Source organism: Andreprevotia lacus DSM 23236 (assembly GCF_900176275.1).
Taxonomy (GTDB): Bacteria; Pseudomonadota; Gammaproteobacteria; order Burkholderiales; family Chitinibacteraceae; genus Andreprevotia; species Andreprevotia lacus.
The window spans coordinates 1-48,274 of the sequence record NZ_FWXD01000026.1 but is presented as its reverse complement, the minus strand read 5'-3'; the positions used below and the strand labels follow the sequence as shown (position 1 = coordinate 48,274).

Here is a 48,274-nt window from a genome sequence, read left to right as displayed (position 1 = left end):
GGCAAATAGCTGCACGCCGCGCCGGCAAGCAAGCTAGGGCCTGTTAACACTTATTTCACGCTTGCGTTCGGGGTAGTTCGGGATGGAGCGCAAGGCGCAGAACGCGCCGCGGTACGGGTACCGCAAGCGGTTTGCAACGCAGCGAACCGCCCGAAATACCCCGAACCCGCAGGGCTGGGCCGCAAAGAGGCCATCTACGGCGTTACGCGCCTTGGCAATAACCGGTTATTGCCTGCGTTGCGTGCCTTGTAGCTGACCTCTTTGCGGCCCAGCGCAAGCGCGAAATAAGTGTTAACAGGCCCTAGCGGTTTTGCCCGGGTTGCCACAGCACGTCCGGCTGCCCGGCGTGACGGTTGGCGACGCGGCACAGCACAAACAACAGGTCGGACAGACGGTTCAGATACTTGATGCCGGTGGCCTCCAGCACCTCGACCTTGTCCAGCGCCACCAGCGTGCGCTCGGCGCGGCGGCATACGCAGCGCGCCACATGCATCTGCGCCGCAGCGCGCGAACCACCGGGCAGAATGAACTCGGCCAGCGGCGGCAGTTGCGCATTGAAGGTGGCGACCGCCTCTTCCAGCCGCACCAGTTGCCGCTCGCTGATGGCCACATGGCCCGGAATGCACAGCTCGCCCCCCAGATCGAACAGATCGTTCTGGACCTTGGTCAGGCAATCGACCACTTCTGCCGGCAGCGTTTCGGTAAGCACTACGCCCAGTTGCGAGTTCAGTTCGTCCACCTCGCCCAGCGCAGCAATGCGGATGCTGTCCTTGGGCACGCGCGTACCGTCGCCAAGGCTGGTTTCGCCGCCATCGCCGCCACGGGTGGTGATGGTCGTCAGTCTGTCTGTCATGTTCTGCCTTTGAGCCCGCCTGCGATCTGGTTTTACGCCACGCCGCCGGCAGGTATTTTGAAAAGCCGGGCCGGATCAGCGCTGGATGTCGCGCAGCAGGCCCAGATAGATGTCGTCTTCGTCTTCGAAAATGTCGTTGCCACCCAGCGCCAGCGCCTCCTTGAACGATTCGAGGGCGCTGTCGCGTTCGCCCAGTTCATAGGCGCACTGGCCAAGGCGCAAGTGCACGAAGGGGTTTTCCTCGCCACCGGCACAGTCAAGCGCATCGAGCAACACTTCGGCCGCAGCGGCAAAATCGCGCTTCTGGAACAAGGTATCGCCAATGGCGATCAGTACCAGCGTGCTGGCCTCCCACGGCTGGCGCTCGGACGGCAGCAGCGCTTCGGCCTCGCGGTATTTCTTCAGCGCGCCATCGTCATCGCCGCGCTCGAACAGGCGGTCGCCCGCGTCGAGCAGCGCCACGATCTGGTCATGCAAAATGGCCGGCAACACACTCATCGTTTCATTCCTGTTCGTCGTGCGCGTTGGCCACATCGACCAGCGTCGGTTTCAGGATGGCAAGCACGTCGGCCGGGGGCAAGCCCACCAGAAAGCCGCGCTTGCCACCATTGAGGTAAATCCGCTCCAGCGCGGCAATGCTGCGCTCCATATACACCGGCATGGCCTTGCGCGTGCCGAAGGGCGAAGTACCGCCTACCATATAGCCCGAATGCTTGTTGGCAATGTCGGGGGCGCAGGGATGGATAGCCTTCTTGCGCAGCAAACGCGCCAGATTCTTGGTCGAAACCTCGCAATCACCATGCATCAGCACCACCAGCGGCTGGCGGTTTTCGTCTTCCATCACCAGCGTCTTGATGACCGCATGTTCATCAACGCCCAGCTCGCGTGCCGATACGGTCGTACCGCCCTTTTCCTCGTACTCATACAGGTGTTCGGTGTAGGCCACCTTGTGCTGGCGCAACACGCGCACGGCGGCGGTAACGGGGGCTTTTTCGCTCATGGCCGGTTTCTGGAACGGAAGGTTGCGAGGGTACAATAGCCGACTGAGCAACTCAACCAAGCGCGATGCTGCGTATGCACACCCTGGCCGACCTGATCACCCCCACGCGCTTTGGCCAATTGCCTGCTGCATTCTACAGCCCTACGCCCCCCACACCGCTCCCTGGCCCACAGCTGGTGAACTGGAATGCCGAGCTGGCACAGGCGCTGGGGCTTGCCGCCGCCGGTGATGATCCGGCGCTGGCCGAGTATCTGGTGGGCAACCGGCTGGCGACGGATGCGCAGCCGCTGGCCAGCGTGTATTGCGGTCACCAGTTTGGCGTATACGTGTCGCAACTGGGTGACGGTCGCGCCATCCTGATCGGCGACGCATGCGACGTGCAAGGCACCCTGCACGAAATCCAGCTCAAGGGCGCCGGGCAGACGCCCTACTCGCGCCGTGGCGACGGCCGCGCGGTGCTGCGCAGCTCAATCCGTGAATACCTGTGTTCCGAGGCCATGCATGGCCTGGGCATCCCCACCACCCGCGCACTGGGCATTGCCGGCTCGCCCGAGCGCATCTGGCGCGAAACGGTCGAGACCGCCGCCGTGGTCGCGCGGGTTGCGCCGACTTTCGTGCGCTTCGGCCATTTTGAATACTTCTTCTATCAGGGTGAGCACGAACTGCTGCGCACCTTGGCCGACTGGACCATAAATCACTTCTACCCGGATTGCCACGGCGCCGACAACGCCTATCTGGCGCTGCTTGATCATGTGATCGCGCGCACCGCCACGCTGATTGCACAGTGGCAGGCGGTCGGCTTCTGCCACGGCGTGATGAACACCGACAATATGTCCATCCTCGGCCTGACGCTCGATTACGGCCCGTTCGGCTTCATGGATGGCTTTGATGCCGGCCATATCTGCAATCATTCGGATGACAGCGGCCGCTATGCCTACAACCAGCAGCCGCAAATCGCGCTGTGGAACCTGCATTGTCTGGCACAAGCACTATTGCCGCTGCTGCCCGACCGTGACGCCGCGATTACCGCACTGCACCGCTTCCAGCCGCTGTTCGAGGCCGCTTTTGCCGAGCAGCTACGCCGCAAGCTCGGTTTTGCCGTCTGGCAGGAAAGCGACTGGACGCTGGTGACCGAACTGTTCGAACTGATGCACGCCTCGCGCACCGACTGGACCCACTTCTGGCGCACGTTAGGCGAAGCGGGCGCCAGCACCACGCTGCGCGACCTGTTCGTTGATCGGGCTGCATTCGATGGCTGGCTGGCGCAATACCAGCAGCGCGTGGCACAAGAAGGTGGCGATGATGCCCAGCGACGCACCGCCATGCAGCAAGCCAATCCGCGCTACGTGCTGCGTAACCATCTGGCCGAAATCGCCATCCGCGCGGCCGAGCGTGGCGAATTCGGCGAGGTGGACCGCCTGCTCGTCTGCCTGCGCCACCCGTACGACGAGCAGCCGGAATACGCCGACTATGCTGCCTTGCCACCAGATTGGGCGACGTCGCTGAGCGTGTCCTGCTCGTCGTAGACCCGCCTCACGCCGGCTGGCAGCCTGATTTGGTGCAATCCCGGACAAGCCTGCACGGTTTCTGGGATAATCCTGCGGTCACAAATCCTTCACAGAGTTTCCCATGCTCGATCTTTTCAGCGGGCTAAGCTTGGGCATCGGCCTGAGCCTGGCGCTGGCGCTGTTTTTCGTGCTCGCATTCGAATTCATCAACGGCTTTCACGACACGGCCAATGCGGTCGCCACCGTGATCTACACCAAGGCCATGCCGCCCAATCTGGCGGTAATGCTGTCCGGCCTGTTCAACTTTGCCGGGGTGATTGCCGGTGGGCTGGGCGTCGCCTACGCCATCGTGCACTTGTTGCCGGTAGACCTGCTGATCAATGTCAACAGCACCCAGGGTCTGGCCATGGTGTTCTCGCTGCTGGCAGCAGCCATCCTGTGGAACCTCGGCACCTGGTATTTCGGCCTGCCGGCATCCAGCTCGCACACCTTGATCGGCTCCATCCTTGGTGTGGGCCTGATGAACGCCATCATGCTTGGCACACCGCTGACCACTTCGATCAATTGGCAAAAAGCCATCGATATCGGCCTCGCACTGCTGGTGTCACCGCTGGTGGGCTTTGCCATCGCCGGCCTGCTGCTGTGGACACTCAAGCGCAAGTGGCCACTGGCCAAAATGCACAAGACGCCAGATACCCGCCGCGAAGTCAGCGGCAAGAAACATCCGCCGTTCTGGAATCGTCTGGTCTTGGTGCTCTCCGCCATGGGGGTGAGCTACGCGCACGGCTCCAACGACGGCCAGAAGGGTATCGGCCTGATCATGCTGGTGCTGATTGGTATCGTACCGGGCAAATTCGTGCTTGATCTGGACAGCACCACTTACCAGATCGAGCGCACCCGCGATGCCACCGTGCACCTGCAACAGTTCTACGAACGCAATGGTGCCGCGCTGAGCGACTACCTGTCGCTGCACAAAGGCAATGGCAGCGAAATGCCGGCCAAGTTCCGCTGCGAAGCCAGCCTGACCATGCCGACCATCAGTGCATTGCTCAAATCGGTAGAAGGCATCAAGAACTACAACGAACTAACGCCGGACAGCCGCACCCAGGTGCGCCGCTACCTGCTGTGCCTGGACGACACGGCCAAGAAGGTCGCCAAGCTGCCAGCGCTGCCGGCACAAGAGCGCAAGGACCTGGAAAACCTGCGCAAGGACCTGACCGCCACCACCGAATATGCGCCCTTCTGGGTCATCGTTGCCGTCGCACTCGCACTGGGCCTCGGCACCATGGTGGGCTGGAAGCGCGTGGTACAGACCGTGGGCGAGAAAATCGGCAAACAGGGCATGACTTACGCTCAGGGCATGAGTGCCCAAATCACGGCCACCGCCGCAATCGGCATGGCCAACGTGTTTGGCCTGCCGGTCTCGACCACCCACGTGCTGTCTTCGGGCGTGGCTGGCACCATGGTGGCCAACGGCACCGGCGTGCAGTTCGCCACGGTGAAGAAAATCCTGCTGGCCTGGGTGCTGACCCTGCCTGCCGCAATGGGCCTGTCGGCCGGCTTGTTCTGGCTGTCGGTCAAAATCTTTGTCTGACCGCCTGCCCCGGCAAACCGAAAGGCCGCGTTGATACGCGGCCTTTTTCATCCGGAATGGCGGGACAGTTACAGGCCTGCCAGTTCCTTGATGTGCGCAGCCACACTGCGACCCAGCGCAGACAAATCGTAGCCCCCTTCCAGCATCGATACGATGCGGCCCTGCGCATGCTTGCGCGCCACCTGCTTGATCTGGCGCGTAACCCACGCATAGTCGGCCTCGACGAGGCCCATGGACGACATATCGTCTTCCAGATGTGCATCAAACCCGGCCGACACAAAGATGAACTGCGGCGCAAACACATCCAGCGCGGGCAGCCATTTCTCCACCACCATCTCGCGGAACTGCACACCGGTGGTGGCGCGTGGCAGCGGCACATTCAGCATATTGGGGCCACGCGGCTCATCGCCGCTGTAGGGGAAGAACGGATGCTGGAAGAAACCGACCATCAGCACACGCGGGTCGGTGCAAAAGATGTCCTCGCTGCCATTACCATGGTGCACGTCGAAATCGACTATCGCCACGCGCTCGATGCCGTACTCGGCCATCGCATGGGCAGCAGCCACGGCCAGATTGTTGAACAGGCAGAAGCCCATGGCCCGGTTGCGCTCGGCGTGGTGACCAGGCGGGCGTACCGCGCAGAACGCATTGGCAGCCTTGCGTTGCATGACCAGATCAACCGCCTTGATGCCGGCACCGGCAGCGTGATAAGCCGCCAGCAGGCTGAAGCGGTTGATGGCGGTATCGGGGTCGATATGCACATAACCATGGCCGGGCAGCATGGTTGTCAGGCGCTCGATATAGGCTTCGTCGTGCACGCGCATCAGTTGCGCCGTGGTGGCAGCCGGGGCATCGACATGCAGCAGGAAATCCCACAACTGGGCAGCGATCAAACGATCCTGGATGGCGGCAAGCCGGCCCGGGCATTCGGGGTGCCCCTGCCCCATGTCATGCAGCGTGCAGGCCGAATGCGTGAGGTAAGCGGTGATGCCGTCATCTGCCGAATGCAATGTTGCGTCCCTTGTCTGGCGCCCTGCCTTGGGGCGTTTTCGCACGTTGTGCCCGATTTCGAGCCAGGCGGTTAGTGTACGCCGCCGGCCGGTGGCTATCCAGCCATGCTGCGCCTTTGCTTTGTGTTGAAAGGCGAACCATGATGATAGTAAGCAGCTAGGTCGCTGTGCGTGACGAGTCCCCGACCATGACGCATGCACTGTTGTCTTTGATTGTCTCTCTTTCCGTCCTCGCGCCTGTACTGGCATGCGCGCAGGATGACGCCCTGGCGCCATCCGGCTGGCGTATCGATAGCGTGCGTTTCGGCACGGGGGACCTCGCACGCTGGCAAGGCGACAGTGCACCACTACCCGACAATGCCGCCGAACCCCGGCTGCGCAGCGGCTTCGGTTTCCGCATCGGTTATACCGACCGCAACAACTGGCTGTACCAGGTCACCCCCACCCTGGCGCGTACCAGTTCCTGGACCGGTGGTATTGCCACCCAGGAAAGCGGCAGCCGCTTCGACATCAGCACCCTGTCATCACCCGGCTTGCGGCTGGGCTTGGGCGCAGGTGTCTATCACTCGCTCGACCAGACCACGGTGGTGCCCTATGTGCTGGTCAACTGGCAGATCAATCCGCAATGGCTGCTGAGCAATCCGGACCTTGCCAGCCCCGCCGGGCCGGCCGGGCTTGAGCTCAGCTATCGGCCCAGCCAGCGCTGGCAGCTTGCCGCCGGTGGTGGCTGGCAGGTGAGCCGCCTCCGCCTGGCGGGCGACAGCGCAGTCGCCCCGTATGGATTGCTGCAAAGCAGCGGCACACCGGTGTACTTCCGCGTGGGCTATACGGGGGATCGCTCCTGGCAAATCGACCTGTATGCAACCGGCCTGCTGGGCGGCAAACTTTATGTGGAAGACAAAAACGGTAACGCCCTTTCAACAGATCGTTTTAATATTGACCCGACGATAGGCGTCAACTTTACCGGACACTTTTGACCGGCTTTCCTCACGGTCTCCAATTACAAGAACATGGCTCATCCACTCAGCAGCACGCTCCAGCAACTCAATCGCATCATTCTCGGCAAGGAAACCCAGATCAAGCTCGCGCTGGCCTGTTTGCTGGCGCGTGGCCATTTGCTGCTGGAGGACTTGCCTGGTGTGGGCAAGACCACGCTGGCCCATGCGCTTGCGGTCTGCCTGGGGCTGCGCTTCCAGCGCGTGCAGTTCACCAGCGATTTGCTGCCGGCCGACCTGCTGGGCGTCTCGATCTATGAGCGCGACAGCGGCAAGTTCCGTTTCCATCACGGCCCCGTCTTTGCGCAGGTGCTGCTGGGCGACGAAATCAACCGTGCGCCGCCCAAGACGCAATCGGCACTGCTGGAGGCGATGGAAGAACGCCAGGTCACCGTGGACGGTGCCACGCACGCACTGCCCGAGCCTTTTTTCGTGATTGCCACGCAGAACCCGCAGCATCAGATCGGCACCTTTCCGCTGCCCGAATCCCAGCTTGACCGCTTCCTGATGCGCATCGAGCTGGGCTACCCCAGCGCCAGCGCCGAGCGCGCCATGCTGACCGGGCAGGACCGGCGCGACCTGATCGCCACGCTGGATGCAACCATACAGCCCGACGTGCTGCTGGCCGCGCAAAAGTCGGTGGCCGCGCTGCATGTCAGCCCGGCCTTGCTCGACTATGTGCAGGCACTGGCCAGCGCCACGCGCAGCCACCCCGACTTTGCCTACGGCCTGTCACCACGCGCGCTGCTGGGCCTCGTCAACGCAGCCCGTGCCTGGGCCTGGCTGGATAACCGCGATTTCGTCGTGCCGGAGGATGTACAAGCGGTATTCCCCGGCGTGGCTGGCCACCGCCTGCCCACGCGGGCCAGCGGCCGCCCCGATCCGCGCTCGGCCGCCGAGCTGCTGGGCAGCGTTGCCGTCCCCTGAGCCCGGCCCGCACACCATGAAACGACCTGCCTGGCTGGAACAACGCTGGCAACGCTGGCTGGCCCGCCGTCATCCACCCGGCGCCAGCTCGCTGGCGCTGCGGCACAACCGTATCTATGTACTGCCCAGCGGTTTCGGCTTTGCCTTTGCCGCAATGGCTGTGCTGGTGCTGGTGGGAGCCATCAATTACCAGATCAGCCTAGCCTACAGTTTTGCCTTCCTGATGATCGGTTTGGGGCATGCCGGCCTGTTGCATGGTTTTCGCAACCTGCTGGGGCTGAAGCTGACCGCCGGTCTGGCCGAGCCGGTATTTGCCGGCGAATCGGCGCACTTCCCCATCCGGCTGGACAGCGAAAAACCCCGCCAGGCCATCATGCTGCGCGCGGGCGACAATGACGCGGTGGCGGTGCCACGCGTCGATCCGCCCGGCGGGGTTGAGGTATGGCTGCCGGTCGGCGCCACCGAGCGTGGCTGGCTGACCCTGCCCAAGCTCGGGCTGGAAACGCATTACCCCAGCCAGCTCTGCCGGGTATGGAGTTATGCCAATCTGCATGCACGTTGTCTGGTTTACCCGCGCCCCGAGCCCGATGCCCCCTCCTACCGCACGCAGGGCGCTGCCGAGCCCGGCGGCGAGGTACAACGCACCGGCGATGACGATTTTGCCGGGCTGCGCCGCTATCAGCCGGGCGACCCGATCCGCCGCATTGCGTGGAAACAGGCTGCCCGCGACGAGCGGCTGAGCGTGAAACAATATGAAAGTCCGCAAAGCGCGTCCTTCCATTTCGACTGGCACGACCTGCCAGGCATGAGCGACGAAGCCCGCTTGTCGCGACTGACCGCTTGGGTACTGGCGGCAGAAAACAACGATGACCGCTATGGGCTGATCCTGCCCGGCGCCCGGCTGCCGCTGGACCAGGGCCCGGTGCACTGCGCCGCCTGTCTGACTGCGCTGGCGCTGTACGGAAAGCACGCATGAGCACCTTGCGCGACGACCTGCCCCGCCAGCCGCTCTATGGCTCGATAGCCGCCTTGTTCCTGGCGCTGCTGCCCCACATGACGCAGCTGGCCCCGTGGCACGCACTGCTGATTTTGTTGCCATTGGGCTGGCGTGGCCTGCTGGCCTGGCAAGGGCACGATCTGCCGCGCCGCTGGCTGCGCTACGGTTATTCGCTACTGCTGATTGGTGTTGTGTTCCTGCAGTTCCACACCCTGTTCGGCCGTGAGGGCGGTGTGGCCTTGCTCACCAGCCTGCTGTCAATGAAATTGCTGGAAACACAGCACCGGCGCGATGCACGGGTGCTGTCATTGCTGGCTTTTTTTACCGTCGGCGCGGCGTTTCTGGTGTCGCAGGCCTTCTGGATGCTGGCTTATACCATAGGCTGCGCCATCGCCATCATGGCGCAGCTGCGGGCATGGCAGCGGCTGGACGGCAAGCTGGATGCATTTGAATACAAGCGCTCGGCGTGGATGGTGCTCGAAGCCCTGCCCATCATGCTGCTGCTGTTCTTCCTGTTCCCGCGCCTGTCCGGGCCGCTATGGCAAATGCCGGACGACAGCGGCAGCGCCAGCATCGGCCTGTCGGACGACATGACGCCAGGCAGCTTCACCAACCTCGCGCGTGATGACAGCGTGGCCTTCCGGGTCTCGTTCAATGGCAAGCTGCCGCCGCAGCGTGATTTGTACTGGCGCGGCCCGGTGCTCGAATTCTATGACGGCGTAGGCTGGCAACAACTGGGCAGCAAGCAGGATGCGCCCGGCGATGCCGCACCGGAGTTGCAGCCGCTGGGCGATATCGTCCGCTATACGATGACGCTGGAGCCACACAACCGCAACTGGCTGCTGGCGCTGGATGTACCACTGCCCGGCACCCTGCCGCCGGGCAGTCACCTGAGCAGCCGCTTGCAACTGCTGGACGACAAGGCGGTCAGCTCGCGCAAACGCATCTCCTTGCAAAGCGTGCTGGCCTGGCGCACCAGCACACCGGCCGCCGACCTGGTCAATGACGAGCTGCAGTTGCCGGTCGGGGGCAATCCGCGAGCACGCGAGCTGGCCGCAAGCTGGGCACCGCTGTCACCGCAGGCGCGTGTCGACGCCGCGCTGGCCTATCTGCACAACAACAGCTTTGTCTATACGCTGGATGCGCCACTGCTGTACGGGCGCAATACCATTGATGATCTGCTGTTCAGCACCAAGGCAGGCTTTTGCGAGCACTATGCCGGCGCCTTCGTCTTCCTGATGCGGGCCGCCGGCGTACCGGCGCGCGTGGTCACCGGCTATCAGGGCGGCGAGCTGAATCAGGATTACTTCATCGTGCGGCAAACCGATGCGCACGCCTGGGCCGAGGTCTGGCTGGCCACGCGTGGCTGGCAGCGGGTAGACCCCACCGCCATGGTTGCGCCTGGCCGCGTCACGCAGGGCGTGGCGCGCAGCGCGGCAGGCAAGCAAAAACTGCCCTATCTGGTACGCGGCGACAGCCCGTGGCTGTCGGCGCTGCGCCTGCGCTGGGATGGTGCGGTGTATGGCTGGAACCGCTGGGTGATCGGTTATGATGCGCAGCGCCAGTTGCAACTGCTGGGCAGCCTGGGCATCGAGGATTTCGGCTCGCCGCGCCTCTTGATGTGGCTGGGTGGCTGCCTGGGGCTGTTCGTGCTGTTCTATGTGGTCATGCACCATTTGCAGAGCCGCCGGCAGCGACCGGAGCTGTCACAGCGCTTGTGGTTGCACTTTGTGGCACAACTGGCGCGCCACAAGCTGACCCAGCGGGCGAATGAGGGCCCGGGCAGCTTTGCCGAACGTGCCGCGCGCGCACTGCCTGCGCATGCCGCAGACATCCAGCGCATCTGCTATCTGTATCTGCAGGCGCGCTATCGCAATCGATCCGGCGCGGAACTCGAACTGCAGCGACGCGTCAACGCATTCAAACCTTGACTGATAGTGGCGCAATGCAGCTGCTGCCATGCAGCGCTCCGCGCTCAGCCTGACGGATTTCACCATGCCACGTTTTTTGCCTGAACCTTCATACAAGCATGACCAGCCGCCACGCATCGGCGTATTGCTGGTCAATCTGGGCACACCCGCCGCACCGACTGCTGCAGCACTCAAGCCGTATCTGCGTGAGTTCCTGTCCGACCCGCGCGTAGTCGAAATCCCGCGCCTGCTCTGGCAACCGATATTGCGCGGCATCATCCTCAACACCCGGCCGAAGAAATCGGCGCTGAAATACGCCAGCATCTGGGGCAAGGAAGGCTCGCCGCTGCAAATGTGGACCGCCAAGCAGGGCAGCCTGCTCAAGGGCTATCTGGGCGAGCAACTGCAGGCGCCGCTGGTGGTGAACTATGCCATGCGCTATGGCCAGCCCTCGGTAGCCAGCCGGCTGGACGAGATGAAGGCTGCCGGCTGTGATCGCATCCTGGTGGTGCCGCTCTACCCGCAGTACGCCGCCAGCAGCACCGCCAGCGTGGGCGATGCGGTATTTGCGCAGCTGCGCCGCTATCGCAACCAGCCCGCCGTGCGTACCGTGCACCATTTCCATGACGACCCGGGCTATATCGCCGCGCTGGCGCAATCGGTGCGTGAGTACTGGCAGATGAACGGTCGTGGCCAGCATCTGCTGATGAGCTTTCACGGTATTCCCCGCCGCTCGCTCGATCTGGGTGATCCATATCACTGTCACTGCCTGAAAACCGGCCGGCTGCTGGCCGAAGCGCTTGGGCTGTCGGCAGACCAATATACCGTGGCCTTCCAGTCGCGCTTTGGCCGGGCCGAATGGCTCAAGCCCTATACCAGCGATGTATTGAGCACCCTGCCCCGCAAGAACGTGCGCGAGCTGGACGTGATCTGCCCCGGCTTTGTTGCCGACTGTCTGGAAACCCTCGAAGAGATTGCGATGGAAGGCAAGCAAACTTTCCTGTCAGCCGGCGGAACGGGCTTTCGTTATATACCCTGTATGAATGACAGACCCGCGTGGATACACGCGCTGGCCGGCCTTGTAACCCGCGAGCTTTCAGGCTGGCTCACGCCGGGCTGGCAAGCCGAAACGGCCCTGGCCGAGGCAAGGGAAAGCCAGCAGCGCGCACGCGCACGCGGGCATCAAAATTAACTTGGGTATTCCAGAAATTACAGTTAAACTCAGCAGTAAGATTCAACTTACAACTGGAGGTTTAGCCCCATGAGCACCCGGCTCTTTCTCGCCGAAGACGATCTTATTCTCGCGGATGCGCTGAAAACCAGCCTTTCCCAGGCGGACTTCCAGGTCGATTGCGTCAACGACGGCGCGCTGTCCTTACAGATTCTGCTGCACAACGACTACGATGTCGTGGTGCTCGATATCGGCCTGCCGAACATGGACGGTCTGACCGTGCTCCGCAACGTTCGTCAGCACAAACCGTCGCTGCCCATCCTGATCCTGACCGCACTTGATGGGCTGGACGAGCGTGTTGCCGGTCTCGATGCCGGCGCCGACGATTACCTTGCCAAACCGTTCGAGTTCGCCGAACTGGAAGCCCGTCTGCGCGCACTGCTGCGCCGCAGCCAGATCCTGCCGCAATCGGTACAGCAACTGGGTAACCTGCGTCTGGACCGTGCCGGCCAGCGTGCATGGTGCAACGACACCCCGCTCGACCTGTCCGCACGTGAGCTGACCGTTCTGGAAATCCTGATGTCCAACATCGATCGCGTGGTCACCAAGGAACAGATCGTGTCGGAACTGGGTTCGGACAATGCCGAAGTCGGCCTGAACGCCATCGAAGTGTACGTACACCGCCTGCGCAAGAAGCTGGAACCTTGTGGCGTGGTGATCCGTACCATCCGTGGCCTGGGCTACCTCCTCGAGAAGCAGCAACCGTTCGCACAGGATGTCGCAGGGTAAGTTCTCCCTGAAACGGCAGCTGCTGCTGTGGCTGCTGTTTCCGCAACTGGTGCTGTGGCTGGCTGGCGCCTTCCTCAGCTATCAGGTTGCGACGCACTATGCCAACGCCGTCATCGACAACAGCCTGTTGCAGACGGCGCGGGCAGTTGCCCGCCAAGCCGGCCCGCAGGGGCACGGGCAGGCGGGCGATCTTGCGCGCATCATCCCGCTGCTGATCGACGACAATCCGGACGACGCACTGGTTTATTCGGTGTGGACCGAGCCGGGCAAGCCGATTGCCGGCAATGCAGCACTACCCCCGCCGCCAGACTCCGTACAAACCGCGGGCCAGCCCTCCTTCTATACCGCCGATGGCACGCACGGGTCATTGCGGCTGGTTTCGCTGATCGAGCAGATCAACAACGGCCCGCAACTGCATGTGCAGATCGGTCGCACCTTCAACAGCCAGCTCTATCGCGAAATCCTCGTTGCCACCGCCTTGCCGCTGGGCGTACTCATCATCGCCATGAGCGTGCTGGTGTGGTGGGGTATAGAGCGCGGCCTGCTGCCGCTGACCCGCCTGCAGCGGCTGGTCGGCAACCGCTCGGCGCAAGACCTGGCGCCGCTGGAACTGGTGGATGCCCCGCAGGAAGTGCATGCGATCAGCAATGCGCTCAACCAGTTGCTGTCGACCACCAACGAGAGCATCAGCCGGCAGCGCCGCTTCATTGCCGATGCCGCGCACCAGCTGCGCACGCCGCTGGCCGGGCTGAAGTCGCAAACCGAACTGGCGCTGCGCGAAACCTCGCCCGATACACTGCGTGACCGGCTGAACATGGTACACGCCAGCGCCACGCGCAGCATTCACCTCGTCAACCAGCTGCTGACCCTGGCGCGCTCCGAACCAGGCAGCACCAATGGCATGCCCACGGTGCGCGTCGATCTTGCCAAACTGATGCGCGAGCTGACCGCCGAGTGCGTACCACGCTCGCTGGCTGCGGGCATGGACCTGGGTTGCGATACCTCGCTGAGCAGTGCCGTGATCGACGGTAACCCGGCGCTGTTGCGCGAGTTGTTCATCAACCTGATCGAAAACGCCATCAAATACATTCCACGCGGCGGCAGCATCACCGCGCGGCTGGAAGAAGACGACAAAAACTATATCGTCGACGTCGAGGACGACGGCAACGGTATTCCGGACGAACAGAAGCCACGCGTGTTCGAGCGCTTCTTCCGTGTGAACCAGAACGAGGGCAATGGCTGCGGTCTGGGTATGGCCATCGTCAAGGAAATCGCCGAACGCCACGGCGGCAGCGTCGAGCTGCGCGATGCACAGCCGCACGGCCTGATCGTGCACGTTGTACTGCCCAAGAGCCGCTGACAGCTGCTTGGGCAACCGACACAACCCGGCTTGAGCGCAGCCGCAGAACCCGACACTGCGCTGCTGGCAAGGCGCGAAGCACAATCAGCAAAGCCATGCGGCAAGTATGTGCAAGACCACCGGCAGTGGTTTTGCGTTGACACCACCGATCCCGCACACCCAATCCGCTCACTCAATCAATATCGCGCGGCTCACCCGGCAGCCCCAAGGCAGCAGCCAGCATCAGCAGCATGCCGGCAGTGGCGCCCCAGACGGTCTTCCCTTCGCACTCGATGAAATGGCTGCGCCCGCGCATGCCACGTCGCTCAACCCAACGGCGCTCGTAGCGGGCCGGATCAAGCAAGGCCGCCGCCGGCAGCTCGAACACCGCCGCAACCTCGGCAGGGTCGGCACGCAACTGCAAGGCATGCGGATCAATGCAGGCTACAACAGGGGTCACGTCGTAACCGCTGACCGTGGCATAACGCCCCAGCAGCCCGGCCACCTGCACGTGTTGCGCCGGCAAACCCACCTCTTCCCAGCTTTCGCGCAGCGCTGCGGCGATCACATCGGCGTCGTCTGCTTCGACCCGGCCACCGGGAAAACTGATCTGGCCAGCATGATGAGGCAAATGCGCAGCACGCTCGGTCAGCAAGATGGTCGGCCCTTCGGCGCGCAATACCAGGCCGATCAGCACTGCAGCCGCCTTGTGCACATACAGGTCAGGATGATCGCCACGTCGGGCCGGAACATGCCCCGCAAGCCTGTCCTGCAGCCAGGGCAGCAGTGCGCTGGCGGGGGGCATCATGCATCCACCCTGGGCAGGCGGAAGTCGCGCACATGCGCAATCAAACGCAGCGCCAGCCCGCCGGCAAACAGCGGCCAGGCCACAATGGGGCCGGCATAACCCAGCCCGTACAGGCCGAACAAGGCCACGGCCACCAGAATGGCCACCGTGCCATAGAAATCCTCGTGCAGGATGAAAGGCACGTCGTTCACCATCATGTCGCGCACCAGCCCGCCACCAACGGCGCTGACAAAACCAAGGAAAGCTACGCCAAACAGGTTGAGCCGCGCGTCTATGCCGACCTGTGCACCGGCAATGCTGAACGCCACCAGACCGATGGAATCTGCCACGATGAACAGCTTGACCAGCAAGCCCTTGTTGCGCCGGTGCAGCTTGATGGCCCAGATCACGGCCAGCGTCATGAAGATGGTGTAAAGCGGCTCGGCATCCAGAAAAATACGTGGCACGCGGTTGACCAGCACGTCGCGGATCATGCCGCCGCCAATAGCGGTCAGCAGTGCAAGAATCACCACGCCCAGCACGTCAAACTGCTTGCGTGCACCGATCAGATAGCCGGATACGGTAAACGCCGCCGTGCCGATCAGGTACAGCCAGTCAAACTGGAACAGGGTATGCAGAAGGGGCATGACCGCGCCGGCATGCACGCCGGCAAAGAAGTTGTCGATGCTTTCAGTTTACGCGGGCGCGGTGCTCACCGCTTCAGGGCTTGCCCCAATTGGCCGGCCAATTCGGACATCGGTGGCCACTGCCGCCTCACCTCGTCCAGCCTGCCGGCACGCGCATGCTGCTCGACCTGGCTGCACAGCACCGACATGTGCGCCGCCCCGAGTTGGGCGGCAGCGCCCTTGAGCTTGTGCGCGGCCTCGACCGCCTCATTGCTATTCGCCGCGTAAAGCGCCTGGGCCAGCCGCTTCAGGCATTCGTCCTGGGTGACGAAATAGGCTTCGAGCAGCTCGCCACGCATGTCCATGCCAAGAAGTTGCTGCAGCTGAACAAAGGTGGCCTCGATGCTGGCCAGCTCCTCGCGGGGATCGAACATGGGTAAATCCGGTGCTTGTTATATGGTTTTTTACTAATCTACCGGTTAATGCGACCGGAATAAAGTCCGGTCAGGTACAAGCGCGTTCGAGCAAGGCAGCGGCTGCGTTATAATCGCGCTTTATTGCCTGCCAGAAGCATACGCATGAGCCGCAAAATCCTCGTTACCTCCGCCCTTCCCTACGCCAACGGTGCCATTCACCTGGGCCATCTGGTCGAATATATCCAGACCGATATTTGGGTGCGGTTCCAGAAGATGCGTGGCCATACCTGCCACTATGTCTGTGCCGACGATACGCACGGCACGCCCATCATGCTGCGCGCCGAAAAGGAAGGCATCACGCCCGAGACGCTGATCGAACGCGTGCATGGCGAACACCTGCGCGACTTCACCGGCTTCCATGTCGGCTTCGACAATTACTACAGCACCAATTCGGAAGAGAACCGCCAGTTTTCCTACCGTATCTACGATGCGCTGAAAAAGGACGGCAAGATCGTCAGCCGCACTATCAGCCAGCTCTATGATCCGGTGAAGAACATGTTCCTGCCGGACCGCTTCGTGAAGGGTGAATGCCCCAAGTGCGGCGCCAAGGATCAATATGGCGACAACTGCGAAGTGTGCGGCACCACCTATCAGCCTACCGAGCTGAAGAACCCGTATTCGGTGGTATCCGGCGCTACACCGGAGCTGCGCGATTCCGAGCACTATTTCTTCAAATTGGGTGATTGCGAAGCTTTCCTCAAGGAATGGGTGAAAACGCCGGGTAAGCTGCAAGAAGGCGCCGCCAACAAGATGCAGGAGTGGTTCGAAGCCGGCCTGAACGACTGGGACATCTCGCGCGATGCGCCTTACTTCGGCTTTGAAATCCCCGATGCGCCAGGCAAGTATTTCTACGTCTGGCTGGATGCGCCGGTCGGCTACATGGCCAGCCACAAGAACCTGTGTGACCGCCTGGGGCTGGATTTCGACAGCTACTGGAGCAAGGACAGCGAGGCCGAGCTGTATCACTTCATCGGCAAGGACATCCTGTATTTCCACGCGCTGTTCTGGCCGGCCATGCTGGAATACGCCGGCTATCGCACGCCGACCGCCATCAACGCGCACGGTTTCCTCACCGTGGACGGCGCCAAGATGAGCAAGAGCCGTGGCACCTTCATTACCGCCGAATCTTATCTGCGCCACCTGAACCCGGAATGGCTGCGCTACTACTACGCTGCCAAGCTCAATGCCAGCATCGAGGATACCGACCTCAATCTGGACGATTTCGTCGCACGCGTGAACAGTGACCTGATCGGCAAGTACATCAATATCGCCAGCCGCGCTGCAGGCTTCATCAGCAAGCGCTTTGGCGGCGAACTGTCGCGCGAACTGAACTCGCCCCTGCTGGCCAAGCTGCAGGCTGCTGCAGAAGGCATCGCCGCCAGCTTCGAGGCACGCGAATACAGCCGCGCCGTGCGCGACATCATGGCGCTGACCGATGAAGTGAACCAGTACGTCGACCAGAACAAGCCGTGGGAACTGGCCAAGCAGGAAGGCCAGGATGCACTGCTGCAGGAAGTCTGCTCGGTACTGATCAACGCCTTCCGCCTGCTGACCATCTATCTCAAGCCGGTGCTGCCCAAGCTGGCAGCCGACGTGGAAGCCTTCCTGAACGTCGCACCCCTGGGCTGGGCCGATGCCGCTACCCTGCTGCTGGGCCACGCCATCAACCCCTACCAGCACCTGATGACGCGCATCGACCCCAAGCAGATCGAGGCCATGGTGGAAGAAAACAAGGAAAGCCTGGCACCCGCTGCAGCACCGGTGGCTGCGCCCGATTATGAAATCCCGCCGATTACCGAAACCATCAGCATCGACGATTTCATGAAAGTGGACCTGCGCATCGCCCGCATTGCCAATGCGCAGCACGTGGAAGGCGCTGAAAAGCTGCTGCAGCTGACACTGGACCTGGGCACCGAAACGCGCAACGTGTTTGCCGGCATCAAATCGGCCTACAAACCGGAAGACCTGATCGGCAAGCACACCGTCATGGTGGCCAACCTGGCGCCGCGCAAAATGAAATTCGGCATGAGCGAGGGCATGGTGCTGGCGGCAGGTGGTGATGGCGGGCTCTATATCCTCGAACCGCACGCCGGCGCCAAGCCGGGCATGCGGGTCAAGTAAGCCGCTTCAAGACAAACCGGCGCGGCAAGCGCCGGTTTTGCATTCAGACAGGGCATGCTGGCAGGCTGCTATGCTGTGGATGCCCGCCCCCAGCCCAGAAACCACCACCATGAGCCAACCCACCCCGGATATCACCGCCTGCCTGCTGCGCGTTTACGGCGTGGTGCAAGGTGTCGGCTTCCGTTACAGCACCGTGCTGGCGGCCCGGCGCATTGGCGTATGCGGCTGGGTGCGCAACCGCCGTGACGGCAGCGTGGAAATCCATGCGCAGGGCGCAGCGGCAGCGGTCGAAGCCTTGGCGGCCTGGGCGCAGCACGGCCCGCCCTCGGCACAGGTGGAACGACTGGAATGCAGCGATGCCGCAGCCGGCCTGTACGATGGCTTTGAAGAACACCCTACCCTGTGAGCATCATCGTCGTCATGGGTGTAGCCGGCAGCGGCAAGACCACCATAGGCATGCTGCTGGCAGCACGGCTGGGCTGCCCGTTTACCGATGCCGATACCCTGCACAGCGCCGCCAACAAGGCAAAAATGGCGGCAGGCCTACCGCTGGATGATGCAGATCGCCAACCGTGGCTGGCATCAGTCCGCGCTGCGATTGAAACTGCACAACGGGCCGGGCAGCCACACGTATTCGCCTGCTCTGCCTTGAAAGCGGCCTACCGCGATGCGCTGAGCCAAGGCGATACCGCAATCCGTTTCGTCTTCCTGCATGGCAGCCCTGCCTTGCTTGCCGAACGACTGGCAGGCCGCAGTGGCCATTTCTTCAACCCGGCACTACTGGATAGCCAGCTGGCGACGCTGGAAGCGCCTATAGGTGCGCTGCAGATCGATATTGCAGCGCCACCAGCCAGCATCGTGACCCGGATTCTGGCCGCACTGCAATAGGTCAACTGAAAACAAAAAACGCGGCCCAGGCCGCGTTTTTCACGAGCCACCGCGTGGCTCAGTCGATCAGTTTTTCGTAGTCGATCGCCATCATCAGCCCACCCCAGTGCCGGCCCTGCACGTTTACCGGCACCGAGATCAGGCTGAAGATATCACCCACGTCGCGCACATAGGCCTGGAACAGCAGCGGGTCGCGGTCCAGCGAGCATTTCTTCAGCATCGGGTTGCCATCGTGGAAGCGTTTGTCGCGGCCGTTGCCGGTGTTGAACTTCACGTCCGGGCCGTGCGGCTTGCAGTACTTGCTGACGTGCGTGGGCGGGTAGGCATGGTCGTTATGGCAGATCACGGTAAGATCGCAGCCCGGCACCTGCTGGGTATAGCGGTCGAATAGCTGCTGGAAGCGCTTTTCATACTCGCGGTCGTAACTGGTGTGGTACTGCGTGGGGTTGGTGCCGGCAATCGGCTGGTAGTTGTGGTCGAACAGGTTGAAGCCTTCCTTCGTCATCGCGTCCAGCTTGCCCTCGCAGTCCTGCTGGCACTGGCTGAGCTGATCCATGGCGCGGTCGAAGCGATGATCACCCAGGCGGAACAGCCCCACGGTTTTCATCACGCGCTCGGTCGATTCACTCAACTGGCCGGACAGCGCGCTGGTTTCACGCATCTGCTCGGCAATGTGGCCGGTCAGCTCGTGCATGCGGCTGACATTGCCCACCACTTGCTGGTGGTTGATGCGCAGCTCATCCACGGCGGTACGTATGGTGGAGACCTCGCTTTCCACCTTGTTGGCGCCGCTGCTGAACTCGCTGAGCTGGCGGCTGGCCACGTCCAGATTGCTGGCGGCCTCGTTCACGCTCTGCATGATTTCCTCGGCCGAGCGCGCGGTGTCCTGCGATTGCGAGGAAATACGGTCGATATTGCCGCCAACCGTCTCGGTCAGTACACGGGTGCGCTCGGCCAGCTTGCGCACCTCGTCGGCCACCACGGCAAAACCACGGCCCGATTCACCGGCGCGCGCCGCCTCGATGGCGGCATTAAGCGCCAACAGATTGGTCTGGTCGGAAATGCCCTTGATCAGCTCAACGCTGGAGGCAATCGAACGGCTGGCAGTCACCAGTTCCTGAATGCCGGTGACGAATTGCTGCATCAGCTGCGCGACATCGCGCGCGGTCATGTTGGCCGATTCGACATCGCTGCGCGTGGCCGACGCAGCACGCGCCAGTTCCTGCGCAAAGCCGGCAATGATGTCGATGCTGGCGTGGACATGATTCACCGCCTCGGCAGCATGCGTGGCACCCGCCAGGATCTCGGTCGACAGCACTTCCTGCTCGCTGGCCTCGGTAGTCACATCCTTGACTTGCTTGGCGATCTTGACCGCGTTGATCGACACCTTGATCTGTGCGCTGCGTATGCTGTGCAGGCTCTGCGCCAAGCCGCTGCGAAACCGGTTGAACGCGGCAGCCAGCGCGGCAAAGGCACCCGTGGCCGGCAGCGGCGTGCGCAAATCACCCGCCCCCTGCGCACTGAGCGTATCAAGCTGCTGATTGAAGCGGCGCAGGTCTGCCTGCGCACGTGCGCCCAGCCAGACCGCCAGCGCGGCCAGCAGCAGCGCAATGGCAATGACCACGCCACCCGCCCAGCCATTCCACTGGCTTGCCAGCACTGCACCGGCAATCAGGCCCAGCAGCGTCTGCAGGGCCAGCAAGCCATCCTTGTGTGAGTATCCCATCCAGCGCTCCGCGCTCCCTGCGTGTTCTTATTGCGGTCGGGTTGATGCCAAGCAACATTATGGGAGCGTTTTAGCAGTCCATGCCTGCTGTATGCAAGCGGAGCGCGATGTTTCAAGTCAGACCGTTGAAATGCACCAACATATGCTGCAGATAAGCGCTGACAGCGGGCTCTCCTTCTGCTGGCGCCCAAGCTGCCTTTTCTGCCGTTTCCAGCGGCGCGTAGGGGCCGGCCTTGCTCTCGAAAAACACGCAATCGGGGGTGAGCGCCACCAGGCTGTGAAAGGTGCCGGCCGGTACGTTCACGCCAACCACCGCGCCGCCCGGCGCGATCACGCAGATTTGCTCGATGCGGCCGCCCTCGTCGAAGTAAAGCACGCCCATGCTGCCAGCCAGCGCGATGATGGACTCGGACTTGCCCGCATCCAGATGGCGATGCGGCTGAATGTAGGTGCCAGGCTGCAGCGCATTGATCAAGCGATGACAGGCATCTGCATTGTCGGCGTGGAAATTCTGGTTCTTGCGCAGGCGCGGCGCCTGTGCGGCTTCGGCAGCCAGCGCGGCAAGCGTGGCCTGATCGATGAGGCGGGGTTGGGACATCGGGGGATTCCGGCGAAAAAAAACCCGGAACACACGCCCCGGGCTACCAACAACATCTACAAAGGAGAACTATCAATGCGCTAAGCGTGCGCATCAACAGAGTAGGTACTTTACCCAAGTAACGGCCAAATAGTCAAATGGATTCAATGCCTTGCGAGCAGAGAAAGCCGGCCACCGCTTCTGTATGCCCCGCACAGCTCCCGGCGGCCGCTCGGGGGTATAATCACCCTTTGCATTCCGGTTTGCGTCATGTATCTGCCCGACCCCCGCCTGTACCCGCGCGTGAACGCGCAAAACCCCGTCATCCGCGCACTGATGTCCTGGCTGACCGAAGCCGACGGCAATGTAGCCGTGCAAAAGCGCGCGGCGCTGGCCGGCCTGTTTGAAGAACTCATTCTGAGCAACGACAACGCCGGTTTGAATGCCGCACTGACGCAAGCACCTTCGCAGGATGCCTACAAGGCGCTGTGGGCGCTGCTGCGCGAAGCCGTCGAAAATCCCCCCGCTGATGCAGCGTGCTGGGCCGTGCCGTTCGCCATCCCGGTCATCCTGGTGGCCGGTGCCAAGGGTGAAGTCACCCTGCCTCACCATATCGACCCGGCTGCCGTCCGCGCCACGCTGCAAAGCGGCGGCCTGATTGCCGAGGGTGCCGACGTATGGCTGGCGGGCGATCTGCTGACGCCGGATCAGCTGGCTGGCATCAGCCCGCCGCAGCTGGCACGCTGGCGCGATCAGTTGCAGGATACCGCTGCGGGCCTGCCGCGCGCGTTCGAGGCCACGCCGCTCAAGTTCAAGGACGAGGCGGTGTTCCAGCGCTATCTGGTTGGCGTGGCCATCCAGCAGCGCGGTGCGGCAATGGCCATCCAGCTCAATGCCCAACCGGGCCAGTGGACGCTGGCGCTGCAGCAAAAGCTGGGCGAAGCACTCAAGACACCGGGCGTGACCTTGTTCCCGATTCCACGCGTGCCACTGAGCTGGCTGGCTGCGCTGGAAACCGGCCGCGTTACGCAGCTGGAAACCCGTTTGCAGGTGGCTACCAGCAACGCGCTGCGCAGCATACGCAGCAACGGCCACACCCCGGTGGTCACAATTGCCAGCCATGAGGGTGGCGAAATCCGCATCAGTTATTCGATGCGTGAGGACAAGGAGCGCTGGGAAGGCTTTGTCTGGCGTCTGGCGCCACTCGACTCGGCCGAGCGCATCCACCACTTCGCCGATGAATTGTTCCGCGAATGCCGCCAGGACGATATCCAGCTGATCGAGGCCGTGCAGCCCGATCTGGATACCGACGGCCTGCCCTTCTTCGTCACGGCGCACATTCCGCCAGTCACCCAGCAATAACCGGAGGCATGCCATGGGCTATTACAAGCACCACGTCTTCTTCTGCCTGAACGAGCGGCCCGAGGGGGAACGCCAGAGCTGCAACCGCTGCGGTGCCAGCAGTCTGCAGGCCTATGCCAAGGACAAGATCAAGGCGCTCAAGCTCGCCGGCCCCGGTGGCGTACGCGTCAACAAGGCCGGCTGCCTGGATCGCTGCGAGGAAGGCCCGGTGATCGTGATCTACCCCGAAGAAACCTGGTACACCTATCTGGACGAAAGCGATATCGACGAGATCATCAACGAGCATATCGTGGGTGGCCGTGTGGTCGAGCGCCTGAAACTCTGAGCACCCGTTTGCACCCGGGCCATCACGGCCCGATCGAAACCGACGCCCGCATCATTCCACACACATGAGTGGCAGCCTGGCTGCCTGCAAGGACGCCCCATGACCGAGCCACGCAAAGCCGCCACCTTCGAGCCGCTGTGGATCGCCGGCCCCGCCGGCCAGCTTGAATGCCTGAAGCTCGAATCGGCACTGCCCGTCGCGCGCGGCATTGCACTGATCGCGCACCCCAACCCGCTGGAAGGCGGCAGCTTTACCAACAAGATCGTGCATACGCTGGCCAAGACGTTGTCGCGGCTGGGCTATCACTGCTATTGCCCCAATCTGCGTGGTGTCGGCAATTCGGAAGGTGAGCACAGCCGCGGCGAGCACGAACCGGACGATATGGCCGCCGTGCTGGCGCATGCGCGTGCCGCCCACCCCGAAGCACCACGCCTGACGCTGGCCGGCTTCTCGTTCGGCACGCTGGTGCAATCGCGCTTGCGCCAGCGGCTGGCAGATGACGAGGTTGAAGGCCTGATTCTGGTCGGCCCTGCCGTCAGCCGTTATGACTTCCCCGCCGTGCCGGCCGACACGCTGGTCATCCATGGTGAAGAAGACGAGGTCGTCAGCCTGCAGGCCGTGCTGGACTGGGCCCGGCCGCAGCAACTGCCCGTGATCGTGGTGCCCGGCGTCGGCCACTTCTTCCACGGCCGGCTGACACAGCTTGCCACCATGGTCGAGCAGCAATGGCGTTTGCGCGGCTGACCGCATCGCGGCCATGAATCTGGCTGCAGCGCAGTTTCCCGATGACATCCTGGCCGTCGCCGGCGTGCTGGCTGCGGTGCTGCTGGTGCGCGCAGCCTGGCGCATCCCCTGGCTGACGCAAACCCAGCATGCGCTCACCGGCTGGTTTGGCGCGACCGTCGTGGTGCTGGGCATGTGGCAGCTCAAGGCCAGCATACAGCCGGGGCTGAGTTTTCATCTGCTGGGCGCCACCGCGCTGACGCTGATTGCCGGGCGGGATCGCGCCTTGCTGAGCATTGCCGCCATCCTCGCCGGCGAGGCGGCCTACGCACACGGCGAATGGGCCAGTCTGGGGCTGAACTGGCTGGTATGCAGCACCCCGGTCTGGATCACAGTGCTGCTGTTGCGTCTGTCGCGGGCGCGCATGCCGGCCAATTACTTCGTCTACATTTTCTTCAACGCCTTTGCCGCCGGCGCCATCGGCATGTGGCTGACGGGTCTCGTCACCTGCGTCTTGCTGGGGACAGCGGGGGCCTATCCGTTCAGCTTCCTGCTGGAAGAGCAGCTGCCCTACTATTTCCTGATGGGCTGGCCCGAGGCATTCAGCACCGGGCTCAATCTCAGCATCCTGGTGGTTTATCGCCCGCAGTGGGTGACCACCTTCGACGACGACTTCTACCTGCGCTAGCGCATTGACATCGATCTGCGCTAGCGCGCCGGCGCAGTCCCGGCTAGATTGAAAGCAATCCCTGCCCGACGCGCCATGCACAGCACCCGTACCCGCCTCAATCTGCTCATCATTCTTACCGTCACGCTGGTGCTGGCGCTCTCCGGCGTCTATTCCTACGAGCAAAGCCGCGAGCAATACCAGACTTCCCTGCGAGAAAACGAGCAGGCGCTGCAAAAGCGGCTGACCACCATTTTGCCTGGCATCTTGTGGAATTTTGACCAGGCACTGCTGCAACGCGTGCTCGACGCGCAAATGGAGTGGGCCGATCTGGAAACCCTGGCCGTCAGCGCCAATGACGGGCTGTTTGCCGGGCGTGAACGCCGGGACGGCAACGTGGTGCGCGTCGATGCCCTGCCGGCCGATCAGCAGGGCTACCGCACCCTGCCGATCGTGTACGAGGAAAGACCGGACAAGCCCATCGGCGTGGTGCAATACCGTGTCTCCACCGCCCGCATGGATGAGCGCCTGCACAAGCTGGTGCTGGAAAAGATCATCGAAATCCTGCTGCTGGACGCGCTGCTTACCCTGACCCTGGTGGTCTGCTTCAACATCATCATCGTCAAGCCGCTGCATACCCTGTCGAGCGCGCTGGATCACGCCGCCGGGCAGACGCATTTCTCGCTTGATGAACTCAAGCTGGGCGGCAACCTGCGCAATGAGTTCGGCCTGCTGGCGCAAAGCGTGCAGCGCATCGCGGCGCGCTTGCTCGCCGAGCTGGAAGAGCGCCGCAATGCCAATGCCGCGCTGAAAGACGCCATGTTCCGCGCCGATGAAGCCTACCACGAGCTGAAAATGGCGCAGAACGAGCTGGTGCAGGTCGAGAAAATGGCCTCGCTGGGCGGGTTGGTGGCCGGCGTGGCGCATGAGGTCAACACGCCGGTCGGCGTCATCCTCACCAGCGCCTCGGTCCTGGCCGAGGAAAGCCGCCAGATCCGCGATCTGCTGAGCGAGGGCGCGGTCAAAAAATCAGACCTGGTGCGCTATTGCGATACTGCAGTGCAATCGGCGGAACTGATCCTGGGCAATGCCGAGCGGGCCGGCGAGCTGATCCGCAGCTTCAAGCGCGTGGCGGTGGACCAGACTTCGGAAGCCCGCCGCACCTTCGAGCTGGGCGAGTATCTGAACGAAGTGATCGCCAGCCTGCACCCCACACTCAAGCGCAGCCAGCTGGAGGTGGAAATTCATTGTGTCCAGCCGGTCAATATGGATAGCTATCCGGGTGCGCTGTCGCAAGTCATCACCAACTTCATCACCAATGCCATCAGCCATGCCTATGAGGAGGGCCAGGCAGGACGCCTGGTGATCCATGCCGAACAGGAAGGCAGCAGCGTGACGCTCAGCTTTACCGATTTCGGCAAGGGCATACCCTACGAATACCAGAGCAAGATTTTCGACCCCTTCTTCACCACGCGCCGGGGCAGCGGCGGCAGCGGGCTGGGGCTGAACGTGGTTTACAACCTGGTCACGCAGACGCTGGCTGGCACCATTGCGGTCAAGAGCATGCCCAGCGAAGGCGCAACCTTCATCATCAGCATCCCGCTCTCGGCCCCCGCCCGAATGGCAACGCATGAAACTGCGTGAAAACAACCATGCAACGGGCATCGATACGGCGACCCTGCTATCCTTGCGCCTTTGCCCGCCGTACTTGCCATGACACCCTCGCTCCTGCTCTATTGCCGCCCCGGATTTGAAGATGACTGCAGCCGCGAGCTGGCCACCCACCTGCAGGATGAAGGTGAGTGGGAAAACGGCGACGGCTATGTGCTGTTCACCCCCAACGATTACGCCGAAGCGCAGCGCCTGCTGCGTGAACTGAGCGTCGACCAGCTTATTTTTGCCCGCCAGATGGTGTTTGCCGTCGCGCGCGTGAAGCTGGGCGAGCGTGACCGCCTCGGCCCGCTGCTGAGCGCGCTGGGCGAGCTGCCGCCCAATTTGCAAGGGCCATGGAGTGAAGTGTGGCTGGAGCACCCGGACAGCGATGCAGGCAAGCAGCTCTCGGGCTTCTGCAAACGCTTCGGCAGCATCGTTGCCAAGGAACTGGCCGAGCACCTGGGGCCCAAGCAGGGCCGCTGGCGCCTGCACCTGTTCTACCCCAGCATGGAAGAGGTCTTTGTCTGCATTGCCGATCCGGCGCGCAGCAGCCCGTGGCCGCTGGGCATTGCGCGCGTACGCATGCCGACCGGTGCGCCAAGCCGCTCGACCCTCAAGCTATCCGAAGCCTTCATGGTGCTGGTGCCCGATGCAGAGCAGAAACTCAAGGCCGGCATGGTCGGCGTCGATCTGGGTGCAGCACCGGGCGGCTGGACCTTTCAGCTGGTCAGCCGCGGACTGAAGGTCTTCGCCATCGATAACGGCCCGATGAAGGGCGACATGGCCATTCACCCGTATGTGAAACACCTGCGCGAAGACGGCTTCAAATACAAGCCGCAGCACCCGGTCGACTGGCTGGTGTGCGATATGGTCGAGCAACCGCAGCGCATTGCTGCACTGATCGCACGCTGGTTTGCCAGCGGCATGACGCGCCACGCGGTGTTCAACCTCAAGTTGCCGATGAAAAAACGCTGGCAGGAGATCGAGCGCTGCTTCGACCTGATCGACAACGAGCTGGATGCCGCCGGCATCCAGTACACGCTGATCGCCAAGCAGCTCTACCATGACCGCGAGGAAATCACCTGCTATCTGGGCCGCCCCAGCGGGCGCCAGCGTTGACAGCAGCGAAGCGCTACCACTAGGCTTACAAACATACCATCAGCAAGGAATGCACATGCTCAAGGAGTTCAAGGAATTTGCCATGCGTGGCAATGTGGTCGATCTGGCGGTTGGCGTGGTGATCGGCGCAGCCTTCGGCAAGATCGTCGACTCGCTGGTCAAGGACGTGATCATGCCGCCGCTGGGCTTCATCATCGGCAAGGTCGATTTTGCCAACATGTTCCTTGTACTGGCAGAAGGCAAGACACCCGGCCCCTATGCATCGGTTGACGTGGCGCAGAAGGCTGGCGCGGTTACGCTCAACTACGGTGTGTTCATCAATACCTGCATCAGTTTCATCATCGTGGCCTTTGCGATCTTTCTGGTGGTCAAGGCCATGAACAAGCTCAAGCGCGACGAACCCGCCGCACCGGAAGCACCGGCGGCCACGCCGGAAGACATCGTGCTGCTGCGCGAAATTCGCGACGCCCTCAAAAAATAGCCCAGTCAGCCCCAAGAAAAAGCGCCGGTCTTACCGGCGTTTTTTCTTGCAGCCGGCTATAACTCAGGTGTTGATCCCGCCCGAGGTACATCATGAAACGACGCACCCTGCTTGCTGCCGCTGCGGCCTCGCCACTGTTTTGGGCGCTGCAGGCGCTGGGGGCACCGGCCATCGTGCAGGGCATACGCAGCCTCAAAGGCAGCGTCAGCATCAATGGCAAGCCAGCCCGACAGGGTGATCTGGTGCATGACGGTGATGTGGTAGAAACCGGGCCGGACAGCCAGGTGAGTTATGTGGTCGGCAAGGATGCTTTCCTGCAGCGCGAGAACAGCCGGGTGGAAATCGGCGGCAATGCCGCCAAGCGGGTATTGCGGCTGGCAACCGGCGCCTTGCTGGGCGTATTCGGCAAGGGCGACATCACCTTGCACACCAGCACCGCCACGATAGGAATACGCGGCACCGGCTGCTACCTGGAGAGCGAAGCCGGCCGCAGCTATGTGTGCCTGTGCTACGGCAAGGCCGAGCTGACCCCGACCGCCGCGCCGGACAAGGCAATCCGTTATCAGACCCATCACCACGACAGCCCCTACTGGGTGAACGACGATGGTGACGTACTGATCCCGGCCAAGACCATCAACCATACCGATGCCGAACTCACCCTGATTGAAGCGCTGGTCGGGCGCAAACCGCCATTCCGCAAGAGCTATGGCGATTATGAGTATTCTGCTTATGGGCACGAGCACGACTGATGCCCGAGATGCAGCCATGAAAAAACGCCGCACACAGCGGCGTTTTTTCATGGCTCAAGCGGGTGTGATTCAATCCGCGAGGGCTTGCTCCAGAACCTCGATGAAGCGCGCATTCTCTTGCGGCAGGCCGATGGACACGCGCAGCGAGTTCGGCATGTTGTAACCGGCCAGCGGGCGCAGGATCACGCCATTCTGCAGCATGTACTGGTTCAGCGCTTTGGCATCGCCGACGTGGAAGGTCACGAAGTTGCCCCAGCTCTGGATGAACGGAATGCCCAGGCGCTGCAGCGTGCCGGTGATCTGCGCCATGCCCTCGCTGTTGATGCGCACCGACTCACGCAGGAATTCCATGTCGTCCAGCGCGGCTTCTGCTGCTGCCAGCGCCAGATTGTTGACGTTGAACGGACGGCGCACGCGGTTGATGATGGCGGCCACTTCCTCGCTCATCAGCGCAAAACCCACGCGCAGGCCCGCCAGGCCATACGCCTTGGAAAAGGTGCGGCACACCAGCAGATTGGGGAACTGGCGCAGCCAGTTGACCGAGTCGGAGCGCTTTTCAGCCGGCAGGAACTCGGTATACGCCTCGTCCAGCACCACCAGCACGTCCTTCGGACACTTTTCGAGGAATTCAATCAGGTCGCCCGGGCGCGCCAGCGTACCAGTCGGGTTGTTCGGATTGGCGATCCACACCACGCGCGTATCGGGGCGGATGGCGGCCAGCATGGCCTCTAGGTCGTGGCCGTAATCAACGGCCTTCACTTCAATACCGGTGGCGCCGGTAGCCTGCACCGCCAGCGGGTAGACCGCAAAGGTGTATTGCGAATAGACCGACGACACCCCCGGCGCCAGGAAGGCATGCGCGATGAATTCGAGAATGTCGTTGGAACCGGCGCCGAGAATGATCTGGCTTTCTTTCACGCCGAACTTCTGGCCGATCTTGTGCTTGAGCGAGAATGCCGCGTCGTCCGGGTAGCGCGCCAGATCACCCAGTTGCGCTGCTACCGCCGCCTTGGCCTTGGGGCCGATGCCGAGCGGATTTTCATTCGATGCCAGCTTGACGATGCTTGCCGGGTCGAGGTTCAACTCGCGGGCAACTTCCTCGATCGGGCGACCGGGTTGGTAAGGCGAAATGGCACGGACGTATTCGGGGGCAAGATCACAAAGCGACATGGGGCTATCCTGACTGGCTGGCACACTGAAACCTCAAGATTACCACGACAAACCGGTGCCGACGTCCGTCGCGCCACGCTTTGCATCGTGCATTTTGCTCACTATGTTGGGGGTGAGGCTCACAGGAATCGCGAGCGTGTACCCAGTCCCTCTCACCGACTTCCTTCACCCTCGCTCCATCCTGACGCTGGCCGCAGCCGTGTTCTTTACCAGCGGCTTCGTCATGACGCTGATGGGCGTGCGGCGGCGCGTCTACCCCGGCTACTGGCACTGGGTGGCGGGTGAGTTTGCCTTCGCACTTAGCGCGCTGGCGATTGCCTGCCGCGACATGTATTCGGTGTTCTGGTCCATCCATCTCGGCAATGCCCTGCTGCTGCTGCAACCGGTGCTGATTGCTGCCGGCCTGCGGCGCTTTCTGTCGCAAACCATAGGCCGGCGCGAACGGGTTGATTACCTGCTGTGGGCCTTTGCCTACGGCTGCTGGCTGCTCAGCATGCTTGGCAACGCCCCGGCGGCCATGCCCATTTTCATTTTTTCGCTTGGTTTCCTGCTGCTGAGCGCACGCCTGATCCAGCTGGGCTACCGCAACCAGTACGAATCATTGCAGGGCACGCTCGATTTGCTGCTGGGCAGCTACGCGCTGTGTGCGCTCACCCAGCTGGCACGCGGCATATACAGCCTGACCAGTGCACAGACCGGTACCGACCCCCTGTTCGGCCTCTCCTTCATTGCCTTTGTGCTGCTGGCCATCATCACCCTCAGCACGCTGCTGCTGATGAACTACGAGCGCGCCGAGGGTGAATTGCGCGCCATCGAGTCGCAGCTGATGGAGCTGGCCAATACCGATGTGCTGACCGGCATCCCCAACCGCCGCCATTTCATGTTCCTGGCCGAGCGCTTGCAGGCCATTGCCGCGCGCGGGCCACGCCCGGCACTCTTGATCATCGACGTGGACCATTTCAAGGAGATCAATGACGCACGCGGCCACCTGACCGGGGACATGGTATTGCGTGCCATCACCGGCCGGATTGGCGAGGTGCTGCGTGGTGGCGACACGCTGGGCCGGCTGGGCGGCGACGAATTCGCCGTACTGCTGCCCGGCAGCGATGCGCGCACCGCGGGCCACGTGGCATCGCGTATCGTCAAGCACATCCGCACGCTGACCATTGCCGATTTCGGCCCTGCCCCGACACTGAGCATAGGCATGGCCGAATTCATGCCTGGCGATACCGTCAGCGACGTGATGCGCCGCGCCGATCAGGCCCTCTATGCAGCCAAGCGCGCCGGCCGCAATTGCGCGATGACGCCAGACGGCGTGCATTGCAGCGATGACCTGGAGGAAGCGGCCTGAGTCCGCTCAGTGCCGCCTGAGCACCATGCGCAAGCTGGCTGGCAGATTGAGCTGCACCAGCGCCAGTACACGGCTTTCGACGATGGGCTCGAAACCGTGGCGCACATAGAACTTCACCGCACCGGGATTGCCGCTATCGACATCGGTATGCACCTGCACATGCCCGGCCGCATCGGCACGCAATACGATATCGCGCAGGATGCGGCTGCCCAGACCATGCCCGCGCCATTCCGGCGCCACCGCCAGCGAGCGCAGATACCAGGCGTCGGGCGGAACATGGGGAAACAGGAAGGCCAGCTGGGCGTGGTGGCGGTGCAGCACCGAGACATCGAGCGGCAGCAGATCAAGTTGCCGGATCAGCGCCTCGTGGTGTTCGGCTGCTTCATGCGCCGGATAGTGCGAGGCCACGGCCACCAGTTGATCACCGCGCAGCCAGACCTGATGCCGCGTATGGCTGTAACAGCCCTCACCCGCCTGCCACAGCAGGGCCAGATTGGTCAGGATCAGCTCCGGGGTGAGCGCGAACCAATAATCGTAGTAGGCAGGATCAGACTGGTAGATCAGCGCAGCGGCGTGGCGCGCATCGGCAGGCTGGCCGGCGCGCTCGATAAAATCCGGGGCAAGCATGAGCACCTCCCGCAGTGGTCATCGTTACCACTATAGTGCGCATGCGGCACGCCGCCTTGACCGGCAGCAAACCGTTCAGCTTTTGCGCTGCAGGTCTTCCTTGGCCCAGTACGCTGGCAACAGCGGTGTGGCCAGTAAACGATCCAGCAATGGTGCCGGCTCGGCCGCGTATTGCAGCTTGGCGAATTCGGCCTCGCGCACGAACCCCTGCGCCACTGTTTGCTGCAGGAAGTGCCACAGGCCGGTGTAGTAACCGGCGGTATCCAGCAGGCCGACCGGCTTGCCGTGCAGGCCGATCTGACCCCAGGTCAGGATTTCGAACAGCTCGTCGAAAGTACCAAAACCACCCGGCAAGGCAATAAAAGCATCCGCCAGCTCCGCCATCTGCGCCTTGCGCGTGTGCATGGAGTCAACCACATGCAGCTCGGTGCAGCCCGGCAGCGCCAGCTCGCGCTCGACCATGAACTCGGGAATCACCCCGATGACGTTACCGCCAGCAGCAAGGCAGCTTTCGGCCACCTCGCCCATCAGGCCGACCTTGCCGCCGCCGTAGACCAGCGCCAGATCGCGCTGCGCCAGCAGAGTGCCCAGCTCGCGCGCCGCTGCGGCATAGGCCGGATCGGCACCATGGCGCGAGCCGCAGAAGACCGCAACCGCCTTCACAGCACCGCCACGGGATAGGCGCCCAGCACCTTGACGAAGGCGGCCGTGCCGCGCAGCTCGTCCAGCGCGGCAGTCAGCCTGGCATCGCTGGCATGACCTTCGACATCGACGAAGAACAGGTATTCCCACAGGCCGGTGCGACTGGGGCGTGACTCGAATTTGGTCATCGATACGCCATGGCGCGCCAGCGGCTCGATCAAGGCATGCAGCGCGCCCGGGCGATTGGGTGCGGAAATGACCAGCGAGGTCTTGTCCTTGCCCGATGCCGTGGTGTGCTGGTGGCCCAGCACCAGAAAGCGCGTGGTGTTGTTCGGTTCGTCTTCGATATTCTCGGCCAGCTTGAGCAGGCCGAATTTTTCGGCCGCCGCATCGCCGGCAATCGCCGCCGAAGTGATATCCAGACTGGCCAGGCGCGCAGCTTCGGCATTGCTGGCTACCGAGATGCGCTCGACATCGGCCGGCAGGTTCTTGTTCAACCATTCATGGCACTGCGCCAGACTTTGCGCGTGCGAGTAAACCCGCTTGATCGCACTGCGATCCGGGCCCTGGTGCAGCAGGTGATGATGGATGCGCAGCACCACTTCGCCACAGATGGACAGCGGCGAGTTCACCATCAGGTCCAGGGTGCGGCCCACCGCGCCTTCGGTCGAGTTTTCCACCGGGGCCACTACATAGTCGGCGCTGCGCGATTCAACCGCGCGGAAGGCGTCGTCGATGGAGGCACAGGCCTGCGTGCTGGCCGCGTGGCCAAAATGCTTGATGGCCGCAGCCTGGCTGAAGGTGCCTTCGGGGCCGAGGAAGGCGATGGTCAGCGGGCGCTCCAGCGCCAAACAGGCCGACATCACCTCGCGAAACAGCTTGGCGGCGGCTTCGTCCGACAGCGGGCCCTGATTGATTTCCCTGATGCGGGTCAGCACCTGCGCTTCGCGCTCGGGGCGGTACACCACGCCACTGCCCTTGATCTCGCCAATGGTGCGCGCGTGCTGCGCACGCTGGTTCAGTAGCGCCAGTACTTGCGCATCGATGGCATCAATGGCGTCACGATGGACTTTCAGTTGCTCTTCGCTCATGCGCTCAACCCTTGCTGCTTGCGAATTCACGCATGTAATCAGTCAGCGCGCGCACGCCTTCCACCGTCATGGCGTTGTAGATCGATGCACGCATGCCGCCGACCGAGCGATGGCCCTTGAGCTGCAGCAGCTCACGCGCCTTGGCGCCTTCAAGGAAGGCGTCATCCAGCGATTCGTCACCGAGCGTGAACGCCACGTTCATGCGCGAGCGGTTGGCACGGTCGACCGGACAATGATAGAAACCACCCGATGCATCAATGGTTTCATACAGCAGCGCAGCCTTTTCGATATTGCGTTGCTCGATGGCACGCACGCCGCCCTGCGCCAGCAACCACTTGAACACCAGGCCAGCCACATAGATGGCAAAGGTGGGCGGTGTGTTGTACAGCGATTCACCGTCGGCCTGCACCTTGTAGTCCAGCATGGTCGGCGTTTCCGGGCGGGCGCGGCCCAGCAGGTCTTCGCGCACGATCGCCAGGGTAAGGCCCGACGGGCCGATGTTTTTCTGCGCACCGGCATAGATCAGGCCGAACTTGCTCACGTCGACCGGCTTGCTGAGGATGTTGGACGACATGTCGCAAATCAACGGCACGTTGCCGGCATCCGGAATAAACGGGAATTCGACCCCGCCTATGGTTTCGTTCGAACAGTAGTGGAGATAAGCCGCGTTGGCGGTTTTCTTCCAGCCGGCTTCATCGGGCACGTAGCTGAAGTTGCGGTCTTCGCTGCTGGCCGCGATGTTGACATTGGCGTAGCGGCGCGCTTCCTTGATGGCGATCTTGGACCAGTGACCGGTGTTCACGTAGTCAACGGTGTCATCCTGGCGTGCAAGGTTGAGCGGCAGCATGCTGAACTGGAAGTGTGCACCACCCTGCAGAAACAGCACCTTGTAGTTGGACGGAATGCCCATCAACTGGCGCAGATCGGCCTCGGCCTCGTGGATGATCTGCGTGAACTCCTTGCCGCGATGGCTCATTTCCATCACGCACATGCCGGTACCGTGCCAGTCGGTCAGCTCCTGCTGCACTTGCAGCAGCACTTCGCGAGGCAACACGGCCGGGCCGGCACTGAAGTTGAACACCTGGGTCATGCAATTTTCCTTCTTGCTGGAAGCGGGCCATCAGGCCAGCAGAAAATGGGCGCGTGCGGCGGCAATGGGCTTGCTGCGGTCGTCCTGCCAGGCAGTCAGCAGCACGTTGGCAATCCGCTTGCCCTGGCGCACGATCTCGCAACTGGCGTAGACATCCTGCGGGCGGCCGCTGCGCAGGTAATCGATGGAGAAATCCACCACCTTGGGCAGCACCGACGCCTCGTGCGCCCACATCAAGTGACAGATTGCGGCATTCTCGAGGAAGCCGCCAATCACACCGCCGTGCAAGGCGGGCAGTAACACATTGCCGATATTCGATGCGCGATAAGGCAGCACGAACAGCGGCTCGCCATCGTGCTCACGCACTTCGGCGCCGATCAGCCCAGCATAGGGAATACGGGCCAGCACGGCTTGCAGATCGGCGATGCTGTCGACGTTCAGGTCCGGGCAGCTCATGCGCCCTCCTTGCCCAGCGGGGTACGGGCAAAAGTGCCGACGGCGTAGGCCACCGGCTTGGAGACATCGTCCTGAAATGCGGTGGCGCGGGTAAAGGCGATGTGTTCGGTCATGCGGTAGCACTCGGCGGTGCAATACACCGGCGCATCCGGCTTGGCCGGGCGCAAATAGTCGATGCGCAGGTCCAGCGTGGCAACGGCTTCGGGCGCGGACAGCAAGGTATAGATGGCGCTGCCGCTGGCGGTATCGATCAAGGTCGTGACCACCCCGCCATGCAGCACGCGCGTTTGCGGATTGCCGATGATGGCGTCGGAAAACGGCAGCTCAAGCGTGACACTGCCGGCCGACGAGCTCAGATGTTTGATCCCCAGCAGCTTGCAGTGCGGCAATTGCTCGAACCACTGCATGATCTGGGCGAAAAAAGCCGGTGCATGCACCGGCTCTGCATTACGCTTCGGCGTTTCCGTCATCGTCACCCGTGTCGCCTTCGAGTTCGTCATCGTCCGATTCGGCCTCGCAGACCTTTTCCAGTACCGACAGTTTCTCGCCGGCATCCAGATTGATCAGGCGCACGCCCTGGGCTGCGCGGCCGGTTTCACGAATTTGATTGACCTTGGTACGGATCAGCACGCCACCGGTGGTGATCAGCATCAGGTCGTCACTGTCTTCAACCAGCGTAGCAGCAACCAGCTTGCCGTTGCGCTCGCCGGTATCAATGGCGATCACGCCTTGCGTGCCACGGCTGGTCAGGCGGTAATCACCCACCGGAGTGCGCTTGCCATAGCCGTTTTCGGTAGCGGTCAGCACCTGCTGGTCGTCGTCGTTGGCCACCAGCAGCGAAATCACCTGCTGGCCTTCCTGCAGCAACATACCACGCACGCCACCGGCTGTGCGGCCCATGGCGCGTACATCGTTTTCGTTGAAGCGGACCGACTTGCCGGCGTCCGAGAACAGCATCACCTGGTCGTTGCCGTGGGTCAGCGCCACGCCGATCAGGTAGTTGCCCGGATCGAGGTCGATGGCGATGATGCCCTTGCGCATCGGGCGCGAGAAATTGGCCAGCGAGGTCTTCTTCACCGTGCCGTCGGCCGTGGCCATGAACACGTACTGCTCTTCGCTGAATTCCTTGACCGACAGTACGGCGTTGATCTTTTCGTCGTCCTGCAGCGGCAGCAGGTTGACGATGGGGCGACCACGGCTGGTGCGGCCACCCTGCGGCAGCTCATACACCTTGAGCCAGTAAACGCGGCCGGCCGACGAGAAGCAGAGGATGTAATCGTGGGTATTGGCCACAAACAGCTGGTCGATGAAATCGTCGTCCTTGGTGGCTGCGCCCTGCTTGCCACGACCACCGCGCTTCTGCGCACGGTATTCGTCGGTCGGCGTGGCCTTCATGTAGCCGCCATGGGTCAGGGTCACCACCATGTCTTGCGGGGTGATCAGGTCTTCCAGACCGATATCCTCACCGTGCAGCACGATTTCCGAGCGACGTGCATCGCCGAAGTTGGTCTTCACTTCAGCCATTTCGTTGCCGATGATTTCGGTCACACGTTCCGGCTTGGCCAGGATATCCATCAGGTCGAGGATGCGTTCCATCACTTCGCGGTATTCACCAACGATCTTGTCCTGCTCCAGACCGGTCAGGCGCTGCAGGCGCAGCTCCAGAATGGCCTGGGCCTGCAGGTCCGACAGGCGATAGCCATTGGCGCCCATGCCGAATGCGGCCGACAGGCCTTCCGGGCGCGACGCGTTGATGTCGGTGCGCGACAGCATGTCGCTGACCAGTTCCGACTTCCACTCGCGGCCCATCAACGCCACCTTGGCTTCCGGCGGCGTGGCCGCAGCCTTGATCAGCGCAATGATTTCGTCGACGTTGGACAGCGCCACCGCCAGACCTTCCAGGATGTGACCGCGCTCACGCGATTTGCGCAGTTCAAACGCGGTGCGGCGGGTAACGACCTCGCGGCGGTGCTTGAGGAAGCACTCCAGCACCTGCTTGAGGTTGAGCAGGCGCGGCTGGCCATCGACCAGCGCCACCATATTGATGCCGAAGCTGTCCTGCAGCTGCGTCTGCTTGTAGAGATTGTTGAGCACGATGTCGGGCATTTCGCCGCGCTTGAGCTCAATGACCACGCGCATGCCGGATTTGTCCGACTCGTCGCGGATTTCGGAAATGCCTTCGATGGCCTTGCCGCGTACCAGCTCGGCAATTTTTTCCAAGAGGCGCGCCTTGTTGACCTGATACGGCAACTCGTCAACGATGATGGCCTGACGGTCGCCATTCTTGCCGCAGTCTTCAAAGTGCGTGCGCGCACGCATCACCACGCGGCCTCGGCCGGTGCGGTAGCCTTCACGCACGCCATGAATGCCGTAGATGATGCCGGCGGTCGGGAAGTCCGGCGCCGGGATCAGGTCGATCAACTCGTCGATGCTGATTTCCGGGTTGGCCAGCAAGGCCAGCGCGCCATTGATGACTTCACTGATATTGTGCGGCGGGATATTGGTGGCCATGCCGACCGCGATGCCCGACGAGCCGTTGACCAGCAGGTTGGGCACGCGCGTGGGCAGTACCGTCGGCTCCAGCTCTTTCTCGTCATAGTTGGGCGAGAAATCGACGGTTTCCTTGTCGAGGTCGGCCAGCAGCTCACCGGAAATGCGCTGCAAGCGACACTCGGTATAACGATAAGCCGCCGCGCTGTCGCCGTCGATGGAGCCGAAGTTGCCCTGCCCCTCGATCAACATGTAGCGCAGCGAAAAATTCTGCGCCATGCGTACCAGCGCCTCGTAGGCGGCGCTGTCGCCGTGCGGGTGGTACTTGCCCAGCACGTCACCGATCACGCGGGCGCACTTCACATACGGGCGATTCCACACGTTATTGCTTTCGTGCATCGCAAACAGGATGCGGCGGTGCACCGGCTTCAGTCCGTCACGTACATCAGGCAACGCACGGCCCACGATCACGCTCATCGCGTAATCGAGGTAGGAACGGCGCATTTCCTCTTCTAGACTGACTGGAATTGTTTCTTTGGCGAAGCTAGGTTGTTCGGACATATTCCGGGTGTATACACGACTGCGAGGTGATCGGGACTGATGCTTCAACCGCACATTTCATGGAACCAAAACGCGCAAAGCATCTCCATACCGAGTTTATCATGCCCGGCAATGTGCTCCAATTGTCATGAATTCGTACAAAAATTCACGCGGTTTTCATTTGCCTATCAATTTGTTAGGACATTAGAATAATGTTCATGTAGGGAAGCAGCTCGCGAGTTGACAACCCTTCCGGCAATGCCCTGATATACAAGTAAGAAGTGCCAACACGTCTAACAAAGGAGAATCTCCATGCTGCTCAAACAAACGCTCTCCAGCCTTGCCATCGCTGCTGCACTGGGCATGACTGCATCGGCTTACGCCGCTACTGATGCTTATGTGACCAACTCGACCAACGTTTCGGCTGAAAACCCGGAAGGCGTGGTCAAGAACGGCATCGGCGAATGCTGGCAAACCGGCACCTGGTCCGCAGCCAAGATCGTGAAGGGCTGCCCGGGCTATGTTGAGGCGACCAAGGCTGCCCCGGTCGTAACACCGAAGCCGGAAGTGAAGCCGGAAGTGAAGCCGACCCCGGTTGCCCCGGTCGTGAAGAGCAAGAAGTTCACACTGCGCACCGACGTGCTGTTCGACTTCAACAAGTCGACCCTGAAGCCGCAAGGCAAGGATGCTCTCGACAAGCTGTATGACGAAGTGAAGGGCATGGATCCGAAGGAAGGCCAAGCCGTCGTCGTGGGTTACACCGACCGCCTCGGCAGCGACAAGTACAACTTCGACCTCGGCTACCGTCGTGCCAAGGCCGTGGCTGACTACCTGGTGACCAAGGGCGCACCGGCAGACAAGATCCACGCTGAATCGCGCGGCGAAGCCGACCCGGTGACTGGCGATACTTGCAACAAGATCAAGGCCCGCAAGGCGCTGATCGAGTGCCTGTCGCCGGATCGTCGCGTTGAAATCGAAGTGAAGGGTGTGCAGGAAGTCATGACCAAGTAATTGGTCCACCCCGAAAGCCCCGCTCCGGCGGGGCTTTTTTATTTGCGCTTGCGCCCATATCTTTGCACTACCTACTTTATCCAGCGCGGGAGCCTTTCCTTGACCGCCATACAAAAATTCGCGCTGATCGGCAGCCTGCTGCTGGCCGGCACCGCACATGCAGATGCCATCAGCGACCTGCGTACCTTCCTGGCCGGCAACACCAGCATGCAGGGCCAGTTCAAGCAAACCGTGCTCAGCAAACAGGCCGGTGCCAAGCCGGCAGTCAGCAGCGGCAGCTTTGCCGTGCAACGCCCCGGCAAGTTCCGCTGGGCCTATGCCAGCCCCTATGAACAGCTGATCGTCGGCGATGGCAAGCAAGTCTGGCTGTACGACGCTGACCTCAAGCAGGTCACCATCAAGCAGGTGGGGGCCGCGCTGGATGCCAGCCCTGCCGCCGTGCTGGCCGGCGAGCAGATCGACAAGCAGTACGAGCTGCGCAACCTGCCCGGCAAAGATGGTCTGGCCTGGGTGCTGGCCACACCGCGCAACAGCGAATCAACCTTCCGCCGCGTTGAAATCGGCCTGCGCGGCAGTGAACTGGCCGAGATGGTGCTGTATGACCAGTTTGGCCAGACCACCCGTGTGGCGGTAAGCCAGCTGGTGGTCAACGCCAAGATCGATGCCGGCCAGTTCCGTTTTATCGCCCCCAAGGATGTCGATGTCGTCCGCGAATGACCTGTTCGCCGCGCCAGCGCGCGAGCCACTGGCCGAGCGCCTGCGTCCGCGCAGCGTCGAGGACGTGATCGGCCAGCGCCAGTTGCTGGCCGATGGCAAACCGCTGGCGCTGGCGATTGCCTCTGGTCAGCCGCATTCGATGATCTTGTGGGGCCCGCCGGGTGTCGGCAAGACCACACTCGCCCGCCTGCTGACCCAGCATTTCGATGCCGAATTCATCCCGCTGTCGGCCGTGTTTTCGGGCGTGAAGGACATCCGCGCCGCAATGGAAGAGGCCGAGCGCAATCGCAGCATGGGCCGGCACACCATTCTGTTCGTTGATGAGGTGCACCGCTTCAACAAGAGCCAGCAGGATGCCTTTCTGCCCTTTGTTGAATCGGGCCTGGTCACTTTCATCGGCGCTACCACCGAAAACCCGTCGTTCGAGGTCAATGCCGCGCTGCTGTCGCGCGCGCAGGTCTACGTACTGAAGGCACTGGACGACGACGAGCTGACCAGCCTGCTGGAACGCGCGCGCAGCAAGGCCTACCCGGCCCTGCAGTTCAGCGATGACGCCATCAGCACGCTGGTGGGTTATGCCGACGGCGACGCCCGCCGGCTGCTCAACCTGATCGAACAAGCCGCCACCGCCGCCGAAGTGGCCAAACGCGACGAAATCGACGCCGATTTCATTGCCAACGCACTCAGCCTGAATGCACGCCGCTTCGACAAGGGCGGCGACAATTTCTACGACCAGATATCCGCACTGCATAAATCGGTGCGTGGCTCCAGCCCGGACGGTGCGCTGTACTGGTTCACCCGCATGCTCGATGGCGGCGCCGACCCGCGTTATCTGGCGCGGCGCATCGTGCGCATGGCGTGGGAGGACATTGGCCTCGCCGACCCGCGCGCGATGCAGATCTGCAACGATGCCGCCGCCACCTTCGAGCGCCTCGGCAGCCCCGAGGGCGAGCTGGCGCTGGCGCAGGCCGTCATCTATCTGGCCATCGCGCCCAAATCCAACGCCGGCTACATGGCCTACAACAATGCGCGGGCCCTGGTGCGCGGCGACAAGAGCCGCGAAGTGCCGGTGCACCTGCGCAACGCCCCGACCAAGCTGATGAAGGAACTGGGCCACGGCAAGGCCTACCGCTACGCGCACGACGAACCGGACGCCTATGCCGCCGGCGAAAGCTATCTACCCGCCGGACTGGAAGGCACACGCTTTTACGAGCCGACGCCACGCGGGCTGGAAGGCAAGATCGGCGAAAAACTGCGCCATCTGGCCGAGCTGGACGCGGCGTGGCTGGCCGAACACAACACCAAACGCTAAATAAGCTAAGCAAGTTTTTAGCAAAAGCAAAGCATGGCTAAATCCGATGTATCATTTGCTAAATTCGCCCCATCCCTACCCTCGCCACATTATCTATGCTCGACATCAACCAACTCCGTAACGAACTCGATCACGTGGTCGAGCGCCTTGCCGCACGCGGCATTGCCTTCCCGGCTGCCGAATTCACCGCGCTGGAGGCCGAACGCAAAACATTGCAGACCGCCACGCAAGACCTGCAAGCCAAGCGCAACAGCGTGTCCAAGCAGATCGGCATTGCCAAATCCAAGGGCGAGGATGTCGCGCCGATTCTGGCCGAAGTGGAAAACCTCAAGGGCGAGCTGGGCGCAGCGGAAACCGCGCTGGCCGCGCTGCAGGACAAGCTCAACACCCTGCTGATCTCCACTCCCAACCTGCCGGATGTTTCGGTGCCGACCGGCAAAGACGAAACCGAGAATCAGGAAGTACTGCGCTGGGGTACACCGCGCACCTTCGATTTCGCCGTCAAGGATCACGTTGATCTGGGTGCTCCGCTGGGCCTCGATTTCGATACCGGCGCCAAGCTGTCAGGCAGCCGTTTTTCGGCGCTGCGCGGCCCGATCGCGCGCCTGCACCGCGCGCTGGCGCAGTTCATGCTGAACACGCACACCAACGAGCACGGCTACGAAGAGGTCTACACCCCGTACCTGGTGAACTCCGCCAGCATGACCGGCACCGGCCAGCTGCCCAAGTTCGAGGAAGACCTGTTCAAGGTCAACCGCCCGGATGCCGAGCCGCTGTATCTGATCCCGACTGCCGAAGTGCCGGTGACCAACTTCGTGCGCGATGAAATCCTCAAGGCCGAGCAACTACCGCTGAAGTTCGCCGCCCACACGCCCTGCTTCCGCTCGGAGGCTGGCTCCTACGGCCGCGACGTGCGCGGCATGATCCGCCAGCACCAGTTCGACAAGGTGGAAATGGTGCAGATCGTGCACCCGGAAAAATCGTTTGCCGCGCTGGAAGAACTCACCGGCCACGCCGAACGCATCCTGCAATTGCTGGAACTGCCCTACCGCAAGGTGCTGCTGTGCACCGGCGACATGGGCTTTGGCAGCACCAAGACCTATGACCTGGAAGTCTGGCTGCCGGCGCAGAACACTTACCGCGAAATTTCCAGCTGCTCGAACATGGGCGCCTTCCAGGCCCGCCGCATGCAAGCCCGCTTCAAGAACGAAGCCGGCAAGAACGAGCTGGTGCACACGCTGAACGGCTCCGGTCTGGCCGTGGGCCGCACGCTGGTGGCGGTGCTGGAAAACTATCAGAACGTGGACGGCAGCATCACCGTGCCGGCCGTACTGCGCCCTTATCTGGGCGGGCTGGAAAAGCTGAACGCCTGATTACTCAGGGTCTCCAAACCAAACAGCGGCCTATCAGCCGCTGTTTTTTTGCCTGCAGGGCAACGCACCCGGCATCACACCAGAGCGCCGAACGCGCGCAGTAGTAGTTGATCCTGAGCGAATACGCAGCCAGGTAAAGAGCTGCATTCGTCCAGCAAACCTCACCACCCAGCCACAACGCTGTCGCAACGCCAGACTGGCGCCGGAAACACGGCGGCACGGCTTGGCAAAGAGTCCTCCCTCAGGTATAGTTCGCCCTCCTCTCTGGAGAGATGGATGAGTGGTTTAAGTCGCACGCCTGGAAAGCGTGTATAGGTTAATAGCCTATCGGGGGTTCGAATCCCCCTCTCTCCGCCAAGATATACGATTAAGCCCCTGATTTTTCAGGGGCTTTTTCTTTTTCTCAAAAATCAGTATGCCATTCGGTATACCAAGTCCGCGTGGATACCATTGCACCTCTGCAGAACATCTCGCACCAGCCCCCATGCTTTCTCAACTGAGCTGGCTCATTCCAGCCTTCCATCAGATACAGCTCAAATGCCCCGGCATGATGGCCCCGCCTGTTCACCCAGTTGAAATGGTCATGCATCGATACGCACCTCCAAGTACGTACTCCATGATCATTAATCATGGAGTACGTCAGCGGAATCAACTCACGAACATCGACGACTTCTTGCTTTTGCGGCGCATGCGATAGGAGTCCACGGCCAGATGCCAATCGAAGGGGTCCTGAACCAACTGCGGGCTCATATCGAGATACTGCAGCCCGCCGCTGTGCCAATACCCGATTCTTTGTTGACTTGCCAACAGATGCAACACCGGCTCCAAGTTCGCCGCACGACGCAGCTTGGTAGGTACAACACCTTTCAGCACATCGTTCTTGATGATGTAGCGGTTGTTGTTCTTCAGAGCACGACCATGCATCCACAAAAACACAGCCTCAGCATCAATATTGAGTTGTGGCACCGGCGGAGGTGGTACGAACAGGCGTAAATATTCGTTGGCATACCACATGACGATCTCGATTGACGCGTTCAAAATCGGCAGCGAAATTTCATGACCACCGGTTTCAAAAAGCTGCAACAGGGCCGCGACACGCGCAATCTGTCGGTCAAGCTTCGAAGCTAGGTCTTTCGCTTGGGCAAATGCACCGCACGGCATCAGCTCGTTCTTGATTTGCTGCAGATGCTGAAAATAGCGGATTTCTGCATCCACACCGAACCGTAGGACCTGCCGCTCGGTAACGGGCTGGCCGTTTTTATCGATGCCTTGCTTCAACAACTGGGTGGCTCGCTCATGCAGCCAGCCCTGATGGCTATGCTGCCACTCCTGTGGCTGCGCTGCGCGCCAGCCTTGTGTGCTAGGCGGTTCGCAGATCAAGCAGCGTGCCAGCAACCCCAATTCCCGTGCCTCGTCACCACGTCGCGCGAAGTAGCGCTCCAACGGGCCACGCTGAAGGAACAGCGACAACGTGACACGCGGATTTTCCACTACGAAGGACTGTTTTTCGGCGCGACGGTCGATAGTCAAATTCTGACCATCCCACAACTGATTAAACATACCAAGCTCAGTCGATGCGCGACCATTGAAAAACATGGTTGAATCGCCCCTGCTTTCCTAGACACCTCAAGAGCCTCAAACTGAGACCCAGAAGGAGGTGTCATGAGCAGTCCGCGTTACCCTGAAGAGTTCAAGATCGAAGCGGTCAAGCAGATCACTGAACGTGGTTATCCCGTCGCAGAAGTCGCCAGCCGTCTCGGCGTATCTGCCCACAGCCTGTATCAATGGCTGAAACGCTTGGACCCCAAGCGCACCAAGTCGACCGAATCTGCCGACCAGCAAGGCGAAATCCGCCGGCTTAAAGCAGAGCTGAAACGGGTGACCGAGGAGCGCGACATCCTAAAAAAGGCCGCCGCATACTTTGCCAAGGAGTCCGGGTAAGGTATGCCTTCATCCGGGCCCACGAGCAGCAGTTTCCTGTTCGACGCCTGTGCCGTGTCATGTCCGTGCACCCCAGTGGGTACTACGCCTGGAAGGCCAAGCCACATTCGCCCCGTGCCCGTGAAGACCAGCGCTTGCTGGGGCAAATCAAACAAGCCTGGCTGGAGAGTGGCTGTGTCTATGGTTACCGCAAAGTGCATGACGACCTACAGGCACTAGGGGAGCGCTGCGGCAAGCATCGTGTGGCACGGCTGATGAAGCAGGAGAGCCTGCGTTCGCAAACCGGCTATCACCGACGCCCCGGGCATTACAGTGGACGCCCGGCGGTGGTTGCACCGAACCACCTGCAGCGCCAGTTCAACGTGGATGCGCCAAACAAAGCTTGGGTAACCGACATCACCTACATCCGTACGCATGAGGGATGGCTGTACTTGGCGGTGGTGCTTGATCTGTTCTCGCGGCAGGTGATTGGTTGGTCGATGCAATCACGTATCAACAGGGAACTGGTTTTGAATGCCCTGTTGATGGCGGTATGGCGACGCCAGCCCACGCAGGAAGTTCTGGTGCATTCCGATCAGGGAAGCCAATTCAGCAGTTATGACTGGCAGGACTTCTTGAAGGCGCATCGTTTGGTACCCAGCATGAGCCGGCGCGGGAACTGCCACGACAATGCGGTTGCGGAGAGCTTCTTCCAGTTGCTGAAGCGGGAGCGCATCAAGCGAAAAACCTATCACGACCGGGAAGAAGCCCGACGGGACATCTTCGACTACATCGAGTTGTTCTACAACCCGAAGCGTCGTCATGGTTCCGCAAACGGGCTATCGCCGGTAGAGTTTGAAAGGCAGTATTTCCAACGGCTCAAGAGTGTCTAGAGAAGTTGGGGCGATTCAGTGACTATCCCACCATACTTGATTACCTTTTTCATGGCGGTTTCCTGGTCAGCAAGTGGATGGCAGAAATCAATTTGATGGTATTTCATGCGGCGCTTGAAAGTCGAAACGCCCCATGAGCTGAGCAGCCAGCGCAAGCGGCACCGTGCTTACCCCTTGTATCCAGGCTTCCCTGTCCATCTCCACCGCCAGCAGCGCAGAAAGCTGCCGTGTCATGGAGGAGGTCCGTGACAAGATCAGCGCAATGGTGGCTGCTTCAAATGGGCGGGAAGAGAAATGCTGCAGCCAATGGCTGAAAGCATCGCGATTGGCAAAGGCCGGTAGCAACGGGCGCAGGTAGTGCGCCCGCTCATAGCTGTCGGTAAAGAAGTACAGGGTCTGCAGTGCAGCCATCCAGTGCTGCCCATCGGCAAACCACACTCTTGGCGAAACCTGACTGCCGATCAACGTCAAGACTCGCCCTTGATGTGGCCCCAGCGTGCGTGGTCGGATCGGGATCGCCACGTCGTCCTGCCAATGGCCGGCTGTGTGCAAGGCTTGCTGAGCGGCCAGCAGCAAGTCTTCCTTGGTGTGCGCAGACAGACGAATCAGCGCGCGCTGGCGCAGCAATTTGCCGGTGTGCACATCGTGGAACAACGCCGCCTTGGTCCGCGCTTGGGGAGTATTCATTCTGGCGATACCGCAGTTCAAATCCTGAGCTGATCCAGCTGGCCGCCGGCGGAGAGGAAATCGACGACCCACTGCGGCTTGCGGCCGTGGCCGGTCCAGGTCTGATTGCGATCCTGGGGATTGCGGTAGCGGGCTATCCCCTTGATCTTGGTCTTCTGCTTGGCCGGCTTCTCTGGCTCGCCCAATAGCTCGCGCAGCGAGAAGCCCTTCTCAGCAGCCAAGGCCTTGAGTTCGTCCAAGAGGGCTTGGCATCCCTCCTGGCGGCGAACTGCAATGACCGTATCAAGCTCAATCCGTAGCTGCCGAAGCTCTTCCAATGATCGACTAGTTAAACTGTTCAAATAAAACCCTCCCAATTTCCCCAATCGCAGCCCTTCAACAACTTCACTCCAAAATTTAATGGGACAGTCTAAAAAACCAAACAAAACCCCGACTCTTTAGAAAAGACCATCAAAAAATTCGTTAAATCCGTTCGAAATTTTTCTCATATACTTCCTTGAGCAGGAAAATTCCTCTGGCTCTTCGTCAACAGACCAGTAATAAATACTTTCCCGCCCCTCACCGCCGACACAAAGCAATACCCTATTTCCGGCAGGATCGTATGCAATTGGAATGAAGTCAGATGGGATGGCACCACTAGCAACATACTCTTCGTACTCTACCTCCAAAGACTCTTCTTCATTAGTCCCTGCAGAAAAGAAGCGTACAACCATGGACTCCACTTTCTTATCTAGCGTAACAAAACGCTTTGGGCTAGGTTTCCCACCATTTGTATTGATGAGAAAAGATTTATATTCATCGGAAAATGAAATTCCAAATTTCTTTTCCAGCCCATCAAGAACATCCACACCTATCTGGCTTCTTTGTTCTAAAATTGAGGTCATAGCGCCTCCAGCATCAAGTTGCAATTGCTCTGATAAAGTCACGAAATGTATTTGCCACAACAGTCAAGTCGCTTAAATTCTCTACATTTAGCTCTTCTTCATGATCCCAAAAATAAATACGGCCTTGCGAATCACCTTTTAGCCCCAAGCAAAACAAGTTTCCTGCGACATCCTCCGCTATGGGAAGAACTTCAGAAGGAACTCTACCAGAGGAAACATAAAAGTCGTAGTTTGTGTTCAAATTTATTTCATTCCGAACACCAAACCCATACCAATTCTTGATGACTGTAGCATTGGCAAATTCATGCTGAGAAAAATTGACTTCCAAAAAATCAGGTAAGTCCACCTTCTTCAAAAAGAATACATAATCATCCGGAAGCTCAATCCCCTTAGCTCTTTCGAATGACTCTCGGAATTGGTCAAAATCTTTTTCATTAATTTTAAACATCACCAACCTCAATACTTAGAACCCGATGCACCACCGGTATGGGGGGCCGCAGCATGTGCATCTTCGCGAATAAGCTGCATGGTCTTCCCATCCTGATGGTGATGCCAGGTATACCCTTCAGGATGACTGTACGCCTGATCTCCAAAACCAGCTTTTTGATTGGCCGCTTTAAAATCTGTGGTGTTGTTGCCGGTCATGTTGATTTCGACCTCGGATTTGCCGGGGCCATTGTATTTATAAGGCGAAAAATCTGGATATCCGTCGCGATATGTTACGTCAAATGTTTTCCCATTTTTACCTTTTAACGTGTAGGTGACGGACCCATCTTCATTAATCACCTTTTTCTCGTATGTTCTCGGCTGCCTTGGCTTACGATTTTTCCCTTTCTTGACCTCTGATTTTGGCTTGACCTTGGCACCATCACCGGGACTACCTTCGCCTTTGGGCTTGCCCTCTTTCTGCGGCTCATGCGGCTTGCTCTTCTTGGCCGCTTCTTCTGCCTGCTTCTTCGCGGCGTCTTCCTCAGCTTTCTTGAGTGCAGCTTTCTCGGCATCTTTGGCCGCGCTTTTCTCCAGTGCCTTGGCGCCTTCCTTGACCAGTGCCTTTTCAAGGTCTTTGCCCACAGCCTTGGTCATACCAACGACAAGTAACTTTGCACCGGCTTTGGGCGACAGGTTACTCAGCAAGGCTCCGCCCTTTTCCGCATCGGTGAGATTCGGAAAGGGCTCCGGAATGAGTGGAATGCTACCCGGGTTTTGCAGGATTTGCTCTGCCTGTGCCTTGATGGCTTCGCCACCGGGTGTCGGACTGATGGACTCGGCGTATTGCACCCAGCTGGCCCCTTCGGCAGAGGCGAGCATGGACAGGAGGTTCGCACCGCCCACGGTGACGTTGGCCGTATCTTTGGCAAAGCCGGTTACACCTTCCACAGGCTTGTCGAGCGCTTGCTCGACTTCGTGCAGCATGGACTTGGCACCTTCCACACCCTTGGCTGCATTTTCTTTTGCCCAAGCCCATGCTTTTTCAGACCAGGCTTTGAGCTGTGCCGGGGTCAACACCTTTGCGGGGTCGGCGGTTTTGGTCAGCTTGCCACCCTGAACCAAACCGCCGGGTATCGGCATCGTGACGTACAGCCCCGGACAGTTGCCGCCGTTGAGCGTGCAGGTGTCGTTGTTGCGCACCACAGACTTGCCTTCGAT

The 48,274-nt window shown here is 61.2% G+C and carries 49 protein-coding genes and 1 tRNA gene; 27 read left to right on the top strand and 23 right to left on the bottom strand.

From position 1 onward, the window contains the following. Positions 1-301: 301 nt before the first annotated feature. The 3 genes from B9A19_RS17415 to ybaK form a co-directional block, all read right to left on the bottom strand. Positions 302-853: a cob(I)yrinic acid a,c-diamide adenosyltransferase gene (locus tag B9A19_RS17415; protein ID WP_084092435.1), complete on the bottom strand. Its 552-nt coding sequence runs from the start codon at positions 851-853 to the stop codon at positions 302-304. Positions 854-928: 75 nt separating this feature from the next. After that, positions 929-1,351 carry a tetratricopeptide repeat protein gene (locus tag B9A19_RS17410; RefSeq protein WP_084092434.1) on the bottom strand — a complete coding sequence of 141 codons (423 nt, stop codon included), beginning with the start codon at positions 1,349-1,351 and terminating at the stop codon, positions 929-931. A 4-nt stretch (positions 1,352-1,355) separates the two neighbouring features. Next, positions 1,356-1,853, bottom strand: a complete 498-nt coding sequence (ybaK, locus tag B9A19_RS17405) for a Cys-tRNA(Pro) deacylase (protein WP_084092433.1) — start codon at positions 1,851-1,853, stop codon at positions 1,356-1,358. Between the two features lie 74 nt (positions 1,854-1,927). Between ybaK and B9A19_RS17400 the strand changes: the two genes are divergently transcribed. Beyond that, complete coding sequence (locus B9A19_RS17400; RefSeq protein ID WP_084092440.1) at positions 1,928-3,379, top strand: protein adenylyltransferase SelO; 1,452 nt, start codon at positions 1,928-1,930, stop codon at positions 3,377-3,379. Between the two features lie 103 nt (positions 3,380-3,482). Further along, entirely contained in the window at positions 3,483-4,955 is a 1,473-nt protein-coding gene (locus B9A19_RS17395; protein ID WP_084092432.1) for an inorganic phosphate transporter, read from the top strand. A 68-nt stretch (positions 4,956-5,023) separates the two neighbouring features. On the opposite strand, the gene B9A19_RS17390 is transcribed toward B9A19_RS17395, so the two are convergent. Continuing rightward, positions 5,024-5,965 (bottom strand): histone deacetylase family protein, encoded by a 942-nt coding sequence (locus tag B9A19_RS17390; protein WP_444541718.1) that lies wholly within the window; start codon positions 5,963-5,965, stop codon positions 5,024-5,026. Positions 5,966-6,153: 188 nt separating this feature from the next. Here B9A19_RS17390 and B9A19_RS17385 point away from each other — a divergent pair, with 188 nt between their 5' ends. The 7 genes from B9A19_RS17385 (at position 6,154) to B9A19_RS17355 (ending at position 14,114) form a co-directional block, all read left to right on the top strand. Beyond that, a complete protein-coding gene (locus B9A19_RS17385) occupies positions 6,154-6,942 on the top strand; it encodes a hypothetical protein (protein WP_139798935.1) in 789 nt (262 codons plus the stop codon). 33 nt (positions 6,943-6,975) lie between these two features. Then, positions 6,976-7,887 carry an AAA family ATPase gene (locus tag B9A19_RS17380; protein WP_084092429.1) on the top strand — a complete coding sequence of 304 codons (912 nt, stop codon included), beginning with the start codon at positions 6,976-6,978 and terminating at the stop codon, positions 7,885-7,887. Positions 7,888-7,903: 16 nt separating this feature from the next. Next, the gene (locus B9A19_RS17375; protein ID WP_176216998.1) at positions 7,904-8,863 is read left to right on the top strand and encodes a DUF58 domain-containing protein; all 960 of its coding nucleotides are present in this window, start codon (positions 7,904-7,906) and stop codon (positions 8,861-8,863) included. Beyond that, positions 8,860-10,815, top strand: a complete 1,956-nt coding sequence (locus B9A19_RS17370) for a transglutaminase TgpA family protein (protein ID WP_084092427.1) — start codon at positions 8,860-8,862, stop codon at positions 10,813-10,815. Before B9A19_RS17375 ends, B9A19_RS17370 begins: the two co-directional genes overlap by 4 nt. Before the next feature lie 64 nt (positions 10,816-10,879). Continuing rightward, on the top strand, positions 10,880-11,986 hold the full coding sequence (gene hemH, locus B9A19_RS17365) for a ferrochelatase (protein ID WP_084092439.1): 1,107 nt from the start codon (positions 10,880-10,882) through the stop codon (positions 11,984-11,986). 69 nt (positions 11,987-12,055) lie between these two features. After that, on the top strand, positions 12,056-12,754 hold the full coding sequence (locus tag B9A19_RS17360; protein WP_084092426.1) for a response regulator transcription factor: 699 nt from the start codon (positions 12,056-12,058) through the stop codon (positions 12,752-12,754). Further along, the gene (locus tag B9A19_RS17355; RefSeq protein ID WP_084092425.1) at positions 12,741-14,114 is read left to right on the top strand and encodes a sensor histidine kinase; all 1,374 of its coding nucleotides are present in this window, start codon (positions 12,741-12,743) and stop codon (positions 14,112-14,114) included. Before B9A19_RS17360 ends, B9A19_RS17355 begins: the two co-directional genes overlap by 14 nt. 172 nt (positions 14,115-14,286) lie before the next feature. On the opposite strand, the gene B9A19_RS17350 is transcribed toward B9A19_RS17355, so the two are convergent. From B9A19_RS17350 to B9A19_RS17340, 3 genes are all read right to left on the bottom strand, one after another. Then, positions 14,287-14,901, bottom strand: coding sequence for a CoA pyrophosphatase (locus B9A19_RS17350; protein WP_084092424.1), 615 nt, complete (start codon positions 14,899-14,901; stop codon positions 14,287-14,289). Then, on the bottom strand, positions 14,898-15,527 hold the full coding sequence (locus B9A19_RS17345) for a trimeric intracellular cation channel family protein (RefSeq protein WP_084092423.1): 630 nt from the start codon (positions 15,525-15,527) through the stop codon (positions 14,898-14,900). The genes B9A19_RS17350 and B9A19_RS17345 overlap by 4 nt, the downstream gene beginning before the upstream one ends. A gap of 65 nt (positions 15,528-15,592) precedes the next feature. Further along, positions 15,593-15,940, bottom strand: a complete 348-nt coding sequence (locus B9A19_RS17340; RefSeq protein WP_084092422.1) for an Hpt domain-containing protein — start codon at positions 15,938-15,940, stop codon at positions 15,593-15,595. Positions 15,941-16,084: 144 nt separating this feature from the next. Between B9A19_RS17340 and metG the strand changes: the two genes are divergently transcribed. The 3 genes from metG to B9A19_RS17325 all read left to right on the top strand — a co-directional run bounded on the left by metG (position 16,085) and on the right by B9A19_RS17325 (position 18,991). Then, positions 16,085-18,103 (top strand): methionine--tRNA ligase, encoded by a 2,019-nt coding sequence (metG, locus tag B9A19_RS17335; RefSeq protein WP_084092421.1) that lies wholly within the window; start codon positions 16,085-16,087, stop codon positions 18,101-18,103. A gap of 109 nt (positions 18,104-18,212) precedes the next feature. After that, positions 18,213-18,509: an acylphosphatase gene (locus tag B9A19_RS17330; protein ID WP_084092438.1), complete on the top strand. Its 297-nt coding sequence runs from the start codon at positions 18,213-18,215 to the stop codon at positions 18,507-18,509. Further along, entirely contained in the window at positions 18,506-18,991 is a 486-nt protein-coding gene (locus B9A19_RS17325) for a gluconokinase (protein ID WP_217807104.1), read from the top strand. Before B9A19_RS17330 ends, B9A19_RS17325 begins: the two co-directional genes overlap by 4 nt. Positions 18,992-19,049: 58 nt before the next feature. Here B9A19_RS17325 and B9A19_RS17320 read toward each other — a convergent pair whose 3' ends face one another. Both B9A19_RS17320 and B9A19_RS17315 read right to left on the bottom strand, forming a co-directional pair. After that, the gene (locus B9A19_RS17320; RefSeq protein WP_444541719.1) at positions 19,050-20,135 is read right to left on the bottom strand and encodes a methyl-accepting chemotaxis protein; all 1,086 of its coding nucleotides are present in this window, start codon (positions 20,133-20,135) and stop codon (positions 19,050-19,052) included. Between the two features lie 694 nt (positions 20,136-20,829). After that, complete coding sequence (locus B9A19_RS17315) at positions 20,830-21,315, bottom strand: WbuC family cupin fold metalloprotein (protein ID WP_084092419.1); 486 nt, start codon at positions 21,313-21,315, stop codon at positions 20,830-20,832. 249 nt (positions 21,316-21,564) lie between these two features. Here B9A19_RS17315 and B9A19_RS17310 point away from each other — a divergent pair, with 249 nt between their 5' ends. The 8 genes from B9A19_RS17310 to B9A19_RS17275 all read left to right on the top strand — a co-directional run bounded on the left by B9A19_RS17310 (position 21,565) and on the right by B9A19_RS17275 (position 28,373). Then, a complete protein-coding gene (locus B9A19_RS17310) occupies positions 21,565-22,656 on the top strand; it encodes a hypothetical protein (protein ID WP_084092418.1) in 1,092 nt (363 codons plus the stop codon). A gap of 13 nt (positions 22,657-22,669) precedes the next feature. Beyond that, positions 22,670-22,981, top strand: coding sequence for a (2Fe-2S) ferredoxin domain-containing protein (locus B9A19_RS17305; protein WP_084092417.1), 312 nt, complete (start codon positions 22,670-22,672; stop codon positions 22,979-22,981). Between the two features lie 99 nt (positions 22,982-23,080). Then, entirely contained in the window at positions 23,081-23,725 is a 645-nt protein-coding gene (locus B9A19_RS17300; RefSeq protein WP_084092416.1) for an alpha/beta hydrolase, read from the top strand. 13 nt (positions 23,726-23,738) lie between these two features. Then, the gene (locus tag B9A19_RS17295) at positions 23,739-24,392 is read left to right on the top strand and encodes an energy-coupling factor ABC transporter permease (RefSeq protein ID WP_084092415.1); all 654 of its coding nucleotides are present in this window, start codon (positions 23,739-23,741) and stop codon (positions 24,390-24,392) included. 75 nt (positions 24,393-24,467) lie between these two features. After that, a complete protein-coding gene (locus B9A19_RS17290) occupies positions 24,468-26,015 on the top strand; it encodes a sensor histidine kinase (protein WP_084092414.1) in 1,548 nt (515 codons plus the stop codon). Between the two features lie 69 nt (positions 26,016-26,084). Beyond that, a complete protein-coding gene (gene rlmM / locus B9A19_RS17285) occupies positions 26,085-27,143 on the top strand; it encodes a 23S rRNA (cytidine(2498)-2'-O)-methyltransferase RlmM (RefSeq protein ID WP_084092413.1) in 1,059 nt (352 codons plus the stop codon). Positions 27,144-27,192: 49 nt separating this feature from the next. Then, positions 27,193-27,624: a large conductance mechanosensitive channel protein MscL gene (mscL, locus tag B9A19_RS17280; protein ID WP_084092412.1), complete on the top strand. Its 432-nt coding sequence runs from the start codon at positions 27,193-27,195 to the stop codon at positions 27,622-27,624. 92 nt (positions 27,625-27,716) lie between these two features. Next, positions 27,717-28,373, top strand: a complete 657-nt coding sequence (locus B9A19_RS17275) for a FecR family protein (protein ID WP_084092411.1) — start codon at positions 27,717-27,719, stop codon at positions 28,371-28,373. Positions 28,374-28,442: 69 nt separating this feature from the next. On the opposite strand, the gene hisC is transcribed toward B9A19_RS17275, so the two are convergent. Further along, the gene (gene hisC / locus B9A19_RS17270; RefSeq protein WP_084092410.1) at positions 28,443-29,543 is read right to left on the bottom strand and encodes a histidinol-phosphate transaminase; all 1,101 of its coding nucleotides are present in this window, start codon (positions 29,541-29,543) and stop codon (positions 28,443-28,445) included. 136 nt (positions 29,544-29,679) lie between these two features. Between hisC and B9A19_RS17265 the strand changes: the two genes are divergently transcribed. Further along, positions 29,680-30,894 carry a GGDEF domain-containing protein gene (locus tag B9A19_RS17265; protein WP_176216996.1) on the top strand — a complete coding sequence of 405 codons (1,215 nt, stop codon included), beginning with the start codon at positions 29,680-29,682 and terminating at the stop codon, positions 30,892-30,894. 6 nt (positions 30,895-30,900) lie between these two features. On the opposite strand, the gene B9A19_RS17260 is transcribed toward B9A19_RS17265, so the two are convergent. The 7 genes from B9A19_RS17260 to gyrA all read right to left on the bottom strand — a co-directional run bounded on the left by B9A19_RS17260 (position 30,901) and on the right by gyrA (position 37,851). After that, a complete protein-coding gene (locus B9A19_RS17260) occupies positions 30,901-31,521 on the bottom strand; it encodes a GNAT family N-acetyltransferase (RefSeq protein ID WP_084092408.1) in 621 nt (206 codons plus the stop codon). A 75-nt stretch (positions 31,522-31,596) separates the two neighbouring features. Then, complete coding sequence (locus B9A19_RS22810; RefSeq protein WP_084092407.1) at positions 31,597-32,184, bottom strand: LOG family protein; 588 nt, start codon at positions 32,182-32,184, stop codon at positions 31,597-31,599. Next, positions 32,181-33,254, bottom strand: coding sequence for a prephenate dehydratase (gene pheA / locus B9A19_RS22805; RefSeq protein WP_084092406.1), 1,074 nt, complete (start codon positions 33,252-33,254; stop codon positions 32,181-32,183). Before pheA ends, B9A19_RS22810 begins: the two co-directional genes overlap by 4 nt. Positions 33,255-33,258: 4 nt before the next feature. Beyond that, on the bottom strand, positions 33,259-34,344 hold the full coding sequence (gene serC, locus B9A19_RS17245; protein ID WP_084092405.1) for a 3-phosphoserine/phosphohydroxythreonine transaminase: 1,086 nt from the start codon (positions 34,342-34,344) through the stop codon (positions 33,259-33,261). A 30-nt stretch (positions 34,345-34,374) separates the two neighbouring features. Beyond that, entirely contained in the window at positions 34,375-34,800 is a 426-nt protein-coding gene (locus tag B9A19_RS17240) for a PaaI family thioesterase (RefSeq protein ID WP_084092404.1), read from the bottom strand. Continuing rightward, a complete protein-coding gene (locus B9A19_RS17235; protein ID WP_245804374.1) occupies positions 34,797-35,300 on the bottom strand; it encodes a PaaI family thioesterase in 504 nt (167 codons plus the stop codon). Before B9A19_RS17235 ends, B9A19_RS17240 begins: the two co-directional genes overlap by 4 nt. Further along, positions 35,248-37,851, bottom strand: coding sequence for a DNA gyrase subunit A (gyrA, locus tag B9A19_RS17230; RefSeq protein WP_084092402.1), 2,604 nt, complete (start codon positions 37,849-37,851; stop codon positions 35,248-35,250). Before gyrA ends, B9A19_RS17235 begins: the two co-directional genes overlap by 53 nt. A gap of 291 nt (positions 37,852-38,142) precedes the next feature. Here gyrA and B9A19_RS23370 point away from each other — a divergent pair, with 291 nt between their 5' ends. From B9A19_RS23370 to B9A19_RS17205, 5 genes are all read left to right on the top strand, one after another. After that, positions 38,143-38,841 carry an OmpA family protein gene (locus B9A19_RS23370; RefSeq protein ID WP_084092401.1) on the top strand — a complete coding sequence of 233 codons (699 nt, stop codon included), beginning with the start codon at positions 38,143-38,145 and terminating at the stop codon, positions 38,839-38,841. A 99-nt stretch (positions 38,842-38,940) separates the two neighbouring features. Then, complete coding sequence (gene lolA, locus B9A19_RS17220) at positions 38,941-39,558, top strand: outer membrane lipoprotein periplasmic chaperone LolA (protein ID WP_245804373.1); 618 nt, start codon at positions 38,941-38,943, stop codon at positions 39,556-39,558. Continuing rightward, the gene (locus B9A19_RS17215; RefSeq protein WP_084092400.1) at positions 39,542-40,870 is read left to right on the top strand and encodes a replication-associated recombination protein A; all 1,329 of its coding nucleotides are present in this window, start codon (positions 39,542-39,544) and stop codon (positions 40,868-40,870) included. The genes lolA and B9A19_RS17215 overlap by 17 nt, the downstream gene beginning before the upstream one ends. Positions 40,871-40,965: 95 nt before the next feature. Next, complete coding sequence (serS, locus tag B9A19_RS17210; protein WP_084092399.1) at positions 40,966-42,243, top strand: serine--tRNA ligase; 1,278 nt, start codon at positions 40,966-40,968, stop codon at positions 42,241-42,243. Between the two features lie 266 nt (positions 42,244-42,509). Next, positions 42,510-42,600: transfer RNA gene (locus B9A19_RS17205), tRNA-Ser, on the top strand. Positions 42,601-42,891: 291 nt separating this feature from the next. On the opposite strand, the gene B9A19_RS17200 is transcribed toward B9A19_RS17205, so the two are convergent. Continuing rightward, complete coding sequence (locus B9A19_RS17200; protein ID WP_084092398.1) at positions 42,892-43,839, bottom strand: DUF3987 domain-containing protein; 948 nt, start codon at positions 43,837-43,839, stop codon at positions 42,892-42,894. Positions 43,840-43,905: 66 nt separating this feature from the next. Between B9A19_RS17200 and B9A19_RS17195 the strand changes: the two genes are divergently transcribed. Further along, positions 43,906-45,056, top strand: a protein-coding gene (locus B9A19_RS17195) for an IS3 family transposase (RefSeq protein ID WP_139798934.1) whose coding sequence is annotated in 2 segments (ribosomal slippage) — positions 43,906-44,152 and positions 44,152-45,056 — 1,152 coding nt in all. Because the reading frame shifts where the segments join, the coding sequence is not laid out codon by codon here. Positions 45,057-45,143: 87 nt separating this feature from the next. On the opposite strand, the gene B9A19_RS17190 is transcribed toward B9A19_RS17195, so the two are convergent. The 5 genes from B9A19_RS17190 to B9A19_RS17170 all read right to left on the bottom strand — a co-directional run. Further along, positions 45,144-45,764, bottom strand: a complete 621-nt coding sequence (locus tag B9A19_RS17190) for a hypothetical protein (RefSeq protein ID WP_139798933.1) — start codon at positions 45,762-45,764, stop codon at positions 45,144-45,146. After that, positions 45,761-45,982, bottom strand: a complete 222-nt coding sequence (locus B9A19_RS17185; protein WP_373278034.1) for an H-NS histone family protein — start codon at positions 45,980-45,982, stop codon at positions 45,761-45,763. The genes B9A19_RS17190 and B9A19_RS17185 overlap by 4 nt, the downstream gene beginning before the upstream one ends. Before the next feature lie 198 nt (positions 45,983-46,180). Further along, a complete protein-coding gene (locus B9A19_RS17180; RefSeq protein ID WP_139798932.1) occupies positions 46,181-46,669 on the bottom strand; it encodes an SMI1/KNR4 family protein in 489 nt (162 codons plus the stop codon). After that, entirely contained in the window at positions 46,641-47,075 is a 435-nt protein-coding gene (locus B9A19_RS17175) for an SMI1/KNR4 family protein (RefSeq protein WP_084092394.1), read from the bottom strand. The genes B9A19_RS17180 and B9A19_RS17175 overlap by 29 nt, the downstream gene beginning before the upstream one ends. An 8-nt stretch (positions 47,076-47,083) precedes the next feature. Further along, positions 47,084-48,274: HNH endonuclease (locus B9A19_RS17170; RefSeq protein WP_176216995.1), on the bottom strand; the 1,191-nt coding region annotated here is incomplete at its 5' end.

Excerpts from the sequence above, each read along its gene's own strand:
- B9A19_RS17415 (WP_084092435.1), bottom strand. The coding sequence starts at position 853 with ATGACAGACAGACTGACGACCATCACCACCCGTGGCGGCGATGGCGGC.
- B9A19_RS17410 (WP_084092434.1), bottom strand. The coding sequence starts at position 1,351 with ATGAGTGTGTTGCCGGCCATTTTGCATGACCAGATCGTGGCGCTGCTC.
- ybaK (WP_084092433.1), bottom strand. The coding sequence starts at position 1,853 with ATGAGCGAAAAAGCCCCCGTTACCGCCGCCGTGCGCGTGTTGCGCCAG.
- B9A19_RS17400 (WP_084092440.1), top strand. The coding sequence starts at position 1,928 with ATGCACACCCTGGCCGACCTGATCACCCCCACGCGCTTTGGCCAATTG.
- B9A19_RS17395 (WP_084092432.1), top strand. The coding sequence starts at position 3,483 with ATGCTCGATCTTTTCAGCGGGCTAAGCTTGGGCATCGGCCTGAGCCTG.
- B9A19_RS17385 (WP_139798935.1), top strand. The coding sequence starts at position 6,154 with ATGACGCATGCACTGTTGTCTTTGATTGTCTCTCTTTCCGTCCTCGCG.
- B9A19_RS17380 (WP_084092429.1), top strand. The coding sequence starts at position 6,976 with ATGGCTCATCCACTCAGCAGCACGCTCCAGCAACTCAATCGCATCATT.
- B9A19_RS17375 (WP_176216998.1), top strand. The coding sequence starts at position 7,904 with ATGAAACGACCTGCCTGGCTGGAACAACGCTGGCAACGCTGGCTGGCC.
- B9A19_RS17370 (WP_084092427.1), top strand. The coding sequence starts at position 8,860 with ATGAGCACCTTGCGCGACGACCTGCCCCGCCAGCCGCTCTATGGCTCG.
- hemH (WP_084092439.1), top strand. The coding sequence starts at position 10,880 with ATGCCACGTTTTTTGCCTGAACCTTCATACAAGCATGACCAGCCGCCA.
- B9A19_RS17360 (WP_084092426.1), top strand. The coding sequence starts at position 12,056 with ATGAGCACCCGGCTCTTTCTCGCCGAAGACGATCTTATTCTCGCGGAT.
- B9A19_RS17355 (WP_084092425.1), top strand. The coding sequence starts at position 12,741 with ATGTCGCAGGGTAAGTTCTCCCTGAAACGGCAGCTGCTGCTGTGGCTG.
- B9A19_RS17350 (WP_084092424.1), bottom strand. The coding sequence starts at position 14,901 with ATGATGCCCCCCGCCAGCGCACTGCTGCCCTGGCTGCAGGACAGGCTT.
- B9A19_RS17345 (WP_084092423.1), bottom strand. The coding sequence starts at position 15,527 with ATGCCCCTTCTGCATACCCTGTTCCAGTTTGACTGGCTGTACCTGATC.
- B9A19_RS17340 (WP_084092422.1), bottom strand. The coding sequence starts at position 15,940 with ATGTTCGATCCCCGCGAGGAGCTGGCCAGCATCGAGGCCACCTTTGTT.
- metG (WP_084092421.1), top strand. The coding sequence starts at position 16,085 with ATGAGCCGCAAAATCCTCGTTACCTCCGCCCTTCCCTACGCCAACGGT.
- B9A19_RS17330 (WP_084092438.1), top strand. The coding sequence starts at position 18,213 with ATGAGCCAACCCACCCCGGATATCACCGCCTGCCTGCTGCGCGTTTAC.
- B9A19_RS17320 (WP_444541719.1), bottom strand. The coding sequence starts at position 20,135 with ATGCAGCAATTCGTCACCGGCATTCAGGAACTGGTGACTGCCAGCCGT.
- B9A19_RS17315 (WP_084092419.1), bottom strand. The coding sequence starts at position 21,315 with ATGTCCCAACCCCGCCTCATCGATCAGGCCACGCTTGCCGCGCTGGCT.
- B9A19_RS17310 (WP_084092418.1), top strand. The coding sequence starts at position 21,565 with ATGTATCTGCCCGACCCCCGCCTGTACCCGCGCGTGAACGCGCAAAAC.
- B9A19_RS17305 (WP_084092417.1), top strand. The coding sequence starts at position 22,670 with ATGGGCTATTACAAGCACCACGTCTTCTTCTGCCTGAACGAGCGGCCC.
- B9A19_RS17300 (WP_084092416.1), top strand. The coding sequence starts at position 23,081 with ATGACCGAGCCACGCAAAGCCGCCACCTTCGAGCCGCTGTGGATCGCC.
- B9A19_RS17295 (WP_084092415.1), top strand. The coding sequence starts at position 23,739 with ATGAATCTGGCTGCAGCGCAGTTTCCCGATGACATCCTGGCCGTCGCC.
- B9A19_RS17290 (WP_084092414.1), top strand. The coding sequence starts at position 24,468 with ATGCACAGCACCCGTACCCGCCTCAATCTGCTCATCATTCTTACCGTC.
- rlmM (WP_084092413.1), top strand. The coding sequence starts at position 26,085 with ATGACACCCTCGCTCCTGCTCTATTGCCGCCCCGGATTTGAAGATGAC.
- mscL (WP_084092412.1), top strand. The coding sequence starts at position 27,193 with ATGCACATGCTCAAGGAGTTCAAGGAATTTGCCATGCGTGGCAATGTG.
- B9A19_RS17275 (WP_084092411.1), top strand. The coding sequence starts at position 27,717 with ATGAAACGACGCACCCTGCTTGCTGCCGCTGCGGCCTCGCCACTGTTT.
- hisC (WP_084092410.1), bottom strand. The coding sequence starts at position 29,543 with ATGTCGCTTTGTGATCTTGCCCCCGAATACGTCCGTGCCATTTCGCCT.
- B9A19_RS17260 (WP_084092408.1), bottom strand. The coding sequence starts at position 31,521 with ATGCTTGCCCCGGATTTTATCGAGCGCGCCGGCCAGCCTGCCGATGCG.
- pheA (WP_084092406.1), bottom strand. The coding sequence starts at position 33,254 with ATGAGCGAAGAGCAACTGAAAGTCCATCGTGACGCCATTGATGCCATC.
- serC (WP_084092405.1), bottom strand. The coding sequence starts at position 34,344 with ATGACCCAGGTGTTCAACTTCAGTGCCGGCCCGGCCGTGTTGCCTCGC.
- B9A19_RS17240 (WP_084092404.1), bottom strand. The coding sequence starts at position 34,800 with ATGAGCTGCCCGGACCTGAACGTCGACAGCATCGCCGATCTGCAAGCC.
- B9A19_RS17235 (WP_245804374.1), bottom strand. The coding sequence starts at position 35,300 with ATGACGAACTCGAAGGCGACACGGGTGACGATGACGGAAACGCCGAAG.
- gyrA (WP_084092402.1), bottom strand. The coding sequence starts at position 37,851 with ATGTCCGAACAACCTAGCTTCGCCAAAGAAACAATTCCAGTCAGTCTA.
- B9A19_RS23370 (WP_084092401.1), top strand. The coding sequence starts at position 38,143 with ATGCTGCTCAAACAAACGCTCTCCAGCCTTGCCATCGCTGCTGCACTG.
- B9A19_RS17215 (WP_084092400.1), top strand. The coding sequence starts at position 39,542 with ATGTCGTCCGCGAATGACCTGTTCGCCGCGCCAGCGCGCGAGCCACTG.
- serS (WP_084092399.1), top strand. The coding sequence starts at position 40,966 with ATGCTCGACATCAACCAACTCCGTAACGAACTCGATCACGTGGTCGAG.
- B9A19_RS17200 (WP_084092398.1), bottom strand. The coding sequence starts at position 43,839 with ATGTTTTTCAATGGTCGCGCATCGACTGAGCTTGGTATGTTTAATCAG.
- B9A19_RS17175 (WP_084092394.1), bottom strand. The coding sequence starts at position 47,075 with ATGTTTAAAATTAATGAAAAAGATTTTGACCAATTCCGAGAGTCATTC.